The sequence below is a fragment of the Paenibacillus sp. S-38 genome (assembly GCF_049942825.1).
Taxonomy (GTDB): Bacteria; Bacillota; Bacilli; order Paenibacillales; family NBRC-103111; genus Paenibacillus_G.
This window is the reverse complement of sequence record NZ_CP187970.1, coordinates 302,844-360,514: the sequence shown is the minus strand read 5'-3', so window position 1 is coordinate 360,514 and position 57,671 is coordinate 302,844. Positions and strand designations below refer to the sequence as shown.

General features: G+C 58.2%; 41 protein-coding genes, 22 tRNA genes, 3 rRNA genes and 1 pseudogene (2 of these 67 cut by a window edge). 12 read left to right on the top strand and 55 right to left on the bottom strand.

The window, feature by feature from the left end:
* The 12 genes from ACP26L_RS01840 to ACP26L_RS01785 form a co-directional block, all read right to left on the bottom strand.
* Positions 1-2,957, bottom strand: the 5' portion of a protein-coding gene (locus ACP26L_RS01840) for a DUF7594 domain-containing protein (RefSeq protein ID WP_426454784.1). Its footprint begins 1,132 nt before the window's first position; 2,957 of the gene's 4,089 nt are visible here — the first part of the coding sequence; the start codon lies at positions 2,955-2,957; its stop codon lies off the left edge, out of view.
* A gap of 282 nt (positions 2,958-3,239) precedes the next feature.
* Complete coding sequence (locus tag ACP26L_RS01835) at positions 3,240-4,889, bottom strand: extracellular solute-binding protein (RefSeq protein WP_426450765.1); 1,650 nt, start codon at positions 4,887-4,889, stop codon at positions 3,240-3,242.
* A gap of 38 nt (positions 4,890-4,927) precedes the next feature.
* Positions 4,928-5,803 (bottom strand): carbohydrate ABC transporter permease, encoded by an 876-nt coding sequence (locus ACP26L_RS01830; protein WP_426450764.1) that lies wholly within the window; start codon positions 5,801-5,803, stop codon positions 4,928-4,930.
* A 16-nt stretch (positions 5,804-5,819) separates the two neighbouring features.
* Positions 5,820-6,791 (bottom strand): ABC transporter permease, encoded by a 972-nt coding sequence (locus ACP26L_RS01825; RefSeq protein ID WP_426450762.1) that lies wholly within the window; start codon positions 6,789-6,791, stop codon positions 5,820-5,822.
* Between the two features lie 245 nt (positions 6,792-7,036).
* Positions 7,037-10,798: a sugar-binding protein gene (locus ACP26L_RS01820; RefSeq protein WP_426450760.1), complete on the bottom strand. Its 3,762-nt coding sequence runs from the start codon at positions 10,796-10,798 to the stop codon at positions 7,037-7,039.
* Positions 10,799-11,161: 363 nt separating this feature from the next.
* A complete protein-coding gene (locus ACP26L_RS01815) occupies positions 11,162-12,697 on the bottom strand; it encodes a response regulator transcription factor (protein ID WP_426450759.1) in 1,536 nt (511 codons plus the stop codon).
* A complete protein-coding gene (locus ACP26L_RS01810) occupies positions 12,694-14,586 on the bottom strand; it encodes a cache domain-containing sensor histidine kinase (RefSeq protein ID WP_426450758.1) in 1,893 nt (630 codons plus the stop codon). Before ACP26L_RS01810 ends, ACP26L_RS01815 begins: the two co-directional genes overlap by 4 nt.
* A 322-nt stretch (positions 14,587-14,908) precedes the next feature.
* Entirely contained in the window at positions 14,909-15,082 is a 174-nt protein-coding gene (locus ACP26L_RS01805; protein WP_426450757.1) for a hypothetical protein, read from the bottom strand.
* 41 nt (positions 15,083-15,123) lie between these two features.
* Positions 15,124-15,642 (bottom strand): hypothetical protein, encoded by a 519-nt coding sequence (locus tag ACP26L_RS01800; protein WP_426450755.1) that lies wholly within the window; start codon positions 15,640-15,642, stop codon positions 15,124-15,126.
* Positions 15,643-15,653: 11 nt separating this feature from the next.
* On the bottom strand, positions 15,654-16,421 hold the full coding sequence (locus ACP26L_RS01795) for a hypothetical protein (protein ID WP_426450754.1): 768 nt from the start codon (positions 16,419-16,421) through the stop codon (positions 15,654-15,656).
* 82 nt (positions 16,422-16,503) lie between these two features.
* Entirely contained in the window at positions 16,504-17,349 is an 846-nt protein-coding gene (locus ACP26L_RS01790) for a GNAT family N-acetyltransferase (protein ID WP_426450753.1), read from the bottom strand.
* Between the two features lie 122 nt (positions 17,350-17,471).
* Positions 17,472-18,383, bottom strand: a complete 912-nt coding sequence (locus ACP26L_RS01785) for an acyl-ACP desaturase (RefSeq protein WP_426450752.1) — start codon at positions 18,381-18,383, stop codon at positions 17,472-17,474.
* A gap of 237 nt (positions 18,384-18,620) precedes the next feature.
* Between ACP26L_RS01785 and ACP26L_RS01780 the strand changes: the two genes are divergently transcribed.
* Positions 18,621-18,821, top strand: a complete 201-nt coding sequence (locus ACP26L_RS01780) for a cold-shock protein (RefSeq protein ID WP_113031997.1) — start codon at positions 18,621-18,623, stop codon at positions 18,819-18,821.
* Between the two features lie 89 nt (positions 18,822-18,910).
* A complete protein-coding gene (locus tag ACP26L_RS01775) occupies positions 18,911-19,117 on the top strand; it encodes a cold-shock protein (protein ID WP_426450751.1) in 207 nt (68 codons plus the stop codon).
* A gap of 104 nt (positions 19,118-19,221) precedes the next feature.
* On the opposite strand, the gene ACP26L_RS01770 is transcribed toward ACP26L_RS01775, so the two are convergent.
* A complete protein-coding gene (locus ACP26L_RS01770; protein ID WP_426450750.1) occupies positions 19,222-19,686 on the bottom strand; it encodes a YkvA family protein in 465 nt (154 codons plus the stop codon).
* 1,135 nt (positions 19,687-20,821) lie between these two features.
* Complete coding sequence (locus ACP26L_RS01765) at positions 20,822-21,406, bottom strand: sigma factor-like helix-turn-helix DNA-binding protein (protein WP_426450749.1); 585 nt, start codon at positions 21,404-21,406, stop codon at positions 20,822-20,824.
* Positions 21,407-21,704: 298 nt separating this feature from the next.
* Here ACP26L_RS01765 and uvsE point away from each other — a divergent pair, with 298 nt between their 5' ends.
* The gene (uvsE, locus tag ACP26L_RS01760) at positions 21,705-22,652 is read left to right on the top strand and encodes a UV DNA damage repair endonuclease UvsE (RefSeq protein ID WP_426450748.1); all 948 of its coding nucleotides are present in this window, start codon (positions 21,705-21,707) and stop codon (positions 22,650-22,652) included.
* Between the two features lie 56 nt (positions 22,653-22,708).
* Here the strand turns inward: uvsE and ACP26L_RS01755 are convergent, their stop codons facing one another.
* Positions 22,709-23,317 carry a fumarylacetoacetate hydrolase family protein gene (locus tag ACP26L_RS01755; protein WP_426450747.1) on the bottom strand — a complete coding sequence of 203 codons (609 nt, stop codon included), beginning with the start codon at positions 23,315-23,317 and terminating at the stop codon, positions 22,709-22,711.
* Between the two features lie 663 nt (positions 23,318-23,980).
* Positions 23,981-25,102, bottom strand: coding sequence for a GIY-YIG nuclease family protein (locus ACP26L_RS01750; protein ID WP_426450746.1), 1,122 nt, complete (start codon positions 25,100-25,102; stop codon positions 23,981-23,983).
* Between the two features lie 265 nt (positions 25,103-25,367).
* Here ACP26L_RS01750 and ACP26L_RS01745 point away from each other — a divergent pair, with 265 nt between their 5' ends.
* The gene (locus tag ACP26L_RS01745; RefSeq protein WP_426450745.1) at positions 25,368-25,793 is read left to right on the top strand and encodes a VOC family protein; all 426 of its coding nucleotides are present in this window, start codon (positions 25,368-25,370) and stop codon (positions 25,791-25,793) included.
* 70 nt (positions 25,794-25,863) lie between these two features.
* Positions 25,864-26,127, top strand: coding sequence for a hypothetical protein (locus ACP26L_RS01740; protein WP_426450744.1), 264 nt, complete (start codon positions 25,864-25,866; stop codon positions 26,125-26,127).
* 598 nt (positions 26,128-26,725) lie between these two features.
* Here ACP26L_RS01740 and infC read toward each other — a convergent pair.
* The 3 genes and pseudogenes from infC to ACP26L_RS01725 form a co-directional block, all read right to left on the bottom strand.
* Complete coding sequence (gene infC, locus ACP26L_RS01735) at positions 26,726-27,217, bottom strand: translation initiation factor IF-3 (protein ID WP_426450743.1); 492 nt, start codon at positions 27,215-27,217, stop codon at positions 26,726-26,728.
* A pseudogene (locus ACP26L_RS01730) lies at positions 27,214-28,062 on the bottom strand (SDR family oxidoreductase). Before ACP26L_RS01730 ends, infC begins: the two are co-directional and overlap by 4 nt.
* Positions 28,063-28,156: 94 nt before the next feature.
* On the bottom strand, positions 28,157-28,651 hold the full coding sequence (locus ACP26L_RS01725) for a DinB family protein (RefSeq protein ID WP_426450742.1): 495 nt from the start codon (positions 28,649-28,651) through the stop codon (positions 28,157-28,159).
* A gap of 252 nt (positions 28,652-28,903) precedes the next feature.
* On the opposite strand from ACP26L_RS01725, the gene ACP26L_RS01720 reads away from it, so the two are divergent.
* Entirely contained in the window at positions 28,904-29,590 is a 687-nt protein-coding gene (locus ACP26L_RS01720; protein ID WP_426450741.1) for a DUF2306 domain-containing protein, read from the top strand.
* A gap of 384 nt (positions 29,591-29,974) precedes the next feature.
* Positions 29,975-31,261, top strand: coding sequence for a glycosyl hydrolase family 18 protein (locus ACP26L_RS01715; RefSeq protein WP_426450740.1), 1,287 nt, complete (start codon positions 29,975-29,977; stop codon positions 31,259-31,261).
* Between the two features lie 219 nt (positions 31,262-31,480).
* Here the strand turns inward: ACP26L_RS01715 and ACP26L_RS01710 are convergent, their stop codons facing one another.
* The 3 genes from ACP26L_RS01710 to hprK form a co-directional block, all read right to left on the bottom strand.
* Positions 31,481-31,846, bottom strand: a complete 366-nt coding sequence (locus ACP26L_RS01710) for a DUF2512 family protein (RefSeq protein ID WP_426450739.1) — start codon at positions 31,844-31,846, stop codon at positions 31,481-31,483.
* A gap of 190 nt (positions 31,847-32,036) precedes the next feature.
* Positions 32,037-32,846: an NAD-dependent epimerase/dehydratase family protein gene (locus tag ACP26L_RS01705; RefSeq protein ID WP_426450737.1), complete on the bottom strand. Its 810-nt coding sequence runs from the start codon at positions 32,844-32,846 to the stop codon at positions 32,037-32,039.
* 200 nt (positions 32,847-33,046) lie between these two features.
* On the bottom strand, positions 33,047-33,958 hold the full coding sequence (gene hprK, locus ACP26L_RS01700) for an HPr(Ser) kinase/phosphatase (protein ID WP_426450736.1): 912 nt from the start codon (positions 33,956-33,958) through the stop codon (positions 33,047-33,049).
* Between the two features lie 227 nt (positions 33,959-34,185).
* Here hprK and ACP26L_RS01695 point away from each other — a divergent pair, with 227 nt between their 5' ends.
* On the top strand, positions 34,186-34,500 hold the full coding sequence (locus ACP26L_RS01695; protein ID WP_426450735.1) for an SPW repeat protein: 315 nt from the start codon (positions 34,186-34,188) through the stop codon (positions 34,498-34,500).
* Between the two features lie 147 nt (positions 34,501-34,647).
* Here the strand turns inward: ACP26L_RS01695 and ACP26L_RS01690 are convergent, their stop codons facing one another.
* Both ACP26L_RS01690 and ACP26L_RS01685 read right to left on the bottom strand, forming a co-directional pair.
* A complete protein-coding gene (locus ACP26L_RS01690) occupies positions 34,648-35,709 on the bottom strand; it encodes a GGDEF domain-containing protein (RefSeq protein WP_426450734.1) in 1,062 nt (353 codons plus the stop codon).
* A gap of 97 nt (positions 35,710-35,806) precedes the next feature.
* Positions 35,807-36,199, bottom strand: coding sequence for a hypothetical protein (locus ACP26L_RS01685; protein WP_426450733.1), 393 nt, complete (start codon positions 36,197-36,199; stop codon positions 35,807-35,809).
* A gap of 224 nt (positions 36,200-36,423) precedes the next feature.
* Between ACP26L_RS01685 and ACP26L_RS01680 the strand changes: the two genes are divergently transcribed.
* From ACP26L_RS01680 to ACP26L_RS01670, 3 genes are all read left to right on the top strand, one after another.
* Positions 36,424-36,720, top strand: coding sequence for a hypothetical protein (locus ACP26L_RS01680; protein WP_426450731.1), 297 nt, complete (start codon positions 36,424-36,426; stop codon positions 36,718-36,720).
* A gap of 235 nt (positions 36,721-36,955) precedes the next feature.
* Positions 36,956-37,165: a KGG domain-containing protein gene (locus ACP26L_RS01675; protein WP_426450730.1), complete on the top strand. Its 210-nt coding sequence runs from the start codon at positions 36,956-36,958 to the stop codon at positions 37,163-37,165.
* A gap of 67 nt (positions 37,166-37,232) precedes the next feature.
* Positions 37,233-37,739, top strand: coding sequence for a WGxxGxxG family protein (locus tag ACP26L_RS01670; protein ID WP_426450728.1), 507 nt, complete (start codon positions 37,233-37,235; stop codon positions 37,737-37,739).
* Between the two features lie 297 nt (positions 37,740-38,036).
* Here the strand turns inward: ACP26L_RS01670 and ptsP are convergent, their stop codons facing one another.
* From ptsP to ACP26L_RS01515, 31 genes are all read right to left on the bottom strand, one after another.
* Positions 38,037-39,764: a phosphoenolpyruvate--protein phosphotransferase gene (gene ptsP, locus ACP26L_RS01665; RefSeq protein ID WP_426450727.1), complete on the bottom strand. Its 1,728-nt coding sequence runs from the start codon at positions 39,762-39,764 to the stop codon at positions 38,037-38,039.
* Positions 39,757-40,029 carry an HPr family phosphocarrier protein gene (locus ACP26L_RS01660; protein ID WP_426450725.1) on the bottom strand — a complete coding sequence of 91 codons (273 nt, stop codon included), beginning with the start codon at positions 40,027-40,029 and terminating at the stop codon, positions 39,757-39,759. The genes ptsP and ACP26L_RS01660 overlap by 8 nt, the downstream gene beginning before the upstream one ends.
* 172 nt (positions 40,030-40,201) lie before the next feature.
* Complete coding sequence (gene ptsG, locus ACP26L_RS01655; protein WP_426450724.1) at positions 40,202-42,250, bottom strand: glucose-specific PTS transporter subunit IIBC; 2,049 nt, start codon at positions 42,248-42,250, stop codon at positions 40,202-40,204.
* A gap of 267 nt (positions 42,251-42,517) precedes the next feature.
* Positions 42,518-43,363, bottom strand: a complete 846-nt coding sequence (gene glcT / locus ACP26L_RS01650) for a glucose PTS transporter transcription antiterminator GlcT (RefSeq protein WP_426450723.1) — start codon at positions 43,361-43,363, stop codon at positions 42,518-42,520.
* Between the two features lie 309 nt (positions 43,364-43,672).
* Positions 43,673-43,755: transfer RNA gene (locus tag ACP26L_RS01645), tRNA-Leu, on the bottom strand.
* A gap of 41 nt (positions 43,756-43,796) precedes the next feature.
* Positions 43,797-43,885, bottom strand: a tRNA-Ser gene (locus ACP26L_RS01640).
* Positions 43,886-43,924: 39 nt separating this feature from the next.
* Positions 43,925-43,999, bottom strand: a tRNA-Thr gene (locus tag ACP26L_RS01635).
* A gap of 5 nt (positions 44,000-44,004) precedes the next feature.
* Positions 44,005-44,080: transfer RNA gene (locus ACP26L_RS01630), tRNA-Val, on the bottom strand.
* A gap of 18 nt (positions 44,081-44,098) precedes the next feature.
* Positions 44,099-44,186 (bottom strand) — tRNA-Ser (locus ACP26L_RS01625).
* Between the two features lie 19 nt (positions 44,187-44,205).
* Positions 44,206-44,295: transfer RNA gene (locus ACP26L_RS01620), tRNA-Ser, on the bottom strand.
* 5 nt (positions 44,296-44,300) lie between these two features.
* Positions 44,301-44,373: transfer RNA gene (locus tag ACP26L_RS01615), tRNA-Thr, on the bottom strand.
* A gap of 4 nt (positions 44,374-44,377) precedes the next feature.
* Positions 44,378-44,453: transfer RNA gene (locus ACP26L_RS01610), tRNA-Ala, on the bottom strand.
* A gap of 156 nt (positions 44,454-44,609) precedes the next feature.
* Positions 44,610-44,683, bottom strand: a tRNA-Pro gene (locus ACP26L_RS01605).
* Positions 44,684-44,688: 5 nt separating this feature from the next.
* Positions 44,689-44,762: transfer RNA gene (locus tag ACP26L_RS01600), tRNA-Arg, on the bottom strand.
* Between the two features lie 15 nt (positions 44,763-44,777).
* Positions 44,778-44,849, bottom strand: a tRNA-Cys gene (locus ACP26L_RS01595).
* Between the two features lie 12 nt (positions 44,850-44,861).
* Positions 44,862-44,936, bottom strand: a tRNA-Gly gene (locus ACP26L_RS01590).
* Positions 44,937-44,942: 6 nt separating this feature from the next.
* Positions 44,943-45,029: transfer RNA gene (locus ACP26L_RS01585), tRNA-Leu, on the bottom strand.
* Positions 45,030-45,040: 11 nt separating this feature from the next.
* Positions 45,041-45,113: transfer RNA gene (locus ACP26L_RS01580), tRNA-Lys, on the bottom strand.
* A 15-nt stretch (positions 45,114-45,128) separates the two neighbouring features.
* Positions 45,129-45,201 (bottom strand) — tRNA-Phe (locus ACP26L_RS01575).
* 19 nt (positions 45,202-45,220) lie between these two features.
* Positions 45,221-45,297, bottom strand: a tRNA-Asp gene (locus tag ACP26L_RS01570).
* A 20-nt stretch (positions 45,298-45,317) separates the two neighbouring features.
* Positions 45,318-45,393: transfer RNA gene (locus ACP26L_RS01565), tRNA-Val, on the bottom strand.
* 3 nt (positions 45,394-45,396) lie between these two features.
* Positions 45,397-45,472, bottom strand: a tRNA-Asn gene (locus tag ACP26L_RS01560).
* 19 nt (positions 45,473-45,491) lie between these two features.
* Positions 45,492-45,576: transfer RNA gene (locus ACP26L_RS01555), tRNA-Tyr, on the bottom strand.
* A 9-nt stretch (positions 45,577-45,585) separates the two neighbouring features.
* Positions 45,586-45,657 (bottom strand) — tRNA-Glu (locus ACP26L_RS01550).
* 16 nt (positions 45,658-45,673) lie between these two features.
* Positions 45,674-45,749: transfer RNA gene (locus ACP26L_RS01545), tRNA-Ala, on the bottom strand.
* Positions 45,750-45,768: 19 nt separating this feature from the next.
* Positions 45,769-45,845 (bottom strand) — tRNA-Ile (locus ACP26L_RS01540).
* Between the two features lie 52 nt (positions 45,846-45,897).
* Positions 45,898-46,014: ribosomal RNA gene (gene rrf / locus ACP26L_RS01535) — 5S ribosomal RNA — on the bottom strand.
* A 163-nt stretch (positions 46,015-46,177) separates the two neighbouring features.
* Positions 46,178-49,098 (bottom strand): 23S ribosomal RNA (locus ACP26L_RS01530).
* 268 nt (positions 49,099-49,366) lie between these two features.
* Positions 49,367-50,903: ribosomal RNA gene (locus tag ACP26L_RS01525) — 16S ribosomal RNA — on the bottom strand.
* The 16S, 23S and 5S rRNA genes sit together here with 22 tRNA genes alongside, the layout of an rRNA operon.
* A gap of 723 nt (positions 50,904-51,626) precedes the next feature.
* Positions 51,627-52,232 (bottom strand): pentapeptide repeat-containing protein, encoded by a 606-nt coding sequence (locus ACP26L_RS01520; RefSeq protein ID WP_426450722.1) that lies wholly within the window; start codon positions 52,230-52,232, stop codon positions 51,627-51,629.
* A gap of 304 nt (positions 52,233-52,536) precedes the next feature.
* Positions 52,537-54,285 (bottom strand): fibronectin type III domain-containing protein, encoded by a 1,749-nt coding sequence (locus tag ACP26L_RS01515; protein ID WP_426450721.1) that lies wholly within the window; start codon positions 54,283-54,285, stop codon positions 52,537-52,539.
* Between the two features lie 859 nt (positions 54,286-55,144).
* Between ACP26L_RS01515 and ACP26L_RS01510 the strand changes: the two genes are divergently transcribed.
* On the top strand, positions 55,145-57,671 hold the 5' portion of the coding sequence (locus ACP26L_RS01510) for a S8 family serine peptidase (RefSeq protein ID WP_426450719.1). Its footprint extends 722 nt past the window's final position; 2,527 of the gene's 3,249 nt are visible here — the first part of the coding sequence; its start codon is at positions 55,145-55,147; the stop codon falls past the right edge of the window.

The window sequence follows — 57,671 nt, the reverse complement described above, 5'->3', positions numbered from 1 at the left end:
CGGTCACCAAGCAGCAGGTGATTGCTGTCATACTTGCGGAAGACCCGGGCAACCGTGCCGTAATACGTGTCGAGATACAGCTTCACGAAGTCGTCGATATCATACTGTGCCTGCTGTGAATCGATATAGAGCACGGCGTCGTTCAGCTCGGCGAAGCTGCCATAGTTGCCGTTCCATGCTGCGTTGAACGCTTCGATCGTCCCGTACTTTTCCTGCAGCATCTGCACAAGTCTGCGTTTGGCCGCCACTACGCTGCCCTTCAGCTTCGGAATCTCCGGAGCGATCTTCTGGTAGTGGTTCTCATTGCCTAGGAAATAACCGACAATCAGCGGATTGTTCTTGTTCGGCGTCAGCACCGGCTCCAGCGCCGCTTCCAGCTTCGCTTCCGCCCCGTCCGCGAAGATATCGAAGATCTTGACCCCTTCAATCTTCGCCCACTCCAGGTTCCCAAGCGGCAGGAACGGGAAGTACGGCACCTGGAACTGCTCCGACAGCGGCGTAGGCGACCAGCCGCCCGCGCTGTTGAAGCCCCACTTTTTCATCCTCGCCCAGCTAGTCTGGTAGAAGGCTTCCGAGGTATACGGCGTTCCCGTCTTCTTGATATAGTTCGCAAGGTAATAGGAAAAGTAGTCTTTGGTACCCATGAAGGCCGACTTGTACTCGGTGGCGGCGTAATCCGGCAGCCACTCGAAGATCTCTTCGCGCCCCGTCACCTGCGTATACGTGTCGTTCGGCGAGATGCCGTTGATCCCCACACTGAAGAAGGCCGTGCCCAGCGGGGTAACCAGGATCTTGCGGCCGTCGGCCGCCGTCTGGACATTATAATAGCCCTTGGCCTGCAGGCCGTACGTCTCTTTGCTGCCGACAAGTCCGCCGTAGGCATCCCAGTTCGGAGCCCGCAGCCCGTCATAGTAGCTCTTGTCAGCGGCCATATCGGCACGGAGCTCGTCATCGGTCTTCACCTTCTCGGGGAAATCCGCCGAGTTCATCTGCCCGTACTTATCCACGACCCAGTCCGCCTTCGAACGGTACACATATGAGCGCGGCGCGCTTGCTTCCATGCCATCCTTTATAGCGAACGCATGAAGCGTCGCCGAGTCCTGGATGCTGATCGCTCCCGTATAAGGCTGCGCTTCCGTCTCCGCGTTCAGCTTGTAGAAGATCTGCGCTCCGGCGGTCGGGGTCGACAGCGCAACGGAGAGCGGCTGGCCGACAACGGTTCCGTGATCGGGCACGGCCAAGACCGACATCACATTCTTGTTCAGGATGACTTTGCCGATCTGCGGCGTCCAGGCTTTGGCATCGCCCTTTACCTCAATCTTGAGATATCGGGTGCCTGCAGGCAGTCCCCTGGCTTCATAGACGAACATCTGCCAGTTGGAGACCGACGCACCGCTCTTGTACGGCTGGAGCACCACTTCGGTAAAGGAGGTGCCGTTCGGCGAGGCGTACACTTTCAGAGGCTCAACCGCCACGCCCATGAAGAAATAGCTGTGGATGGCAAAAGAACGGATATCGTAGTCCGTCTTGTAGGTTAGCGACCCGAGGGCCGTTGTCGAACGCGTCGCCCGCTTGAGGTCGCCGCCGAGATACTGGGCATCCGCTCCCTCCGTCCGCATATTCGTGCGGGCCATCACATTCCCGAATGTGTCGAGCGGGTCCACAAGCCCCGGCAGGTTCGCAGGCTCCTCTCCCGGCCCTGTCCCCGGCTGCCCCTGCACGAGCAGCAGATACGGCTTATTCGTACCAGCCTCTTTGGCGTTCACATAGGCGGCCCCGTCGGTGGTGTTCACGATCCCGACACTGGCCGTGGTTTTGCCCAAGGCCTTCTGCCCTTTGATATACCCGGTAATGTCGATGGACATCCAACCGCTCGGCTCATACGGCCATACGGCTTCGCCGATCTCGGCCCCTGCGGGTGCCGGGGTGGGCAGCGTCTTCGTATTGTAGGTCATCGCGCCTTCGGACCAGCTGTTCTCCACACCGTACAGCCTCAGCCTTGCCGGAGCCTGGGAGGAGTCATACGTCTGGCCGTACAGGTTCAGGTATACCTTCTGCGTACCGGTATCGACCTTCGACAGGTCGAACTTCAGGTAGGCCTCGCGGTTCTTCAGCGCCTTCATGAACAGCAGCGGCTCGGTTCCCCGGCTCGTGTCCGGTACCGTGCCGTCCACATAGACGTCCTCGCTCACAGGAACGACGTGGTCCTGGGTGCCCCTGACGATATAGCGGAACGTATTCACGGCACTGGCCGAGGCCGTGTTCGTCCCGAACTGCGAGTATGCTTTCAATAATACGATCCCGCTCAGTCCGATCGGTTCTGTATACAGCTTTTTTACAGGGGATGTTCTCGGATCGCTGCCGTCGGTCGTGTAATAGACGGATGCGCCGGCTGTAGACGAAAGCGTCAGCTTGGCACCTGCCGGCACCTCTCCAGGAGGCATGCCGGGCACCACGACGGACGGTCCGTTCAGCACCACCCTGCCGATCAGGGGCGAACGGACGATCAGCCCCCCGGTGTATTCGATCTTCAGATATACGCTTCCCGCGGTAAGCCCCTCGAGCTCGTAGATGATGAGCGGATAATACCCGCCAAGCTCGATCAGCTTAGGGGTTACCCTCGTATAATCGGTTCCATTCGGCGAGACATAGAACAGCGGGTGATCGTACGGCTGCCCCTGCGGGTGGTAATAGCCGTAGACCGCAAAGGACTGTAGAGGCTCCGCCGTCTTGTAAGTGATGAATTCCTTGTAAGCCGCGCTGCGCTTCACCCGGGTCGGATCGAAGCCTCCCGTGCCGGCGCTCTCGAGCGTCAGCGTCGGGGAATGCTCATGGGTGAGGCTCCAGCTCTGTAACTCGTCGTTCCGAACGGATGCGGCCGGCTCTGCCGCTTGTACCCCGTACCCCGGGGCCCATCCGACGAAGGTGGAGAATATCAGTGACCACAGGCACAACATCAACAAACCTCTTCGAAGATTCATCGCGCTTCCCTCCAGAATAGAGTGATGTGGAACCGCCAGAATCGAGTGCTGTTTGTCTGTCTGTTGCTCCGCAGCTGGTATGGAAGCATCCGGCTGCCCGGAACGCCCCGTATCTATACGCGTCTCTACGCCCTTGGAGTGGACATCAGTCAAAGAACAGAAGGAAAACATTCGGTTGTGCGAAGAAGCTGCGAATCCGGGGGAGAGGTGGACCAAGCCCCCGCTGCTTGTCGCGGGGGCCGCCGTGGGTCCGGGAGCTTATTTGAGGTTATGCTGCTTTTTCATGATGTCATAGATGTCTTTGGCCAAAAATGCTTTATCGCGGTCTTTCTCATACCAGTTCTGGAACCAGTCCTCGACTTTCTTGCCGTTCCCTTTGTTCCAAGTATCCTGCGCATCCTTCATGGCCTGCTCGGGTGTATATTCCTTGCCGCCAAGCACCGCCTTCACCCAGATATCGTCGATCGGCTTTGTCATGCTGTCGGAGATGACGTTGACGTCCTTGGGCAGCTGCGGCATATGCTCCGGATGGGTCAGCTCCACATAAGGCTTGGAGGGATCGAGATAGATCGCCAGCGCCTTCTGGTAGAGCTCCAGCCCTTCCTTCTGAATCGGAATCTCACTGTTGAAGGCGGACACCGTCTTGCCGCACTTCTCATCGAGAATGCCCGAGGAAAGCATCTGGTAATCCGCCGTCCAGCCCACCTCATTCTTGGATTTCTCGGGGTCGACCGGCACCGGGCAGCCCGTCGGCCCCGGCTTCCAATGCTCGTTCTCGATGCCGTATTTCAGCGTCTTCACCGTCTCCGGCTTCACCAGGAAGTCGACGTACTTCATCACCGCCTCCGGGTGTTTGGCCGCCCGGTTGACGAAGGCCGTTGCCTGGACCGGATTCGTGAAGGCCGGATTGAATTCGCCCGCCGGGCTCTTCGGATAGGCGATCGGAGCCACTTTGGCGTCCGGCACGTTCTTCTTCAGGCCCGCCAGCTCACCGTTGACGAAACTCGGCCAGTTGATCTGCAGCGGATAGATGCCGATCTTGCCGTTGATGAAGTCCTGCTTCGCCTTGGCCCCGTTCTTGTCATTGAGGTAATCGCGGTCGACGATGCCTTCATCGAACAGACGCTTCTTGAACTCCGCCGTATGGCGGAAGTTTTCCCAGTTGCGGACGAGCTTGCCGTCTGTCACGACCCAGCGGGTGGCCTGGAAGATCTGGTCGACAACGTAGCCGGACTGGAAGGAGATGGCCATGCCGTAGGTATCCTTCTTCCCGTTGCCGTCCGGGTCCTTCTCGGCGAACGCTTTGGCCACCTGATACAGCTCTTCGGTGGTCTTCGGCGCCTGCAGGTTCAGCTTCTGCAGCCAATCCTCGCGGATCAGGAGCGCATGGATCGGCACAACCTCGGAGAGGCGTGCGAACTCATAGAGCTTGCCGTCCGACTTCAAGCCGACCTTGCGGAGAGCCGGATTGTCCGCGAGCAGCTTCTTGTATTCCGTGCTGTGCTTCTCAATGAGCTCGTCGATCGGCATCATCTGCTTCTGGTCGTAGATCGGATTCTTGATATGGGGCGCATATTCGAAGATGAGATCAGGCGCGCTGGCCGAGGAGAAGAGCACGTTCAGCTTCTCCTGCGACTCCCACCGCGGCACCGCCACGAACTTCACGTTCGCTGGCCCCTTCTCGTTAATCCACTTCGTCCAGCGGTTGCTCTCCACCGTGCCTTCCGCCTTGGGAACCGCCCCTTTGTCATAGATCGTGACGGAGATATCCTGCTTGACCGGCGGCTTCGACGGATCGTCCACCGCCTCCTTCGGCGTCTGGTCGCTGTTATTGCAGGCAGCCAGCAGCAGCCCCATGGACAGGGAGGCGATCAGGGAGGCAACAACCTTTTTACCGATACGTTTCACTTGCACAGCACCCTCTCTCTTCTATTCGCAAGCTCCGGCTACCCCTTGATCGACCCTAACATGACGCCTTTCACGAAGTATTTCTGCAGGAAGGGATATACGATCATCATGGGGATGATCAAGACCATGACACCCGCGGCCTTGATGCCCTCCGGCGTAAGACTGGCGGCATCCTCCGGCTGGACGGATACCAACTCCTGCAGCAGCGACTGCTTCCGGATCATCTGCTGCACGAGTACGGTCAGATTATACTTGTCGGTCTCATTGATGTAAATCAGCACGCTGAGGAACGAATTCCAGAAGCCCACGCCGTAGAACAGCGTCAGGGTGGCCAGCGCCGGCAGGGACAGCGGCAGCATCATCCCGATCAGCATGCGCCACTCGCCGCAGCCGTCCATCCGGGCCGCATCCTCCAGCTCCTCCGGAATGTTCTCGAAGAACGTCCGCAGCACGAGCATGTTGTACGTATTCACCAGGGCGGGCAGCCAGAGGGCGCCGTAGTTGTTGACGAGCCCCAGCTCCTTGATGACGAGATACGTCGGGATCGTGCCGCCGGCGAACAGCATCGTGAACACCGCCGCAAGGAGGAACCACCGTCTGCCGAAGAAATACCGGCGGGAGAGCGGATAAGCGGTCAGAATGGTGCAGACCATCGACAGGATGACACCGACAACGGTAATGATCAGCGAGTTGCCGAATGCCTCGACGATCCGCGTGCCCTCCCACAGCATCTGATACGATTCCAGCGTCCAGCCCACCGGCCAGAGGGTGACCCGTCCCGAGAGAACCGCATGGGAGTCGCTCAGCGACAGGGACGCCAGATGTACAAGCGGGAGCAGGCAGGTCATGGCGACAAGAAACAAGAGGAGATAGTTGACGGTATAAAATAATTTTTCGGAGAACGTGGATTTCATCGGCTCTGCCTCCTTTCTACCAAAGCCCTTGGTTGAACCGCCGCGCGATTGTGTTCGCGGTGAGCACAAGGATGAAGCCGACCAGGCTGTCGAAAAGCCCCATGGCCGTCGTCACGCTGAACTGCCCGCGCTGGATTCCGAAGGTATAGATATACGTGGAGATGACCCCCGAGACACTCGATACGGCTTCATTCTGGAGCACCCAGACTTGGTCGAAGCCGACTTCCATGATTTTGCCGACCCCAAGGATCAGCAGCAGAATGACGGTGGACGAGATGCCCGGCAGCGTGATGTGCCAGATCTGGCGCAGCTTGCCGGCGCCGTCCATCGCCGCGGATTCGTACAGGTGCGGATCGATCGTAGTCAGAGCCGCCAGATAGATGATGGCGGAGAAGCCCATCTCCTTCCAGATGCCCGAGCCGATGAAGACCGCGATCCAGGAGAAGGGTTCGTACAGGAACGGATACGGCTCTCCCGTTAAGCTCGTGATCCAACGGTTGATCGAGCCCGATTCGAGGGAGAAGAGCGAGAGCACGATGCCCCCGACAATGACCCAGGATAGAAAATGCGGCAGATACACCAGCGTCTGTACGATCCGTTTGAACCACATGCGCCGCGCTTCGTTCAGCAGGATCGCGAGAACGATCGGCACGGGGAATCCCACCACCAGCGACAATAGGCTGAGCAGCAGCGTATTGCGGATGATGTTCAAGGTCTGCGCCTGGTTGAACAGCAGCTCGAAGTTCGCCCAGCCCACCCAAGGGCTGCCGAACACACCGTCGGCAAAGTTGTAATCCTTGAATGCGATCACCAGGCCGCCCATCGGGACGTATTTAAAAATGAGATAGAACAGGATTCCGGGCATGAACATGAGCAGCAGCGGCACGTTCTGCTTCCACTGCCTGCGCCGGCGCAGCTGCTCGCCGGAGAGGCCGGGCCGCTCTTCTGCGCCGAGGCTGCCCAGCCTTGACGTTTGTATGGACTTCATACCATCCCTCCTTCCGGGGGGCCTGCTTGCTTTTCGGTGAAGCGGCTCCCAGTCGTTTCCTACAGCTCCTATCATACCGCTTTGCGGTAAGCGCTTCCTTGAATATTTAGCCATAATTCTTGAGTATTTTGAGCAAAAGAATGACCGTTCGTCCGTCCCCAAAAAAACCACAGGGCCCGGCGTGCCGGACCCTGCGAGGGGCCTGAGCGCTCAGCCGGAGCGTACCGGCTCCGGCCTGCTTTGGGTTAAGGCAGCGTCAGAACCGCCCCGGACAGCGGGGCGTTCAGCTGCCGGTGAACGGGCTCGGCTGACGTGTCCCGCCCCTTCCACACATAGAGTGATACGGTCGTAAGCTCCTTCAGCAGCAGCCGCACCGTGTACGTCTGCCCGCCCGATACCGCCGTGCCTTGGACATAAGCCCGGTCACCGGAGATCACGAGCCAGTCGAACGCTCTCACGTACAGCTCTGCCCCGCCGGGTTCCCCTGCCACACGCAGCGTGCCGGCCATGCCGCCGGCCTTGTCGTACGAGGCCAGCCCGCTCAAGACGAGGGCCCCGGTCCGCTTGCTGAGGAAGGTGCCTCCGGGCAGAAGCCCGTTCACGGTCACGCTGCGGCCTGCCACAGGCGCGGCCACCGCCACCGTGCTGCGGACCGGCGCAGGCGCGGTGTAGAAGGGATTGGCCGCCAGCTCCGCCTTCACCTCGTACAGGCCGGGCGGCAGCTGCGCCCCCGCTTCGGCACGTCCGTCCGCCCCGGTAGCATACACGCTGTCCGTCACGCCGGCGAGCTCGCGAAGCGTGCCGTCCGGACGGACCTCCGACACGGTGAAGCGCACCGGCAGACCGGAGAGCGCCCCCGCGCTGCCGTCGTCCGCCTGCACCACTTGGGCGGACAGCGAGACCGGCCGGCGTTCCTTCACGTAGGTCTCGCCGGTGTACTTCACGGCTGCGTCCTCCGGCCGGACCGTCAGCGCGCCCTCGGAGGCGGACGCCCGGAGATACAAGCCGGCCGCCGGCGCATAGGCCGACTTCACGGCCAGCTGTCCGTTCGCCGGTCCGGTACCGATGCGGTAAGGAAGCACCACCCGGCCCTGAGCGTCCGTGACGGCGGTGCCCGCCGCCGTGCCGTTCACCTCGAAGCTGAGCTCCGCCCCCGGCACGGGGCTGCCCGCAGCTCCGCTGAGCTTCGCTTCCAGCTGCACCTCATCGCTGTACTGCCCGGAGGCCGGGGACAGCTCCAGCACCGTGGAGCCGTAGACGGCGAACGCCACCGTCTTCTTCGCCGTAATGCCTGCCGTGTTCACGGCTTCGACGGTCAGCTCGTGGCTGCCCGGCTCCGTCACCGGCGTGCCTTCGGTCCACGGAGCGCCGTCCAGCGTCACCGACTGGCTCCGCACGCCTGCCGCATCCTCCACCTCAACAACCGGCAGCGTTTCATCCGTATACTCGCCGCCTTCCTCGACGCCCGTGACCCGGATGACCGGCGCCGCCCGCTTGACGAGCGTCGCCTGGCCCCAGTGCCCGCGGTTCGTGCTGTTGGCCGAGGTGCCGTTCCACGCCCACTGGCGCTTGCGGGTATTGCCGTCTTCGCTGTCATCGAAGCCGAAGTCGAACAGGAAGCGTGTATCCGGCTGCCCTTGCAGATTGATGCTGTCCCAGGTCAGCGCCGCTTCGAGCACATACCCGCTGCCGTCCGGCAGGAGCTTCACCGCCATCTCCACCGGCTTCTGGCGGTTCGTGAAGAACCAGTACCCGAACGGCTGCCCGTTGTTCAGGCCCGCGCTTGCGATCAGCTGCCGGTCGAGGAACAGGGGATCGCCCGGCGTGGTCAGATCTTGGGGACCCACGAACAGCTCCACCCCGTCGCCCTTCCAGACATTGATGTTCGGATTGTTGTTCTTCATCGGCGTCGGGTCCTTGATCACCGCGGTCACATACAGGGCGCTCTCATCCCAGGCAAAACGGTACTCGCCCTGCATTCCCTCTCCGCCGGTGCCGTTCACCAGCTGGCCGGGTCCCAGCGTGAACGCCCCCGCGTCCCCCGGGAAGCCGTTCACCTCGCCGTCGATCGGGATCGGTGCCGGCGTATAAGCGATCTCCATCGTGTTCGACCCCGGCTGTCTCGGCGTATCGCCGAAATCGTGCTTGAACGGGGGCCGCTGACCGAGCGCCACCGGATAGATGTCCTTGTTGGACGCCATCACCCCTTCGAGGAAGGGCTTATAAGGACGGTCGGCGACATTCAGCAGCCCGAAGTTATACCGTTCCGCGCTGCTGTTAATGCCTTCGGCCCACCGGCCGGTGGCCGCCTGATCCAGGTAGGCGAACCAGTGGACGCCTACGATATAGCCGAGCGAGGCGGCGCCTTCCACATAGTTGCGGTAGCGCAGCATCCGTTCGTTCTGGTTGGCGACGAGCATCTGAGGCGGGGCTCCGAGTCCCTGCTCGCTGCTCCCGTACCCGATCTCGGTGAGCATAATGGGCTTGCCCCCCGAGGCTTGATGAATGTGGTTCAGCATAACGGTATCCAGATTTTTGGAATAGTGGTTGATCGAGATGACGTCCAGGTGCCGGCCCGCCGCCTCCGCCAGGAAGCCCCGCACCTTCACGTTGTTCACGGGCAGGGTCAGCCACCGGTCGCCGATCAGCAGGTGGTTCGGGTCGTACTTGCGGAACACCCGGGCCACCGTGCCGAAGAACGTGTCGAGATACAGCTTTACGAAGTCGTCGACATCGTACTGGGCCTGCTGCGAATCGATATACAGCGGGGCGTCGATGAGCGCCGTGAAGCCGGTATAGGTGCCGTTCCAGGCGGCGTTGAACGCCTCGATCGTCCCGTACTTCTCCTGCAGCATCTGCACGAGCCTGCGCTTGGCCGCCACCTCGCTGCCCTTGAGCTTGGGCAGATCGGGAGCGAGCTTGTGATAGTAGCTCTCGTTGCCGAAGAAGTACCCGATGATATACGGATTGTTCTTTTGCTCCGTCAGCATCGGACCCAGCGCCGCATCGAGCTTCGCCTCCGCTCCGTCGACGAAGATGTCGAAGAATTTCAGCCCGTTTACCTTGGCCCAGGCCATGTCACTCAGCGGCAGGAAGGGCACGTGCGGGACGCTGAGTTCCCTTGAGAGATTGACCGGGGTCCAGCCGGCCGCCGTATTGAAGCCCCACTTGCGTATGCGCTCGATGCCCTCGTTATACAGGCCTTTGGAGGTGTAAGGCTGGCCTGTCTTGCGGATGCGGTTGGCCAGATAGTACGAGAAGTTATCCTTTGTGCTTAGGAATGCCGACTTGTACTCGCTCTCGTAGGGCGGAATCCACTCGTAGATCCCCTCCCGCCCGGTGACTACCGTATACGTATCCGTCGGGGCGATCCCGTTGACCCCCAGGCTGAAGAACAGATTGCCCTCGGGCGTCACCATCATCTTCCGGCCGGCGGCCTCCTGGATGCTGTAGAAGCCGGTCGCATTCAAGCCGTACTGCTCCCGGCTGCCCTTCAGCCCGCCGTAGGAGTCCCAGTCCGGCGCCTGCAGCGCTCCGTAATACGCCGCATCCGCCGCTGCATCCTCCTGCAGCTGGCTCTCACTGGTCACCTTCTCCGGGAAGGTGGCCGATATCCACTGCCCGAAGCGGTCCACCTGCACTGCGGTGGCGAGCGCCTGGGTTTCCGCCGTGGCTGCGGCGCCCGGATCAGCAGCTAGAAGGGGAACCGCTTCCCCGGACGGCGAAGCATTTCCTTGCGCTGCTTCGCCGTCCGCTGCAGTGCGGTATACCTCCGGCCCGTCTTCGCCCGGATGGACCTGCTCTCCAACCTGATCTTGTCCGGAACGAATTCCCTCGCCCGCCGTTCGTTCAACAACCCCGGCACCTGAATATGTAACCGTTTTCAAATGTGGGGCTAAAGCCCCGCCCGAACCCCCTGCAGCAGCATACGCCGTGATCGGAACCCCTATCCCCGAGAACAGCAGCACACCCGCACAGCCCCCGCTCAGCAGCTTGCGAACGTTCATCGATATCCCTCCTTATGGCTGGCCTACCGTTGCCCTTCCCCCTCTCCGCTCCCCTCCCGCCACGCGGATTAAGCCGCACACCCTGATGTGCCGGCTTCGGCATCTCCTAGTGTAGTGCCTCGCCCCCGCACGAATCCTTGAATATCTAGCCATAATTCTGTAATTTGCTGCGTTTGTACAGCCGGTGCATACCGCTGCTTGCAGGGGAACCGGGATGCCGGTATATGGCAAAAAGGAGCCTGCACCCTTGTGCGGCTCCTTCATCATGCTATGCTCAGGGACGGGCGTGAACGGGTTCGGCCGGGTCCGCCCAACCTTGCAGTCAAGCGGTATTCCCAGTCGCTCAGGGCGGCGACCCGCATCTTACCGGCGTTTTTTCCGGAATTCGGTGGGAGATACCTTCTGGGTGGTACGGAAGACGTTCGTAAAATAATTCGGGTCATCATAGCCGACCGCGGCCGCCACCTCGAAGATTTTCATATCCGTGTTGCTGAGGAGCAGCTTCGCCTTCTCCATCCTTACCTTCGTGACATAGTTCGTGAACGTGTCCCCAGTCTCCCGCTTGAACACCTTGGAGAAATAAGTCCCGCTCATATGCAGCTTCTCAGCCACTTCGGCGAGCGAGCACGACTCCATATAGTGTTCCTCGACATAGGCCATCGTCTTTGTCACCAGATTCCTGTTCTTGTCCTCCTGCCAGGCCGTGAACTGGGCAAGGAAGCGCTGGGCCCGCTCCTTCGCAAAGCCCACGATCGCCTCCGTATCGGCCAGCGCCGGAAGCGATTCGATCGGAACGGCGACATCGAAGCGGGCTTCTTCGCCCCCGAAGAGCCGGGATACTGTCCGGCCGAGAGCCATCACGAACGACAGGGTCTCAATCCGCGCGTCCTCCGGCTCCATGGACGGCAGACGGCCGAGCATCGTCTCGATCTGCTCCTTCACCTGGGCCATCTGCCCCAGCACCAGCCGGGTCTCCAGCTCTGTCTGCATCTCCCGGATCCTCGTCACGTTGGCGGCCGGCAGACGAGGAGCCGGGGGTTCGGCCGCGGCCGCCGGTCGGTGCAGCTCTTCCGCCCCCCGGTACAGGGTGCTCCAGCGTTCGGGGCCTCCTGCCAGACCGCACCGCTGCGGCGTCACGCCCAGGCCGAGATACATCGCCGCCGCTTCCGCGATCCGCTCCTCCAGCCGCCGGGCCTCCCCTTCCTCCACAGCCTCGGTGAACAGCGCGAACCGGTCATGGCGGACCGAGACGAGCCTCCCGTGGTAAGGAGGACACTCCGCCAGCTCGGTGATCATGTTGAACAAGGCGAACTGCAGCAGTCCGAGGTCTGTTCGGCGGTACGCCTTGCCCGGCGGAAAATAGGTCTCCACCCGCAGCAGCCTCAGCTCCTTCTCCGCATAAGCCTCCCCAACCCGCCGGGCCAGCCGGTCGTCGCATGGGAGCCCTAGCAGCAGCGAGCGCACCACATGCTCTTCGAGCGCGCGCCGGTCGGCCGCCTGCCGCTGCACGCGGAGCATCCGCTCGCGGAAGTGGTCGTATGCCCGGCTCAGCACCTCGATCAGGGTCTGCTCGTTGCAGGGCTTGAGCAGGAAATCGATCGCTCCGAACTTCAGCGCCGCCTGGGCATATTTGAAATCCTCGTATCCCGTCAAAATAATGATCGCCGTCTCCGGATGATGCTTATGCACATGCCCGGCCAGCTCCAGCCCATCCATGTGCGGCATGCGGATGTCCGTCAGAATGAGGTGGGGCTGCAGGGAGGCGATCAGCTCGACCGCCTCCCTGCCGTTCTCCGCTTCCCCCGCTACCTGCCAGCCGAGCTCATGCTCCCCGATCATCTTGGCGATGCCCTGCCGGAAGATCGCCTGGTCATCGACAATCAGCAGTCTTCCGATCATGCTTCATCCCTCCCCTGTCGCTCCGCTGCCGCCTCCTGACCACCGCGGAGCTTCTTCCGATGGCCGGCAGCGTCCCCGGCGCCTCCTCCCGCAGCCCCGGGCTCATCGGCTCCGGGTTCCCCGTCGCCGGCCGCCGGCGGCTCCTCTCCCCGGTAGCGCAGGGGCAGTCTCAGCCGTACCCTCGTCCCCTGCCCGGGGCGGCTCTCGATGCCGAGCCCGTAAGGCGCTCCGTATAGAAGGTCGATGCGCCGCAGCACGCTGCGGATACCGATTGAGGGCCGGATGCCCTCCTCTTCCGACACCGGACGGAGGAGGCGGGCGATCTGCTCCTCCCTCATGCCGGCCCCATTGTCCGCAATATCCACTATAAGCACCGTTCCTTCGGCATAAGCGCGGACCGACAGCCGCCGCTCGTCAGGCCCGCTGAGGAAGGCGTGCACGAACACGTTCTCGACCAGAGGCTGCAGGAGCAGCCGCGGCACGGCACAGCCCTGCACCGCCTCTTCCGCCTCCACCACTGCTTTGAAGCGGCTTTCGACGAACGCCTTCTGGATCTCGACATAATTGCGGATCTGCCTCAACTCCTCCCTCAGCTCCGTATCCGTATTCGCCCGCTCAAGGGAATAGCGCAGCAGACCGGAGAGAGCCGAGACCAGCTCGGCGGACTCCCGTTCATCCTTCACATACAGCTTCCAGTACAATCCATTCAAGGTGTTGTACAAAAAATGCGGATTGAGCTGCGCCTGGATCGCCTTCAGCTCCGCTTCCCGCTCGCTGAGCTGCCGCAGGTACACTTCGTCGATCAGCGAGCGGACATTGGCCGCCATTGTGTTGAAGCCCTCGCCGATAAAGGCCAGCTCGTCATGGGTGCGCGGCTGGATGCGCACGCTGAAGTCACCTTCGCGCATGGCCCTCATCGCCTTCACCAGATCCTTCAGGGGCCGGGTCAGCCGGCCGCTGAGCAGCACGATCAGCATCCCGCCGAGCAGAATGGCGACCAGCGCCGACACCAGTGCCATCTGCAGCGTCACGCGGCTCTTATCCTGCAGGGAAGCAAGCGACACCCGGGAGACCAGCGTCCAGCTGTAGGTATCGGAGGAGTGTACGGCATAGAGGTAGCTCTCTCCCCCTTCCTTGCGGATCCGCTGGCCGCCCTCGAGCTCCGCCAGGGCCGGCTCCGTACCCGAGGTCTCCTTCAGATAGAGCAGGCGGTCCTGGGCATCGTACAGGTAGATTCCCCCTCTATCGCCCCGGAACAGCTCTTGCAGCGGACTGCCGAGCAGCGATTCATCCAGCACCATAACGAGCAGCCCATAGGTGCCGAGCGACTTGTTCTGCATCCACCGTGCGGCGATGACCGCGTCCGAGTAACCGGCCCGCTCCACATAGCTCGGCACCCGGACCCGTGTCCATACCAGCTCTCCGCTGGATTCGCCCGCCCTCGATTTGATCTGCTGGAACACCTCCGGATCGAGATTCCCGAGGGTCTCCTTCATATGGCCGAAGTAATAATTGCGCCCCTCCAGATCGTAGATGTACAGGGAATCGATGAACGGGGCATCGAGCTTCACCTGGCGCAGCAGATCCTCCAGACGGCTGTGCGTCTCATAAGCGCGGATGTCGCCTTGGACAGGTCCCTGCATCAGCTCCGTAACCGCCTTCTCAATGAGGCTGTTGAACACAATATAATTGGAGATCCGGTACATCTCCCCGATCCGCAGGTCGAGGTGGGCCAGAGCCCCTTCGACCGTCTTCTCATACTGCTTCCCGACCTCTTCTTCGAATAGCCGCAGCTGGGTGATATAGGAGAGATAGCCCGAGAGGCCGCATGAAAGGAGAATAATGACCGACAGTCCTGCAATCATCTTGAGCTGGAAACTTAGCTTCATCCGTCCCTCCTCGCTCCCGAATCTATCCTTTGGAGCTCCGCTAATGCCTTTCCCACGAAGGAGCCTGCCCTAAGGACAGCTCCCCGTACGTAAGCACGTAAGCTGTCAATCCCTTCCGGCAGCTGCGCCTTTTTCCTCATCCCGTCTTACCGGTTCACTTCAATCTTATTCCAGAGATGTGCATTAAATCCTCCTCTGCCCTGAAGCTTCTCCATTACGAACAGATAAGCCCCCCCTCTCGGCACAGCCAAATAAAAAAAGAAGCCACAGACCGTAGTCCATGGCTTCTTCTCGGAGCTCCGCCCTACCGGGCCGGTGCCTCCTATGATTCGATAATCTCATCGAGCTCTGAATCTTGGCGGTTCGCCGCCGCCAGCACTTCCCGGTCCGTTTCGCTTTCGCCCTGAATCTGGGCTGCGGCCTGAGCCTGGTCGTTCAGCTGCTCTTCCGTTTGGCCGATACCGTGTGCGCCTTGATGATTGCGGCTGGTTGCCATAGGGGATGCCTCCTCTGTTCCATTATTTCACAACCCTCCTACTATGCTCCCGAAACCGCCGGTTTATGCTCTCCGGTATCCTGCTCCCCCGGGTTCTCTTCATCATCCGCCTCTCCTACCGTGAGCGCATGGTGCTTCCACATCAGTTCCGATACCTGAGAGCACTGCTGCCGGCTGCATCGGACGATCACCGTGACCTCCGGCAGCCGGGGAGCCCGCAGCGGGGTAAGTTTGCCGGAGGCCGAGGCAATCTTACGGTAGACGGTCTGCCCGAGAATAAACCCGCCGACCGAGCTGAGAATCCCCCAGATGATCGGCCCCCAGTCCAGCACGAAGCCGGCGCTTATGCCCAGAACACTGGCCGCCGTGGCGGCAGCCATGCCGACTTCGAAGGCTTTGGCCGACAAGTCCGACTGCTCCCCTGCAAACTTGAACGGACCCTCCGGGGTAATGGACATCGGAACAGCCAGAATGCAGGGCTGCGGAATGCCCGCCTGCTCGAGCAGGGAGAGCGCCTGCTCCAGTTCAACCCGGTGTTCGAATGTGCCTATGACCAGCATTCCAGCCCCCCTTACCGTTTCAGCAGCCGATATCCCGCTGCAGAATAGCGCTCCCTCAGATATTGACGCTGCTCCACCCGGAACAGGCGATTGTGCTCGACCGCGGTTACATAGGCATGATAGATCGATCCCCCGAGGACCGACGGCATGAACAGGAGCCAGTGGGGGGTCAGCATCGCAGTTGACTCCTTCGCATGACCGAGCAGCAGCGCAAGCCCAGCGGCGTGAAGATGCGAGAAGCCCAAGTACACCCACCACCAGAGGATGGCGTAGAAGGCCAGGCCGAACCGGTGGTTATACAGCTGGCCTAGCCCCGGAAAGCAGAGTGATGCTGCCGCTGCCGCTCTCGGGCTTTTGCGCTCGAGATACTGAATGCTCCCCGGCCGCATAACCAGAGCCTGCAGACGGGCATCCTCCATCTCCGCCAGCTCGCACTGCCGGTTGATCTCCAGCGTCGAGCGGTAGCTGTCCCACATGGCATAGAGATAGATCATGCAGTAGCCGTACAGCCAGACAGGGTCGAGCACCTCCTTCGCCAGAGGAATCCGGCCGCTGAAGGAATAGATGATAGCCTCGTTAATATGAGCCAGCGTATTCGTAATAACCTCCGAGAGCGTCAGCAGCACACCCCGGATATACTGGTTCAGGAGCAGGTGGCCGAACCCCGGAAAAGCCGCAGACCACCAGACCACGACAAATGGATTCTGCCGCTGAAGATGGGTGACACCGGAAGTACTGAGCAGGGCCAAGGGCCTGCGGGGTCGACGGTTGTTGTTCAACATAGATCATCCTTTGGCTGCAAGTGGGACCTGTACCAGCCGCAGCCCCCGCTTCCATAGTATGACAGACTGATCCTTCTTCTTATTCGCCTTCGCCCGCAAGCGGCTTTCTTGGATCAAACCCGTCCCAAGCCGAAGTGCCGTAGCCGCTCGGAACATCCCCTGTTTTCCGGTCAGGCTGCGCCTGCTTCACCCGGTACCACTGCCGGAACTGCTCGGTGAATCCCAGCTTGGCATAGAGCCTTACCGCCGGCTCGTTCTCCGCGAGCACCTGCAGGAAGGACGCGTGGGCTCCCCGTTCCCTGCCCCAGTGCAGCAGATGCAGGATCAGCGACTCCCCGTATCCCCGGCGGCGGTAGGCCGGCCCCGTCACGATGTCGAACAGCCCGGCCACCCCGCCATGAAGTACGGATAGGCCGCAGGCCACGGTCTCGCCGTTCACCTTCAGGGCGGCGAAGCAGCCCTCCGCGAGCATCCCTGTGAACAAATGGCGGATGGTCTCCTTATGCGGCGCGTGGCTTGGGTTCATCGCCAGGAAGGAGGACAGCCAGGCTTCGGTCAGGACCGGCGACAGCTCCATCTCCGAATGCCCCGGCTGCGGCAGGTCCGTCTCCCCGAGCCGGAGCGTCTGGATGCTCACCGGTTCCACCAGCGCATACCCCCGCCGCTCCAGCTCCTCATCCAGCCCCGACGGTTCGGAGGCCGCCGTCATTTTGAAGATGACCGGCAGTTCCAGCCGGCGGTAGAAGGCCTCCGCCTCCCGGATTTTCTCCCCGAGGGGACGGTGTGCCGGATATAACGGCTGGACCGAGTTGGCCCGCTTCGTATATCCCTCCGCCCAGCGCAGCAGCCAGCCGTCCACGGCCAGGGTCCGCAGACAAGGCCAGGCATTCATCGCCCATTCCTCATAGTACCGGATCTCGCTCATTTTCTTTTCCTCCCCGACGGCATATTTCCTTACTTACTGGAATAACGCAAAAACCCCCTGCAGCCGCCCGAGAGAGACGGATACAGAGGGGTCGTAACGGTTCACATGCTGACGGCTGCGGACTACTTGACCCCTCTGGCGGCCAGACGGGCACTGATCCGCTTCAGCTTGCCGTGGTATTCGAGCAGATCCAGACGGGCATTCTCCGCTTCGGTACGGCTCGGCTTCACATCCTCGATCCCCCATACCTGGATGAGGTGGTCGAATACTTGATTGAAATAGGATACCGGGCCGTAGCCGGCCTCCTGCGCGATCACGTCCATCCGCTCCTTGAACATCGGCATGTCCCGTCCCGGCATGGCAAAGCTCGTCATCGCCTTGTGAATATAGTACACGAAGTTGTGGTCCTGCCCCAGATACCCCTTGACCACATCACGGTAGAATGCAAAGTGGAGAGACTCGTCCTTCGCGAGACGGCGCAGCAGCGAGGCCAGGTTCTTGTCGTACGGACCGGCCGACTTGGCGACATTGTTGTAGAACACCATCGTGGCAAGCTCCTGGACGGCCGTATAGACCATCGTTTCCATCGCGGTATCGAAGTCCGGCACGAAGCCGCCTTCCACAACGGTTTTGCGCAGCTGATGCAGAGCCGCCGGATCGGCGTTGCGGGTGATGATCAGGTAGGTCTCGAGCAGCGAAGAGTGCTGGTCTTCCTCGGACACCCAGGTATGTACGAAATCCTGAAGCACTTGCAGCGAGCCTTTGAACGTAACCGCTAAGTGATGATAGAAAAAGGGCAGGTTGACTTCTGTTAACAAGGACGTTTCGACGGCGAGGTAGATCGGGTCCGGCAGCGTCCGCTGATCGATCGACCAGGGATGCTCTTTGAAGCTGCGCCCGAGCTCCCAGGGAATGAATTCGTGATAGCTCCAATCGATGGCTGCCGCCCGGGTGCGGTGCAATCTATATAATTCGGTCAGGTAAGGCTCCAACCGGAGGTCAATCTCGTTCAATTTGTAGTTGTGCGCTGGCATTTTGACGCCTCCTCATCCATCAAACTTTACAGGGAATACGCTGTATAGTCAAACTGTACCTTATTGTTTCCAGAATCAGGATCTGGTATAATAAAGTATCGTGTATAAGAAGCCGAGAATCTACATAGAGTAATGGGTAATGACATCACATACATGTTTGCCCGTTATGTCATGTGGATTTTTTTGGTTTCAGGCTGTATACGTACATTTAGGAAAACGGTGGAGGTTGTAAGAGCTATGGAAACAGGTACAGTGAAATGGTTTAATGCTGAAAAAGGATTTGGCTTCATCGAAGTGGAAGGCGGCAAAGACGTATTCGTCCACTTCAGCGCCATCCAAGGCGAAGGCTTTAAATCCCTGGACGAAGGCCAGCGCGTACAATTCGATGTGGTTCAAGGCAACCGCGGACCGCAAGCCGAAAATGTAGTCAAGCTGTAATTCGCCCGCTTCCATAAAGAACTGTCCGTCCGGGCAGTTCTTTTCGATTGAACTTGAGTCGAATACACGATACCACGGAGGGACATTACATGTATTTTTCCAAACGAACCATGGAACCGGCCCCACAAGAAGAAACGCCCGTCTGGACCTGCAGCAAAGATGGATGCAACAGCTGGATGCGTGACAACTTCGCTTTCGAAGAACAGCCGTATTGTCCCCTGTGCAGTTCGGTCATGGTTCAGAATACGAAGATGCTCCCCGTCCTGGTTAATCATTTTACGAACGCCAAAAAATAACACATAAAGCGGAGATGTTCTCCGTATGACAAAAGAGCACCGGCTCCGAGGCCCGTGCTCTTTTTGGCATCTCGACTGTTCTTCTCCCGGATCTGCGCCTTGCTCTAAGGCTGCCGTACTTCTTGGGCCCCGCCGCTTAGCACGGTGCTCTTCGATTGGCCGCCTTCATCCTCCACACCGCCGAACAGGTCGTCGACCTTCTCCTTCGCCTGGCGCTTCACATCGTCATCGATCGCCTCGCTGACCGACTTGACCGCCAGAGCAAGAGCCCCCCAGTCATCGAGAAAACCCATGCCGAGGATGAAGTCGGGTATGAGATCGACCGGCAGGATTAGGTAGCCGAGCGCCCCGTAGATCTGCATTTTGGAGCGGGTCGGCGTCTTCGGACTCTTTAGCGCATAGTAAAGCAGCAGCCCGGCATGCACCACAACCTCTCCGGCCTGCTTGGCATACTTGCGGATCTTGGTCCAGAAGCCCTCCTCCGAGTAATGCTTCTCATACTTCGTCATATTCTCTCCGATCGCTTTCTCCTGCTCCGGACTCAAGCCCGGTTTCGTATTGGCTTCCATCCTTATCCCCTCCCTGGTCTACAGCTTCGTACCCTTTATTACACCACCTTGGCCCAATCGAACCGGGGACAGGGGTTGGCGTTGGAAGTCCGTTAATGTAGGGGGAGGCCGAGTAAAAAGCGTACGTGTGCCGGCCCGACAGGAGCAGGCGGTGTGTACGGCTAGCCTGCTGCAGGAATAGCGGCCCGCCGGCTTCAGCGTTGATGGCCCGTGGCCGCGCTGTACTGAGCGAGAGCGGGGCTGTGCGCGGGGCGGGCAGCCAGCACGGCGCGGGGGCGCTACAGCGGACTCAGCGCGGGACGGGGGCGCGACGCGCAGGGGTCCTCGCGGGCAGGAGGCACGGCGCGGGGACGCTACAGCGGACTCAGCTCGGGCAGGAGGCGCGTCGCGCAGGGGCCCTCGCGGGCAGGAGGCACGGCGCGGGGACGCTACAGCGGACTCAGCTCGGGCAGGAGGCGCGGCGCGGAGGGGCCCTCGCGGGCAGGGTGCACGGGTGCAGGCCGCTCTAGCGGACTCAGCGTGGGTGAGGGGCACGAACGAGCAGAGTCGCTTGCGAGCAGGCAGCACGGCGCTGGCTGCTCGCAAGCGACTCTGCGCGGGCGGGGGCGACGCGCTGGAGCCTTCGGCGGGCAGGCAGCATGGCTCTGGGACACTCAAGCGGACTCAGCGCGGGATGGGGCGCCACCCGAAGGGCGTTCGTGGGCAGGCAGCACGGGCGCTGGCCGCTCTAGCGGACTCAGCGCCGACGGGGGCGCGAACGCGCAGGATCGCTCGCGAGCTGGCAGCACGGTGCCGGGCTGCTCTAGCGGATTCTGCGCGGACGGGGGCGACGCGCTGGAGCCTTCGGCGGGCAGGCAGCATGGCTCTGGGACGCTCAAGCGGACTCAGCGCGGGATGGGGCGCCACCCGAAGGGCGTTCGTGGGCAGGCAGCACGGGCGCTGGCTGCTCTAGCGGACTCAGCGCCGACGGGGGCGCGAACGCGCAGGGGCACTCGCGAGCTGGCAGCACGGCGCGGGGCTGCTCAAGCGAATTAAGCGCAGGTGGGGGGGCGCGAACGCGCAGAGTCGCTTGCGAACAGCAGCACGGCGCCGGGCTGCTCTAGCGGACTCAGCGCGGGGCGGGCCCAAGGCCCATTCACAGGCGGCCGCCCGGCGGATCCACTATGGCGGACGCCCAGCCCCGCGGCAGACGATGGGCCGCCAGGCTTCGGCATACCGCGGTAAGCGAGGCGCTCTCCCAGCGGCGCTCAGTCCGCCGCAAACGCACGCGTACCGCGTTCAGCGTCAGGTTCACGGTCCGGGCAATCTCAGCCTCCCCTAGGCCTCCCAGCTCGCGCAGCAAGAACAGACCGCGGTCCTGCTCCTGTACGCGGCCGAGTGCTCCATACGCCTGCGCTCCGCCAGGCAGGAAGACCTCCGCCGCTTCCGCAAGGGTCTGGGACCAGCCCGGCAGGGCTTCCCTGCGGCGCTCCCTCAGTGCCTCCCGCCGGGCCTGGAGATACAGCCAGCGGCCGAAGTCGTGCGGAGGGGGAAGCTCCGTTTTCTTTCGGGCCCCTTCTGCGAGCACGATCCGTACGGTTCGCCTTGCGGCCGGCCAGTCTCCCGTCACGTTCACTGCCGCGCTCAATGCTGTGTTGGCACATCTCTCGGCGAGTACCGCGAATCCGTCCGGCAGCCGGTAATCTTCCTGCGGTGATTCACCCTGAATCCGGTTATCCAAGCTCCTTCCCTCCCTTTCCCACGGCCTTCCAAGACCTCTCGGACTTGGCCCTTTTCTTCCTGCAACGGTTCGACCGGGGCCGGGGCTCGGTTGTCCTTGCGGCTTTCCCCCGCTTTCCACAGCTTCCTCCCCTCCCCTTCGCTTCCTTTCCATCCCCTCCCTTCCTTTCTGCGCCGCTCCAGCTGTGACTTTTATACCCCCGGCCAGCCCCGGCCTAATCAGTGTGCGGGTGATGATGGCTCAATTGGGTTAAATTACTACCATATGACCTGCAGCGCAGCAGCGGAAGGAGCACCCCATGGAGATCCGAATCGGCTACGTCTCAATGGCGCTTGCCATTTTTAACAACACCCCCAGTTCTACCTTTACTTACAAATTATTCTCCCAGCGGCCCCGGGAAGAGGCCATGCAGCGGGCGATCGAGGTTGGCCGCAAGAACCTGGAGGCAACGCGCCGGATTCTGTATTATAATGCGGCGCAAGGCATCCGCCTCTTCCGGCTCTCTTCCTCACTGATTCCGCTGGCCACCCATCCGGATGTCATGATCCCTGCCGGAGAAGTGTACCAATCGGAGCTGGCGGAACTCGGCGCATTCGCCCGCCGCCACGACATCCGTCTATCGATGCACCCGAACCAGTTCACCCTGTTGAACGGCAAAGATTCCGTCGTGGAAGCCGCAATACGCGATCTGGAATACCATGCGGCCATTCTGAACGGCATGGGCCTGGATGAGTCCGCCGTCATTAACATTCACGTGGGAGGCGTCTACGGAGACAAGGCTTCCGCGATGCAGCGGCTGTACGAGAAGTTCCCCGAGGTGCCTGCGTCAGTGGCTGCACGGATGACCTTCGAGAATGATGACAAAACGTATACCCTCCTGGAAACGTTAGAGGTCTGCGAGCGGCTGGGGCGTCCCATGATGCTTGATCTCCACCACGATTGGTGCAACCCCTCCGGCACCGAACCGCTTGAGGTTCTGGGGAAAATCCGGGCCACGTGGGGTGAACGGCCCATGAAGATTCATGTCTCATCCCCGAAGGACGACAAAGACTTTCGCTCCCATGCCGACTATATTGACCCGGAGCCGCTGACCGTTTTTCTCCGCGGCTGCCGGGAAGCGAGAATGGAGCGGATCGACGTAATGGTCGAGGCCAAAATGAAGGATTTGGCCGCTCTTCGTCTCGCTGAGGATCTGGCCAAAATCCGAGGCCTGAAGCGGACGGACGGCGGCATGCTGAAGTGGTAGGAAACCTTCTATTTATCCTCAGGTCAATTACAGAGCAGCAAAAAAGCCTTGACGTATCAAGGCTCCACCACAACGGTATGACGCAGAGTGCCGAGCTGCCGACTGCGAAGCTCGATCAGATCCCCAGCCTGACAGACCTGCGGGTTTGCCGGCGTACCGGACAAGATGACGTCGCCCCTGCGGAGCGTCATGATCCGGGAGAGATGAGCGACCTGCCAGAGAGGCGCAAAAAGCATCTCCGATGTATGCCCCTGTTGGATCCGCTGCCCGTTCACCCACAGCTCAAGCTCTACGTCCGAAGGATCGCGCAGCTCCACCAGCGGTCCGATCGGCGTCATCTCATCGTACATCTTGAGGCGCCCGTCGACGAAGTGATCGGCCGCCGTCATGTCGTTCGCGAGGGCATAGCCGGCGATGACCGAGGCGGCCTCCGATTCGCTGACATTCTTCGCATCCCGGCCGATGATGACCGCCATCTCGACTTCACAGATGAACGCCCCCATTTCCCGGGATACATGAACGGTGTCGCCGAAGGTGAGGCTCTCGGGCGACTTCAGCGACAGGGACAGCTCTTCCTCGTTCGTAATTCCCTTCTCTTCGCGGAATGCCCTGAAGTTCGGGCCGATGCAGATTACTTTTCTCGTTACGTCACGTCCGTAGATCACTTGAGTTCGCACCTCTTAGCATTAGGATGGACTGCTGGCTCTATTGTATGTCCAGGTGTGCCTGGCAGACAAGCCCGAGCCGCTCCATCAAGCTTAGAAATAACCCCTGCCCGGCATCGTTTAAGATCTCTGCGTGTCTGTCCGTTCTATTGGTAAGTGATTCTATTGGTGCACGGGGAGGAATGGGATCGGAGCTCCAACCGTTCCTGAAGCCGTGTCTAGCCGTGTCTAACCCCCCACACCCATTCCCTCTCTAACCTCATCATGTCTCTTTTTCTTTATCAAAACCAAAATTAAGGTGGGAAATAAGCTTCACCCTGCAGCTTTGTACATTCTATTATTCCAAGGTTAAGCGGCTTCGCCGTCCTTTATGGACCGTGCGCGTTGGTCCAGATAGATCCAAGCACATGTGTGTCTTATATTTCCTTAACTACTAAAAAACCGGCCCCTCCTAGGGGCCGGCCGGAATCATGCTGATATAAGGGCTGTAGGCAGATACGAATCCATTCATTAGATGAAGCGCTCCATGGAAGACTGCATGTCTTATAGCGGGTCACCTGAAGCCTTAAGGGCATACCTGCCTGTCCCAGCTCTTTCAACCGGGACCTCTTCAGGTCATTCGTTCGTGCGGTTTAGGATGCTTATGCTTTGGCGGCACTCGTACTAACATCCCTGCAGCTCCCGCTGCAGGCGGTATTCGTAATTCTCCCGGCACAGCTGGAGCAGCTCGTACTTCAGCCCCCGCTTCGGCTGCGTAATCTTGACCGGCGGCCCCCCTCCCCGGTGAAGCAGGGAGCGCACCATCCGGGGGTCAGCGATCCGGTTGACGATGAGCTCGTGCGGCCTCTCCGCCGAATAGCGGGAGACGAGGAACCGGTCGCAGGCGGCATCGCCTAGACCCGTGTCGAGTGCGAGCAGGTCGAAGTCCCGCAGCATGCCCTCCTGCACTTTGGCGACGAGCACACGCTCCTCGCCAAAGTAGAGCACATCCTGGTCGACCAAGGCTTCACGGTCGACAATCTGCTTCGCGGGCATCTGCTCAAGCACCCGGATATGCCGCAGCATCGATGCGGCTTCTTCGAACTGCAGCCGCTCCGCGTAATATTCCATCTTGCCGTACATGGCGGCGATCAGGTCGTCTCCATGGCGCAGGAGCAGCTCGGCGGCCTGGCGGGCCGTCTCCCGGTATGCCTGCTCGGAGATCTTGCCTTCACAGACGCCGCTGCAGCGGCCGATATGGTAGAGCAGGCAGACGCGTTTGGGCATCGTGGTACAGGTGCGCAGACGGTAATGGTCTGCGACGAACTCCATGACCGCGTTGCGGAAGCGTGAGCTCCGGTACGGACCGAACCGCTGCTCCTTATCCGGCGGCGCCTCTCCTTTCTTCTCCCCGGCTGCAGCTGATGCCGCCCGGACGGCCGCCGGACGGCGGTCCCGGTAGTATACGTCCAGCCGAGGCAGCCGCTCTGCCGTCATGTGAAGGTAGGCGTAACCGGAGTTGTCCTTCTTCAGCGCGCGGTTGAACGGCGGCTTGTGAATCTTGATGAGATTATTCTCGAGCAGCAGGCTCTCCGCCTCATTGTTGACGAGCATGACTTCGATCGAAGCGATCTCCTCGACGAGCTGACGCAGACGCTTGCGCTTATGGTTAGTTTGGAAGTAAGAGCGCAGGCGGCTCCTGAGATTCTTGGACTTGCCGACATACAGTATGCGTCCCGATTCATTCTTCATGATGTAACAGCCGGGACGTTCGGGATAGACAGCGGCCTGGAAGACGAACGGCATCGTAGGATCCCCCTGTTCCTTCTCGGGTGTAGACTAAGCTTGGGATGATGGACGGCGACTGGCGGCGAACGCAGGTTCGTGTCCCTTTATTGTACAACGGCCTCCGAATTTATTCCAGGAAATTCGCTTGGCCTTTCGCGGATATCCGCTTCCCTTCCCTCTCCTTACTTGCGGGGGAGTCGATATTGGAGTAAGCTAAAGCCTAAGCAAATAAGAAAGGGCTTACATTTAGCTTCAACCATCCCAATCCGAGGAGCGTGTCCCTGTGATCAAAGGAATCGGCCATCTCGCCTTCGATGTCTCCGATATGGAGCAGTCACTGCATTTCTACTGTAATGTGCTCGGACTGACCAAAGCTTTTGAGATTCACAATGACGAGAACCAGCCCTGGATCGTTTATCTTCAGGTATCCGGGCTTCAGTTCATCGAGCTGTTCTACGGCGGTCGAAACCGTCCGGAGCATGTCGAGCGTCCTATCGGCTTCTCGCACCTCTGCCTGGAGGTCGAGAGTGTCGAAGCGATGGCTGCCCATCTGCGCAACCGAAGCGTACCCCTCGACGTGGAGCCCCAGATGGGCAAGGACCTCAACTGGCAGTGCTGGGTCCGCGACCCTGATGGCAACCGGATTGAGTTCATGCAGCTTGACCCCCAGTCCCCCCAAGCCAGGTGCGGCCGGGGCGAGCCGGTATAACGCGGCTCCCCCTCCCCTGAAGTGAGCCCCTTACGGGCAGCTCCCTGTATTTGCTGGCAGAAGAAACCAATTGACCAGCGGCATGTCCATCCGGGCCTTCGCGTACAAAGCACAGATCCACTCCAGCGTCCCGACAAAAGGGCCCGGTGTTCCAAAGCTGAGCCTGCCGGTACCCAGCGTGACGCGGCTGCCTAAAGCGGTGAAGATCGCCTTCCGTTTCATGTCTTACGCGACCCTGGGCAGCCCTTGGGTGAGTGGAGAAGGCAGTGCCTGCGGTTCTCCGTCCAATGCGCTCATGCTGTCCCAAGCCGCTGTAGTTTACAGATATGAGTAATGGCCGATTCGGGCCGGGTGTTGAAGCCCCGTCCAGTGTCTATATGGACTGTGCACTGTACACCTCAGTAGGCGTAGCCCAATAAAACACACAAAGAACCAGGCCCTCAAGGTCCGGTTTTCTATGTGGAGAGGCAGCTCCCCCCGCCCGACGGGTCATAACGGAACTGAGATTCCTTATTCGACTATTTCCTATCATTTCCCGAAGAATAGCGGAACTCAGGTATCTTATTACCTTATCATCTATCGCCTCAGCCTGCTTTACTTAACAATAGCGAATCTGAGTTCCTTTATATCGAAAAACAAGCTCTTCCTGAGAAAGATAACGCATCTGAGTTCCGCTAAATTGTTAATACTGCGGATGCCTGTATCCAGCCATCGCCCCTTGCAACCCCTTCGCTCCAAAGCTGGGTTGTTTTCCTCTGGACCCGCAAAATATATCGTATACTAATACGTAAACAGCCATTCCTTGTGAGGCAGCCCCTGTCTTCCTGTCTTCCTGTCTTCCTGTCTTCCTGTCTTTCTGTCTTTCTGGCTTCAGACCCCCGGCTTTCAGGCTCCACAGCTCACGGCGGCCCCGGCCGCCCCTGCACATCCGCCTACAGCGGGTTGACCTTGACCTGCGCGCCCTTGCCGCTGACCTGGATGCCTGACTCCCGGCTGCCGACAGCTGCCAGGTCCTTGAGCAGCCCCTCCAGCAGCGCTTTGGCGGCGGCGCCTTCCTTGGCCGATGAGGTCTTGACCACCAGCTGCACTGCGCTGCCTGAAGCGAGCAGCTTCTCCGCCTGCCGCCGCTTCGTGTCGTAGTCGTGCTCCTCGATGTGCGGCGTCAGCCGCAGCTCCTTCACCTTGGCAGGCGTTCCGCCGCCTGCGTCCGCCCGCTTCTCCTTCTGCTGCGACTCCTTGGCCGCCCCCCTGCCGATCAGCCGGCATGGAGGCGGCGAGCTCATCAGCGAGGTACAGACGAGATCCACCTTCAGCTTCTTCGCCATCGCCAGTGCCTCGTCGCGGGACACCACGCCGAGCGCTTCGCCCTGCAGTCCGGTCAACTCCACTTCAGCCGCTTTGATCTTCTCATTCATGATCATCATGATAATCCCACTGCCTTTTCGCTCCAGTCCCACAGTCTCCCTGCCGCTTCCGGGTCGGCGGCCAGCCGGGAGATCGGGGCCGGTTTTTGTTTGTAATCATACTCGCCGGTGATTCCGGCGGCCTCCTCGCTGACGGCGAGGTAAACGGCCGTGGACGCCCCCTCGGCCGGCGTCAGGAAGAGCGGCTTCAGCATCCGCAGCACGCTTCGGCCGAACCCGGTCCTCCGGTCTACACCGATGCTGGTCGCCACGGCGCCCGGATGCAGACAGTTCACCGTTACCCGGGTACCGGCCAGCCTTCTGGCGAGCTCCTTCGCGAAGAGAATGTTCGCCAGCTTCGACTGGGCGTACCCCTTCCAGAAGGTGAAGCCTCGGTCCAGGAACGGGTCTTCCCAGTGAATCCTTCCCGCACGGTGCGCACCGGAGGACACAACGACGATCCGCCCTTGAGGCGCTTGAATCAACGGCTCGAGCAGCAGGTGCGTCAGCAGGAAGTGTCCCAGATGGTTGACGCCCATCATCGACTCGAACCCCTCCCCCGTAAGCTCCCGCTTCAAGGCGAAGACGCCCGCATTGTTGACGAGTACGTCCAGCTTGCTGTACTTCGCCCGGAAGGCAGCTGCGAAAGAACGAATACTCTGCAGCGAACCGAGGTCACACAGCATCAGTTCGATCTCCGCCTAGCCGCTCCGGCTCACGGCCTCCTGCAATGCCTGCTCCCCCCGTCCCCGGCTGCGGCATACCATCGTCACGCGGAATCCGCGCTGGGCAAGCGCAGCCGCAGTGGCCAGCCCCATGCCCGAGCTCGCTCCCGTCACTACCGCATGTCTTCCGCTTTTATCCAAGCTGCTCCACACCTCCTAGATGAGGCCCTCGCCATTTTCCCGTTTGTCCCTCACCGCATAGGTAACCATGAACTCCGACACCTACGCACGTGCGTCATTCCTCCGAAGGCAACCCCATCTTCAGCTCCTCGATCTGTCCCCAGTGCCGCTGCTCATGCACGCCGATGAACGTGAGCCACTGCCTGAGGTCCATCAGCCCGAACACCGGATGAGGAAACGCCTTCTGTGCCAGCTCCTCATCGGAAATCCCGGCCACAAGCCGCTCAAGCCCCTCCCTGGATGCTCCCAATCTGCCCTTCAGTTCATCCAGAGTATAAAAACCCTCGGCCGGCACGAACGGCGCGGGAGCCGGCACCGAGCGGCTGCGATCGAGGGTGAGGAAGAACGGCTTGCTTTCCGCCGTGCGGATCTCTCCTCCGCTCAGCTCCCGGCTCATGGATGCGGTGATGGCTTTTTCCATCAGATACAGATGCTCCAGCACCTGCGCGATCGTCCATTTGTCTTCCTCCACCCGGGTGTTGATCTGCATCTCGCTGAGTTCCTCTACCGTCTCCCAGATGTTCTTTCGAATCTGCCGATTGTTCTCCAATGTCCATCTCTCCCGTTTGATGCCACCCGGCTGTCCGGCTGTCCGGCTGTCCGGGCTGACCTGCTTCAGCGCCAGGCTGTTCCTCCATCATACCGAATGCGAGTCAGGATAGCCAGAATCCCTCCGGAGTGGATAGGGTGACTAAAGTCTTGGCCGGCCCTAACCGGCTATGCACCTTTGTACCCGTTCTGCCCCTCCGTGCTCTGCTGTATGATAGGATCAAGAATTCAGTGCAGAGGAGAATGAAAAAAGATGGCATGGCTGTTCGATGTATTCCGCTGGCTTCATATTGCAGGGGGCTTTCTCGCTTTGTTCACCTTTTGGATTCCCCTGGTCACCGTCAAAGGCGGCAAAATCCATAACCGGAGCGGCTGGTTCTATGTATACTGCATGAGCTTCGTCTCCTTGTCCGCGCTCTACATGGGAACGTACCGGATCCTCGATCCGTCCAGCGATGAGAGGCTGCTCTCCTTCTCCTGGTTCCTGATCTTCATCTCGATTCTGAGCTCGGCTTCCGCATGGTACGGCCTGCGGGTACTGCGGGTCAAAAGCCGACGGGCACCCCACCGGGGCGCTTTCGACCTCGGCTTCTCCCTCCTTCTGCTTCTCAGCGGCATCGCGATCAGCATCTACGGATTCAGCATCGGCTTCCCCCTGCTGCAGTATTTTCCACTGATCGGTATCCTGCTCGGCGCACAGCAGCTCTATTACTGGGTGTCTGTACCGAAGACGCGCAAACACTGGATTTTGGAGCATATCAGTGCCATGATCGGCTGCTGTATCGCCACCATCACCGCCTTCACCGTGTTCGGGGCTCCGAGACTGCTTGGGGTAAGCTCGGTGTCCATATTCCTATGGTTTCTGCCCACGATTGTCATGGTGCCTCTAACCATCGCGTTCAGCCGCCATTACCGCAAAAAATACAACCCGCCCGCCTGAGAGCAATCGAGCAGGTCCTTCATCACGCAGGGTCTTGGGTATCCGGACGCAGTGCATCCCGCCGGTCCGGATACTCAAGACCCTGAAGCTTTCTTCAGGAGATGGGCAGGCCGGCACCCGTGATCTCCTGCAGACGCGTAGTTTCCGGTTTTCCCGCCTTCACCTCCGCCTCCGCGTTCGTTACCACTTTTTCCACGCCTAGGCTTTTATCGAGTTCATAACGTTGTCCAGCTCCCCCACGCTCGTCCTCTTTCGTAAATTCTCCTCCCTGCGCCCGAATACATGACATTCCCCGCCCCCCGACCGAATATCAATAGGATAAACGATCAGAGAGCCTGGTACGGTAATGGGTTTTCGGTGAGGGTAAATGAAGGAGGGGACAACATGCAGATTCACGTGGTTCAGCCGGGGCAGACGCTGTACCGGCTGTCACAGGCCTATGATGTACCGGTGCAGGAGATTGCAAACGCCAATGACATCCCGGTCGGCAGGTCACTGGTAGTAGGACAGGCACTGGTGATTCCCATTAACGGCCGCTATTACTGGGTCCGCGCCGGGGATACGCTGTCTTCCATTGCGGCCAGGTTCGGTACGACGCCGGCCCGGCTGGCCCAGGTCAACGGGCTCCATGCAGGGCAGCCGTTGGGGGTCGGTCTGCGGCTCTATATCCCGCCGGGCCCCAAGCGGAGGGCGGAGTTCAATGCCTACCTCGAGCCCCGCGGAGGCGAAGTGGCCCCCCGGCTCATCCAAGCGGCCCGGGAAGCCGCCCCTTATCTGACCTACCTGGCACCGTTCTCCTTTCGCATCAACCGCAACGGCACCCTGCAGGCTCCCCCGCTTGATAACCTGAGGGGGGTAGCCCAAGCGCAGGGAGTTACCCTCATGATGGTCGTCACCAATCTGGAGAACGACCAGTTCAGCGCAGAGCTCGGCCGGATCATTCTCACGAACGACGCGCTGCAGAATACGCTGCTCGATAACATCCTGCGGACGGCAAGACAGCTCGGCTTCCGCGACATTCACTTCGATATCGAGCACCTGCGGCCTGAGGACCGGGAAGCGTACAACCGCTTCCTTCGCAAGGCTGCGGCCCGGATCCACGCGCAGGGCTATCTCATGTCCACCGCCCTGGCCCCCAAGACCAGCGCCGCACAGACCGGCGAATGGTATACCGCCCACGATTACAAGGCGCATGGAGAGATCGCCGACTTCGTCGTGATCATGACCTATGAATGGGGCTACAGCGGGGGCCCGGCCATGCCCGTCTCCCCTATCCGCGAAGTACGCCGGGTACTTGAGTACGCACTGACGGAGATGCCCGGCTCCAAGATCATGATGGGCCAGAACCTGTACGGCTACGACTGGACGCTTCCTTTCGTTCCAGGGGGCGCCTATGCCAAGGCAATCAGCCCGCAGGCGGCAATTGAGCTTGCTCACCGGGAGCAGGTGTCCATCGAGTATGATTATACGGCCCAGGCGCCGCATTTCAGCTATTGGGACAATAACCGCAAGCAGCATGTCGTCTGGTTCGAAGACGCGAGGTCGATCCAGGCCAAATTTAACCTCGTCAAGGAACTGGGCCTGCGCGGGGTTAGCTATTGGAAGCTCGGCCTCCCCTTCCCGCAGAACTGGTTGCTCATTCAGGATAACTTTACCGTAGTCAAAAGATAATCGGTGGATCGGGGTGCCGGTCACCGGGCGAGGAAATGAAACGAAGCAGCGCGGCGGCAGCGTCTGCTATCCTGAAGCGCGTAAGCCAGGGGAGGCCGGGGCCGTGCACTGGCGTTCATGCCCGCTCCCCCCTCTGCCGCAGCCCTTGGCCGAAGCGCCAAACGAAGCAGCCGCCAAGCATGGCTTGGCGGCTGCTTCGTTTGTATTCCTGCCCTCTCCCTACGCTTTGGCACGGTCAGCCTCGCCGCGGTAATACGGGTCCCGCTGCAGGAAGAAGTGGAACAGCGCCTCGAAAGCGCCCAGGATGACAACAAGACCGATGAGCTTGGGCACAGTCATCTCCCAGGGAGCAATCCGTGCGGCGGCCCACAGGACCATGGCGGCCAGAACGCCGTCGGCGGCCGTCGCGATCCCATTGCTGCTTCTCGGCAGAAGGAAGCGGTCGCCGAGGAACCACGCCACGACGGAGAGCATCAGGGCGGTGATCAGGGCTCCGAGGAACGATGCGTCCGTCAGCATCATCAGGAACAGGACGACAATGAAGCCGTTGCCCGCCAGCTTGATCAGAAGCTTATCCAGATCCATGCTTCTCACCTCATTTCTCAAGGATGGGAACGATTCTACCGTTCATTAACCGAATCCCGCTCCGCTAAACCGTCCCGGATCAGGCCCTGGCGGGAAGCGCCTTTCTTCGGACTGGTCGCCCGCCCAGTTCCACCCGCCTCCGCGCCAGCCCCGTTTCTCCGAGGCCCTGCACGAGAGCTGCTCCCCCCGACTACCTCCGGTCCTGAGGCTGCTCCTTCTCTACCGCTCCGCCACCCTGGTACCGGGTCTCATCGTCCTTGATCCGCACATGCCGGCGCCTCGCCTCCTCCAGCAGCGTCCTGCCGTTATCCTGCGGCTTGTAGCCGATCAGCTCTTCCAGATAGCCGATATCGTAATAATTGTCCGTATTCGCGGAGGTGCCGTACAAGCTCAGGAAATCGATTTCCGGGCCCGCTTCGATACAGCTTACCGCGAGGGAGATCATATCCCGCTCCGAGATAAAAATATGGGCCGCCCGCTCCGAATGGGGCTGGTCATCCCCCGGGAAGTTCCCGATCCGCAGATTGATGGACGACACGCCATACTTGTCCGCATAATATCGTCCAAGCAGTTCGATGTAGCATTTGCTCAGCCCATAGAAGCTGTCCGGGCGGTAGGGCTCGTCCGGCATGACGTCCTCCCCGACTTCGTAGAACCCGGTCGCGTGGTTCGAGGAGGCGAAGATCACCCGCTTCACCCCGTTCAGCCTGGCCGCCTCATACACATGGTAAGCGCCCGTGACATTCACCGGCAGCACTTTGCCGAGGAAGTCCTCCTCATCCTTCGCCCAAGCAAAATGCAGGATCGTATCCACGCCCTTCGCCAGCTCCTTCAGCCGTTCTCCGTCGGTCACATCGAGCTGCTTGATGCCTGCCGTCTTGTCCTCCTTCAGGTCGGCCGCCACCACCTCATAACCGCCGTGGGCTCTCAGGCCTTCCGCCAGACAGCCGCCGATACTCCCTCCGGCTCCGGTTATCAGCAGCCTTTTGGTGTGTCCCATGTTATCCCTCTCCTCCTCAGTATCCATCCACTTCACTCTTTCCCTAGTGTAAACGCCTTCCCCCTTTATTACCCCCTGATCTTTCCTCCTTACCCGCAGGTGACGTCTGAACGCTTGCCGTTTCCCCCTTATTCCCTGGCCTGGATACAAAAAGAGTGCCGCTCCCGCAGCACCCCGTCTTTTCCTCTCCTGCCCGCATTTTATTCCCCGCTCTGCAGCCGCTTCATGAAGTCCTCCGCCGCACTGTAGCCCTGCTGACGCAGATACCAGTTATTCGCCGCGGCCTCCACCAGACCGGCGACGTCGCGCCCCGGCTGCAGCTGAATTTCAATGTGCGGAATCTTCACATCCATGTATTCCGTGTACTTCGGTTCGAGCTCCAGCTCGTTGTTCAGTGCATTCTCCTGCCACTTTGTCAGCTCGATGTCGAGCACGATCCTTGTCTCATCCTGGAAGGCCTTGCGTCCGTACAGCCTCGAGACATTGATGAGCCCGATGCTGCGCAGCGCCAGGAATTCCTTCGTCTTGCCGTTGTGGGTGCCGATGATCGTCTCCGGCGAGATCTTCTTGAGCACGACGATATCGTCGGCCACCAGGCGGTGCCCCCGTCGGATCAGCGTATGGGCGGTCTCGCTCTTACCGACCCCCGATTTGCCGCGCAGCAGAATGCCGATGCCCGACACGTTGACGCATACCCCGTGGATCGCCGCTTCCTCGGCCAGTTCCTTGGCCAGGTAGATGTCCATCAGCGGCATCACTTTGCTGGTAGCCTCTCCCGTCCGGAGCAGAGGAATGCCCTCCTCCTCACAGTACTTCTTCAGGTATTTGAGCCCTTCCTGTCCTCGCGTTACCACGAAGCAGGGCGGATGATATTTGACCACGTTGCCGATGCGCAGGTTCCTCTCCTCTTCCGTGAGCTTGTGCAAATAGTTGATCTCCTTGCGGCCCAAGATCTGTACATGCGCATGTGAGAAAAAATCATAATAGCCGGCAAACTCGAGTCCCGGCCGGTAAACCCGGGTTTTGGCGATCGTGCGGTGCAGCTGGTCCTGGCCCGCAAGCACCTCGAGTGAGAAACGGTCCACCAGCTGCTGAACGGTTACGGTATTCACTTATCGTTTCCTCCTTGGATCCTGCAGACATGTGCTCCCTAGAACACACTATTCTACACGGAGAGAAGTTTCCCTTCTCGAATAGTTCGGCGTGCGTGTCCGTCATTCCTTAGAAACCGGGAGAATCCCCTATTTTTCGCAAGCTTGTGTCACTTTATTGACAACGCTTACATATACTGTATCACAGAAGGACCCTGATGTCCTTCTACCCAAGGAGGTGCAGATCAATGACTCAACGCAGCTCGCTCGTGGCACTGATCGGCCTGTGGTTCATCATGGCTCCGTGGATTATGGGCTTCGCCGGCAGCAGCGGCGCACTCTGGTCCTCCGTCATCGGAGGCGGTGTCCTGCTCCTGTCCAGTCTGCTTGGCTTCGGCAAACCCGGTTGGAACTCGCTTTTCAACTGGATCTCGCTGCTGTCGGGTGTCTGGCTCATGATCTTCGGCATGGCGTTCCCTTTCCCGCTCCTGCAGGCTTCGCTCTATCTCCTGCTCGGCCTCGCCGCCGTTCTCCTGACCTTCTACAACATGGAAGGCCGGTAACACCGGGGCAGCCGATCTATATTTAGAAGGCATGCCGTATCTCCCCCAAATGCCCAAACCACCGTCCGGAACCCTTCCGGACGGTTTTCGTTTGAATGCCTGCCCTTGTCTCCCCGGGCTCCTTGGAGACTATCCCGCCGCTGCGCGCTACGGAGCATCCCCAGCCGCATCTCTTCCGTCCTCCCACACCGTACGGTTGCGGCCTTCCCGCTTGGCCCGGTACAGCAGCGTATCCGCATGCTGGAACCAGGCCTCCTTGTCCATCCCCGGCTGCAGCCTGCAGAGGCCGATCGAGATCGTGACCGCTCTTCCATCCAGCTCCTGATGAACGGCAGCCGCAAGTGTCGTACGAATCTCCTCGCACAGCCTGTAAGCCTCCTCGGGGGAGCGCGACGGTATCAGGAGCGCGAACTCTTCGCCTCCGTACCGGGCCGCCTTATCGTCCGGACCGATGCGGCTCTGGATCAGGACCGCCGCACGGCGAAGCACGAAGTCCCCCGCCCGGTGTCCGAACGTATCATTGACGCTTTTGAAGTGATCAATGTCCATCACCGCCAGCATAGCCCCGCCTTCTTGGCCCTGCTGTCTCTCCAGGGTGCGGTCCAGGAACCCGTGAAAGGTGATGTGGTTGTACAAGCCTGTGAGCGCATCCACCTTGAGGTCCCGCATCAGGTCGACCCCGCGGTCCATAATCTTCGCCGCAACGTAAGGACTGCCGTAGCCGAGAAGGAGCACGGTGGTCATAACCTCCACCCCCGAGGTCCGTTCGTTCAAGACGGGATTTAGGAGATACATCAGGAGGAAGGAGAGGAGATTCAGCCCGCTGGCCAGATAGACATATTTTTTCTGAAAATAAAACACCGAGACGAGCAGCGGCAGCATATAAATCAGCAGGATGCTGTCCACCACCGCGTGCACCCACACGCCCACTGCAATCAGCAGCTGGCCCGTGAAGATGACAATCAGCGGGCTCGTGGGGCTGATCTTCCGGTATCCCCATTCGCTCAGGACCATGATGGCAAGGAATAGCACCGTAGGCCGTACGATGGACTGTATGATAAACTCCAAGGCCGGCGACTCTGCCAGGAAGAGGTTAGCGGCCTCCCCAGCCGTCATGGAAATGACGAATATCCAATAGGCATTGAGAAGCTTCCGGTTCCAACGCGGCAGGGTATCCTCAGGCGCCTCACTCTTGTTCAATGCCAACACTCCTTCTCCCGCATCTCTGGTGATCAGCTAATCAGCGCCGGTTATTCATTTGTCATGGGAATGTTTCCAACCCACCGAATTGCCGGGAGGTTATCCCTCAGTATGACGTCAGCGTTCCCGGGCGCTCCACCGCATCAATGACGGCGCCAATCAGCGTGTCGGGGGACAAGCCTTCGCGAATCATATACAGTACCGCGCCCTCTTCCACCACAGCGCGGCGGGCGGCCGGTCTTGCCTCCTCCCTGGCCAGTACCAATAAGGGAGCGTATGTATTCAGAAGGTCGAGCCTTTCCCCAGCACTCCCGTCCACCTCAGCCAGTACCACATCGAAGCTTTCTTGAGCGAGCTCAAGAGACGCCTCGCCGAAGGAATGCACATGCACGCACCGTACGCCGAGCGCCTGGGTCAGAATACGTTCGATATAAGAAGCCAGCGCCGTATCCGCGGTCACCAGCAGTACCCTTAGGGCCATCTTCACAGGCTTTGTCATATGCCGCCTCCCTGCTTGCTGTTTTCATCCTGTTTCCTCGAAGTCTCAACCGGCTCCCATGGTCCGTTCAGCGCTTCTCCGATGCATTATATCAAAAAAGTATTAGCCTTTTATTAGATGATCTTGAGATTAGTGTTACGCCGATGGGATTCTGCCATTCATAATTCTGGAGGGAATAGGAAACCGTAAGGAATAAGACCCACCGGAGGAAAGGAGCAGGGCAGATGACAGAGTATAACGAATCGAAGGAAGCCGAAGCGGAGGCCCTCTTTGGCCTGAACCCCCCTGCAGGGGAAAAAGCCGCAACCCCGAATGCCGGGAACAGCCAAGCAGACCAGGGTGCCGCAATGAGCGAAGCATTCGCCGGTTCCAGACAGGGCCAGGGGAACGAGAGTGCCGAAGAAGCGGATGAAGGAACGGACCGCTGGTTCCAGATTTTGCAGAACGCGGCGCTTGCAGGCCGGGCTTCCTTCCCGGATCAGATCGACTATTATGACCCCGAGAATGATGAGTTTGTTTGACCGGCCTTAGCAGGGCCGCAGCCGTATCCAAACCTGCCTGCACGCCTCCCTGTGCAAGGCGGGTTTTTTATTTTGTCATACGCCTTCTTAGGCTTCGTATCGCTCTTATCCCGATCTGCTCAGGTATGATTTATCGCACAGGGGCAGTTCGGGAAGGCTCTTGGGTGTTTTATCCAAATCCGAGCAGGGTAAGGAAGGTCTAGGCAAGACCAACAACCGATAAGGAGTGATTCCCATGGCAGAGAACAATGAGAACAAGATGAGCCGTGAAGAAGCAGGCCGTAAGGGCGGCGAAGCCACGGCAAGGACGCATGACAAGGAGTTCTATCAGGAGATTGGGCGCAAAGGCGGCGAAGCTACCGCGGAGTCCCATGACAAGGAGTTCTACCAGGAGATCGGTGAGAAAGGCGGCGAAGCCCGCGCTCGCCAGCGTCAGAATAATTAACCTGTAGAGACTTACCAGCCTTTAAATCAACACCCCATTAAACCCGAATTTAAGGAGATGATCGAACATGTTGAAAACATTGCGCGTAACCTGCCTGACCGTAGCACTGGCTACTTCTCTGGGAACAGCAGCCCTGGCGTCTGATGGAGCGACAGGTACGACAGGCTCCGGATCGACGGGCTCCAGCACGAGCACGAGCACCGGCACTTTGAACAGCACGGGCTCCGGTACTTCGACTTCTACAGGCACGGACAGCACAACCGGCAGCGGCACCAGTACGATGAGCGGCTCGGACAGCACGTCCGGCGGCATGAATACCAACAGCGGCATCGACGGCACAAGCGACGGCACGTCGAGCGGCGGCACTTCCAACAACCTGAGCGGTACGGGCAGCAGCGGTTATAACCAAACTTCCGCCGCCGATGATGACGGCATGGATTGGGGCTGGCTCGGTCTGCTGGGTCTCGCCGGACTGATGGGTCTGCGCGGCCGGGAGAGAGACCGTGACCACGACACTTACACGACAACAACGACAACCAATGGTTCGGTAACCAGCAGAGAAAAAGCACGCTAAGGACTGGATGTGCAGCGCATCTATCCTAGTTCCCCCCCTTTCGGAAACCGGTTTTCGTATCAGCCGCAGCGGCTGGACAAGCCGGGAAAGCCGGAAGGGGCTTTCTTTGATGTGGAGAGGAACCGCCTGGCCTAGTCACTCATTACCGCCTCCGCTATAGCCAACGATACACGACCTCTCTGTTTCCGCAGGCCGGCCAGTCCCTTACTATATTGGCTCTCAGATAGATCTGAAACTACGAAAAGGACACCCCTTAGGGGTGCCCTCTGCACAAGACTCATTCTATGAATGAAGCTTTTACACATTAACTTGAGCTTCCGTAGCACGCTTGACCAGCGCAACAACATCTGCCGCGGTACGCTGCTGCAGCGCTTCTGCCGCCAGCTTCTTCATCTCCGCCAGCGATAGCTTGGAGATCTGCGAGCGAGCTGGAAGGATTGAGGACGCGCTCATGCTGAACTCGTCGAGTCCAAGACCGATCAGCAGCGGAATCGCCGTAGCGTCGCCTGCCATCTCGCCGCACATCCCGGTCCACTTGCCTTCCTTGTGGGCCGCGTCGATGACCATCTGGACCAGTCGCAGAATCGCCGGATTGTACGGCTGATACAGGTACGATACCCGCTCGTTCATCCGGTCCGCCGCCATTGTATATTGAATGAGGTCGTTGGTGCCGATCGAGAAAAAGTCCACTTCTTTGGCGAACTGGTCCGCCATGACCGCTGTCGAAGGAATTTCCACCATGATCCCGAGCTGGATCTCATCGGACACGGGAATCTGCTCTTCGATAAGCTTCGCTTTCTCTTCGAGCAGGATCGCCTTCGCTTCGCGGAATTCATCCAGCGTAGCGATCATCGGGAACATGATCCGCAGGTTGCCGTATACGCTCGCACGCAGCAGCGCGCGGAGCTGGGTACGGAACAGGTCCTGCTGCTCCAGACACAGACGTACGGCACGGAAGCCGAGGAACGGGTTCATCTCTTTCGGCAGATCGAGATAAGGAAGCTCCTTGTCGCCGCCGATATCGAGCGTCCGCACGACAACCGGCTTGCCTTCCATTTTCTCGAGCACCGTCTTGTAGGCGTTGAACTGCTCCTTCTCCGTAGGCAGCTTGTCGCGGCCCATGTAGAGGAACTCCGTGCGGTACAGACCCACCGCTTCCCCGCCGTTGTCGATCACACCCGCCACGTCATTCGGCGTACCGATGTTCGCCGCAAGCTCCACATGGTGGCCGTCCGACGTTACGGAAGGCTCGCTGCGCAGCTTTGCCCATTCGGCACGCTGGGCTTCGTACTGCGCCTGTTTCTCGCGGTACTCCTCCACCACAGCAGCCTCCGGCTTCACGATCACCTGACCGCTCAGGCCGTCGAGAATGACCAGATCGCCGTCCTGCACGACTTCCAGCACGTTCTTCGTTCCGACGACCGCCGGAATTTCAAGCGAACGGGCCATGATTGCTGAATGCGACGTCCGGCCGCCGATATTGGTGGCGAAGCCCTTAACGAACTGACGGTTGAGCTGCGCCGTGTCGGAAGGCGTGAGATCTTCCGCGATCAGGACGACTTCTTCGTCAATCGCCGCGAGGTTCACGAACTTCACGCCGAGCATGTAGGACTGCACGCGCTTGGTCACATCGCGCATATCGGCCGCACGCTCGCGCAGGTACGCACTCTTCATGTTCTCGAACATGGCGATGAATCCGGCTGCGACCTCCTGCAGGGCCCATTCCGCATTGATACGCTCGCTGCGGATTTTTTCCTTCACCGGATCGATCAGCTCAGGATCACCCAGTACGAGCAGGTGGGATTCGAAAATCTCCGCCTTCTCGTCGCCCAGCTGTACGCGGGTGCGTTCCTTCAGGGCCTCGAGGTCCGCTCTGGATTGCTCCAGAGCGTTCTCGAATTTTTGAATTTCGGCTTCCGGGTCCTTGCCCTCCGCCTTTCGGATATCGAGGTGGGCCGCTTCCAGCCGGAACGCCTTGGCAATGGCGATCCCGGAGGCGGCCGCTATGCCATGAATATTATTCATGCAGGTCCCCCAGCCCTTCTTTAACCATGATGTCTTCCAGTGCCGCCATTACTTCGGCTTCGTCTTCACCGCTTGACAGGAACGTAATCGTGTCGCCAGGCTCCAGACCGAAGGACAGTACACCCAGGATCGACTTCATCGTTACTTTGCGGCCGCCGGATTCAGCGAACACCTCGGATTTGAACTTGTTGGCCGTATTGACCAGAGCTGTTGCCGGACGAGCGTGGATACCGTCTTCACTTGTAATTTTGAATGTTTTTTGCATGATAAGTACCTCCGTATATGGGTTATTGGTTAATCAAGGTCAAGCGCTTCTGCCGAATCTGGAAGCATTGCTTTATTATGAAAAGACAACACCGTACCGCCCGTAGGGACGGCACAGCGTCAATCTCTTACTCCGTATTGGACTTTACGGTTTAGTTTGAAACCGCTGCGTATTATGGCAGCTTGATTGTAATAATGTCCTTCTCGCCGAGGGTCACCGGACCGGTTTTATTCAGCTTCACCGAAGCGCCTTCCGGCAGGTTCGTGAAGATGACCGGGGTGGCTATGGAAGGAGCATTCTCTCGGACGAAGTCGATGTCGACCTCGAGGATCGGTTGGCCGGCCTTCACCGTGTCACCTTGGGCTACCAGGGCCGTGAAGCCTTTGCCCTTCAATTTTACGGTGTTGACCCCAAAGTGGACAAGCAGCTCCTTGCCGCCTTCGGATTGGATACCGATGGCATGCTTGCTCGGGAACACGTTGTAGATCGTTCCGTTCACCGGAGAAGCCACGATGCCGTTCTTCGGCAGGATCGCAAAGCCGTCGCCCGTCATCCGCTGCGAGAACACTTCATCCGGCACCTCGGAGATATCGACCAGCTCGCCGTCAAGCGGTGCAACGATCGGCTCCTCTGTCAATCCGCCGGAGGCATCGGCCGTCTGCACTGTTACAGCCGCCGGCGCAGCCGGCGCAGGCGCTGCAGTGACCGCGCGCCCCTGCATGATGTCGTGAATCTGGCTCTTCAGAATATCCGAGTGGGTCCCGAAGATCGCCTGAATGTTGTTCCCGACCTCAAGAACGCCGGCAGCACCCAGCTGCTTCAGCCGGTCTTTATCGACCTGCTTGGATTCTTTAACCTGAACCCGCAGACGCGTGATGCACGCATCAAGGTTCTCGATGTTGCTTTGACCGCCGAGCGCCGCGAGGACGTTCGATGGCAGCTCATCCGCTGCACCGGCCTTCTTGTCCACACCGGCTTCCGTATCTTCACGGCCCGGAGTCTTCAGGTTGAACTTGCGGATCGCGAAGCGGAACCCGAAGTAGTAGATCACCGCAAGGACTAGACCTACCGGAATGACCAGCCACCAAGCGGTGCGGTTCTGAATTACACCGAACAGCAGGAAGTCGATAACCCCACCGGAGAACGTCATCCCGATTTTAACATTCAGGATCTGCATCACCATGAACGACAGACCCGCGAAGACCGCGTGAATGGCGAACAGGAACGGTGCCACGAACAGGAACGAGAACTCGAGCGGCTCCGTAATCCCTGTCAGGAACGATGTCAGTGCCGCGGAACCCATGATACCGGCAACGTATTTCTTTTGCTCTGGTCTGGCTTCGTGATAGATCGCCAGCGCAGCTGCAGGAAGTCCGAACATCATGAACGGGAATTTACCGACCATGAATGTACCTGCAGTAAGCGTAACGCCGTCTTTCAACTGGGCGAAGAAGATCTTCTGGTCGCCGCGTACGATTTCGCCCGCCTTGTCCACGTACTGTCCGAATTCGAACCAGAACGGCGAGTAGAAAATGTGATGAAGCCCGAATGGAATCAGGGAGCGTTCGATAAGGCCGAAGAAGAAGGCCGCGAGCGTCGGATTCGCATCCAGCATGTTATGCGAGAAGTGATTGAGGCCGCTCTGAATCGGAGGCCAGATGAAGATCATCAGGATCCCGAGTACCAGCGACGAGACGGCTGTAATGATCGGAACGAACCGCTTGCCCGCGAAGAAGCCGAGATACGAAGGCAGCTGGATTTTGAAGAACCGGTTGTACATCGATGCGGCCAGGATCCCGATGATAACCCCGCCGAAGACGCCGGTCTGCAGGGTATTGATCCCGAGCACGTTAGCATACGACATATCCGTTTTGACCATCTCCGGGGTCACGCCTTTGAAGACCCCCATGGTGACGTTCATAATCAAAAATCCGATGATCGCCGCGATCCCCGCGACGCCATCTCCGCCGGCCAAACCTACGGCTACACCGACGGCAAACAGAAGCGCCAGGTTGGAGAATACGATGTTCCCCGCCTGCTCCATCACCGTAGCAATGAGCTGTACCCATCCGGCATTCAGTGCCGGCATCAGCTCGAGCAGCGATGCGTTGTGAAGCACATTCCCGAGTGCAAGCAGAATCCCTGCTGCAGGCAGGATGGCCACCGGAAGCATCAGCGCTTTGCCGACCTTCTGCAGCACGCCGAACAATTGCTTGAACATGAGCCTTCCTCTCCTTTTATCCTTCATTTACCCTTGGATTCAGCAAACGAAAAAAGGCATGCGCAAACAAGGTGTAATGAAAGTCCTAAGGGTAGGTTAACCCAAATAGGCCAAATCATTAACATTCCTTGCTTACTCATGCCTGATCGAATCAGTAACACGAAACTATTCCGTTGTTTGATGAACCAAAAGGCTCTGTACACGAGAGATTATAGCACGCTCCCGAATGGAGCACAATCCCTCTTCACAAATTCGACCACTTTTGCTCTAAGCCCCATCACTCGGAAGCATCCGCTGCAGGTGGATCGTCAAATAAATGGCTTCCGCCTCATAGACAGGCTGCTGCATGCGCTGCTGGATTACCTTCATCAGCGTCCATGCAAACGAATACATCTCCGGGTATTCATTCTTGATAATCTCCGCAATCTTCGTAGGCTCTTCTACCCTCTCGCCACGCCGGATCCTCTCAAGCGCTACCATCAAATGACGCAGCAGTCGCGCATAATCCAGACTGTCCTTCTTGATCTTGATCTCCAGCTTGCGCTCAATGAGATCAATAAGATCGGTAACAAGCCGTGAATGCTCCTTGACCTCCAGAACGTGCCGGTTCGTGATAGCGCTGTAAATATGAAGCGCTACAAAGCCCACTTCATCTTCCGGCAGCTGTACAAGCAAGCGGCGGTTGATCTCATCAATGGCGTGCTGCGCGAGCAGGTATTCCCGCGGATAGAGCTCCCGGGTCTCATACTGAAACGGATTGTGAATCGGGATCTGCTGCCGGTACCGTTTGATGGCGAAGGCAATATGATCCGTAAGTGCAATATGAATCTGTTCATTGAGCGGAGCTCCGGCATGCTGCGATATATAAAAAATGACGTCGTTCATGACCTCAATCAGCTTCTCATCGACCTGATGCATCAAGAGCTTATACTGCTCCTTCGCTTTCTCATTGGTCAGGATGAACATCTTCTCGATGCTGTCCAGAGCGATGGCGTCGCCCTGCTTCCGGCTGAAGCCGATGCCTTTACCGATCACCACCGTCTCGCCGTATTCCGGGTGGACCGCAATGATGACGTTGTTGTTCAATACTTTGCGTACCTGAAGGCTTTCCACGCCAGCACCTCTCAAACTCCCTAATTCGCTAAGGATACCAAAAAAGCGGGGGTTGTACAAGACGCTTCTTGCAGCTCCTGCATCAGCCTTGCATGGCCCTAATCAATAGCGCTTCAACTGCCCACTCCGCCCTGGGTTTGCAGGCCCTGAGCAGCCAAATTGAATCCTGCAGCCCGCCAGGCCTCCCAACATTATATCCGGCCTCTGCTGCCGCCCCATAGAATGCCTGCATTATAGTACTACGATGCCCGGAAATGAAAAAAGAGCCCTATGGGCCCTTCTTTCCGTACCTAGTCGTTATTTCTTGTATGCGGTTGAGAGGACTCGAACCTCCACGGGCGTAAGCCCACTACCCCCTCAAGATAGCGTGTCTGCCATTCCACCACAACCGCTCAGTTACGCGGCCAACGGCCGCGGGCTTGGATACTGCCAACGGAGAGAGAGGGATTCGAACCCTCGAGACGCTTGTGACGCCTACACGATTTCCAATCGTGCTCCTTCGGCCAGCTCGGACACCTCTCCATAAGATCCCCGCCACAGGGATCGGACCCGGTACTGGTCTGGTGCCGTCGAGAGGAATCGAACCTCCGACCTACGCATTACGAGTGCGTTGCTCTACCGCTGAGCTACGACGGCATGGTTGGTGATCGCTGACGGGATCGAACCGCCGACCCTTACCCTGTCAAGGTAATGCTCTCCCAGCTGAGCTAAGCGATCATATGATTAAGAAGAAACCGGAGAGAGAGGGATTCGAACCCTCGCACCACTTGCGCAGTCTAACCCCTTAGCAGAGGGTCCCCTTGAGCCACTTGGGTATCTCTCCATACGACATAAAGCAATTCTGGCAGAGAGGGTGGGATTCGAACCCACGAGACGCTCACACGCCTACACGATTTCGAGTCGTGCTCCTTCGACCACTCGGACACCTCTCCACAAAAGCTTCCAACCGGGATCGAACCGGTGACCTCATCCTTACCATGGATGCACTCTACCTACTGAGCTATGGAAGCATGTTGGTGGAGCCAAGCGGGATCGAACCGCTGACCTCCTGCTTGCAAGGCAGGCGCTCTCCCAGCTGAGCTATGGCCCCGTGCTACAGAACTTATTATACATCAACTTTCTCCGAAAAAGAAACCTAAAGCTCTTTCCTCCGATGGCAGCTAAAGCCTTGGCTGCCTGACCCAGAGAGCGACACAGTTGCGGCAATTTCATAAACAAAAGAGCCCGCGATGGGCTCCCTGCTTTATCGGGATGACACGATTTGAACATGCGACCCCCTGGTCCCAAACCAGGTGCTCTACCAAGCTGAGCTACATCCCGTCAAGCGTTCCCTGAGAGATTCGAACTCCCGACCTTTTGATTCGTAGTCAAACGCTCTATCCAGCTGAGCTAAGGGAACACAGATCTATAAAAAAGGCGCTGCCCGGAGTCGAACACGGGGATAGGGCTTTTGCAGAGCCCTGCCTTACCACTTGGCTACAGCGCCGAATTTTATAATTGGAGCGGAAGACGGGAATCGAACCCGCGACCCTCGCCTTGGCAAGGCGATGCTCTACCGCTGAGCCACTTCCGCAGGTGTTGGTGCGGTCGAGAGGACTCGAACCTCCACGGCTGTTACACCACTAGAACCTGAATCTAGCGCGTCTGCCAATTCCGCCACGACCGCATACCTGAAAGTGAGCCATGTAGGACTCGAACCTACGACACCCTGATTAAAAGTCAGGTGCTCTACCGACTGAGCTAATGGCTCTTAGGGAAAAGAAAGTGGCTCGGGACGGAATCGAACCGCCGACACGAGGATTTTCAGTCCTCTGCTCTACCGACTGAGCTACCGAGCCTTACTACAAGGGATACAAATGGCGGAGCCGACGGGATTCGAACCCGCGGTCTCCTGCGTGACAGGCAGGCATGTTAGGCCTCTACACCACGGCTCCAAGCCAAAGGTAAAACGTTATGGTGGAGGCTGACGGGATCGAACCGCCGACCCTCTGCTTGTAAGGCAGATGCTCTCCCAGCTGAGCTAAGCCTCCATATGGCTCCCCGAACAGGACTCGAACCTGTGACAACTCGATTAACAGTCGAGTGCTCTACCAACTGAGCTATCAGGGAATATTGCAATGAAAAGAAGTGGTGGAGGCTGATGGATTCGAACCACCGAACTCGATGAGAGCAGATTTACAGTCTGCCGTGTTTAGCCACTTCACTAAGCCTCCATGGAAACATGACCCGTAGGGGATTCGAACCCCTGTTACCTCCGTGAAAGGGAGGTGTCTTAACCCCTTGACCAACGGGCCATACTAAAGTAAATCATGGTGGAGCCAAGCGGGATCGAACCGCTGACCTCCTGCTTGCAAGGCAGGCGCTCTCCCAGCTGAGCTATGGCCCCATGCGTTTATAAAGTTATATGGTGGGCCCTAGTGGACTCGAACCACCGACCTCACCCTTATCAGGGGTGCGCTCTAACCAGCTGAGCTAAGGGCCCTTATGAATTAGCCGCATGAAAAAGCCCACCCATAGGCGGGCTTACAATGGCTGCTTGGCGACGTTCTACTCTCCCAGGACCCTGCGGTCCAAGTACCATCGACGCTGGAAGGCTTAACGTTCGTGTTCGGGATGGGTACGCGTGGTTCCCTTCCGCCATCATCACCAAACGATTATTCAAGGCTTGTACCTTGAAAACTGGATATACATTCGGGTATATCATTTTGCGTTCCGTTGTGCTTCGCACAAAGGTCACTACCAAAATGATATATCCTCACTCGCTAGCTTAAGACTAACATCTACATTACTGCTGCCGCTTCCTTGCGGAAGCTAGTGGATAAGCCCTCGACCGATTAGTATTCGTCAGCTCCACACGTTGCCGCGCTTCCACCCCGAACCTATCAACCTCGTCGTCTACAAGGGGTCTTACTAATTGGGAAATCTCATCTTGAGGGGGGCTTCACGCTTAGATGCTTTCAGCGCTTATCCCGTCCGTACTTGGCTATCCAGCCGTGCTCCTGGCGGAACAACTGGTACACCAGCGGTACGTCCATCCCGGTCCTCTCGTACTAAGGACAGCTCCTCTCAAATTTCCTGCGCCCGCGACAGATAGGGACCGAACTGTCTCACGACGTTCTGAACCCAGCTCGCGTACCGCTTTAATGGGCGAACAGCCCAACCCTTGGGACCTACTTCAGCCCCAGGATGCGATGAGCCGACATCGAGGTGCCAAACCTCCCCGTCGATGTGGACTCTTGGGGGAGATAAGCCTGTTATCCCCAGGGTAGCTTTTATCCGTTGAGCGATGGCCCTTCCATTCGGTACCACCGGATCACTAAGCCCGACTTTCGTCCCTGCTCGACCTGTTTGTCTCGCAGTCAAGCTCCCTTATGCCTTTGCACTCTTCGAATGATTTCCAACCATTCTGAGGGAACCTTGGGGCGCCTCCGTTACGCTTTAGGAGGCGACCGCCCCAGTCAAACTGCCCACCTGACACTGTCCCCGCACCGGATCACGGTACCAGGTTAGAACTCCGATACGATCAGGGTGGTATCCCAACGGCGCCTCCACCCAAGCTGGCGCTCAGGCTTCTCAGGCTCCCACCTATCCTGTACAGATCGTACCAAAGTCCAATATCAAGCTGCAGTAAAGCTCCATGGGGTCTTTCCGTCTTGTCGCGGGTAACCTGCATCTTCACAGGTATTAAAATTTCACCGGATCTCTCGTCGAGACAGCGCCCAAGTCGTTACGCCATTCGTGCGGGTCAGAATTTACCTGACAAGGAATTTCGCTACCTTAGGACCGTTATAGTTACGGCCGCCGTTTACTGGGGCTTCGGTTCACAGCTTCGGGTTACCCCTAACCGCTCCCCTTAACCTTCCAGCACCGGGCAGGCGTCAGCCCGTATACTTCGCCTTGCGGCTTCGCACAGACCTGTGTTTTTGCTAAACAGTCGCTTGGGCCTTTTCACTGCGGCCCCCTCGGGCTATTCACCCTACCGAGGCACCCCTTCTCCCGAAGTTACGGGGTCATTTTGCCGAGTTCCTTAACGAGAGTTCTTCCGCGCGCCTTAGCATGCTCTGCTCGCCTACCTGTGTCGGTTTGCGGTACGGGCACCTTCTCCCTGGCTAGAGGCTTTTCTTGGCAGCCTGAACTCATGACCTTCGGTACTTAAGTTTCCCTCCCCATCACAGCTCAGCCTTACGATGTGCGGATTTGCCTGCACATCAGCCTCACTGCTTGGACGAGCATCCATCAGCTCGCGTCACTATCCTTCTGCGTCACCCCATTGCTCATAACGGTTCACGGTGGTACAGGAATTTCAACCTGTTGTCCTTCGACTACGCCTTTCGGCCTCGCCTTAGGTCCCGACTTACCCTGAGCGGACGAGCCTTCCTCAGGAACCCTTAGGCTTTCGGCGGATCAGATTCTCACTGATCTTTTCGTTACTCATACCGGCATTCTCACTTGTATGCAGTCCAGCTGTCCTCACGATCAACCTTCAACCCGCATACAACGCTCCCCTACCCCAGGATATCATAGATATCTAGTCATAGCTTCGGTGGTGTGTTTAGCCCCGTTACATTTTCGGCGCAGAGTCACTCGACCAGTGAGCTATTACGCACTCTTTCAATGGTGGCTGCTTCTAAGCCAACATCCTGGTTGTCTGTGCAACTCCACATCCTTTCCCACTTAACACACACTTGGGGACCTTAGCTGATGATCTGGGCTGTTTCCCTCTTGACAATGGATCTTAGCACTCACTGTCTGACTCCCGGGCATCACGTTTGCGGCATTCAGAGTTTGACTGGACTTGGTAACCCTTGGCGGGCCCCGCACCCAATCAGTGCTTTACCTCCGCAACGCTAACCCGAGGCTAGCCCTAAAGCTATTTCGGGGAGAACCAGCTATCTCCGAGTTCGATTGGAATTTCTCCGCTACCCCCACCTCATCCCCGAATTTTTCAACATTCGTGGGTTCGGGCCTCCAGTGCGTGTTACCGCACCTTCACCCTGGACAGGGGTAGATCACACGGTTTCGGGTCTACGTCCACGTACTCATTCGCCCTATTCAGACTCGCTTTCGCTGCGGCTGCGGCTTCTCACCTTAACCTCGCACGGGAACGTAACTCGCCGGTTCATTCTACAAAAGGCACGCCATCACCCATGAACGGGCTCTGACTTCTTGTAAGCACACGGTTTCAGGTTCTTTTTCACTCCGCTCCCGCGGTTCTTTTCACCTTTCCCTCACGGTACTGCTTCACTATCGGTCACCAGGGAGTATTTAGCCTTGGCAGATGGTCCTGCCGGTTTCCCACGAGGTTTCACGTGTCTCGCGGTACTCAGGATCCGTCTAGGGTGTTCGCAGAATTTCGGTTACGGGGCTTTTACCCACTCTGGCCGGCCTTTCCAGACCTGTTCGCCTACTCTGCTCTACCCACATTGACGTCCTACAACCCCAAGGAGCAAGCTCCTTGGTTTGGGCTTATCCGCTTTCGCTCGCCGCTACTGACGGAATCACTATTGTTTTCTTTTCCTGAGGGTACTTAGATGTTTCAGTTCCCCTCGTCTGCCTCCGATGCAGCTATGTATTCACTGCATGGTACATGCGAATTACCACATGTGGGTTTCCCCATTCGGACATCCCCGGATCAAAGCCTGCTTACGGCTCCCCGAGGCGTTATCGTTGTTCGCCACGTCCTTCTTCGGCTCCTGGTGCCTAGGCATCCTCCGTGTGCTCTTAATAGCTTAACCAAGTCGCTCGATGATTTTATTTTGCGTTCCGTTGAGCTTCGCTCAAAGGTCTCTACCAAAATAAAACATCTCGCTAGGCAGCTAATAAAAAACATTAGATTACTTCAGCTAGTTTGTTTCGTATATCCAGTTTTCAAGGAACAAACATTGAGTTTGAAAGGCATTGCACCTTTCAAAACTGAACACGAGTGAGTGTCCCGCTTACGCGGCTTTTGCAGCTTGCGCTGCCGATTTGATCCGGCCATCTTCATGGCCATGATCTCCATAGAAAGGAGGTGATCCAGCCGCACCTTCCGATACGGCTACCTTGTTACGACTTCACCCCAATCATCTACCCCACCTTCGACGGCTGGCCCCCTTGCGGGTTACCCCACCGGCTTCGGGTGTTGTAAACTCTCGTGGTGTGACGGGCGGTGTGTACAAGACCCGGGAACGTATTCACCGCGGCATGCTGATCCGCGATTACTAGCAATTCCGACTTCATGCAGGCGAGTTGCAGCCTGCAATCCGAACTGAGACCGGCTTCTAAGGATTCGCTCCATCTCGCGACTTCGCTTCCCGTTGTACCGGCCATTGTAGTACGTGTGTAGCCCAGGTCATAAGGGGCATGATGATTTGACGTCATCCCCACCTTCCTCCGGTTTGTCACCGGCAGTCACTCTAGAGTGCCCAACTTAATGCTGGCAACTAAAGTCAAGGGTTGCGCTCGTTGCGGGACTTAACCCAACATCTCACGACACGAGCTGACGACAACCATGCACCACCTGTCTCCTCTGTCCCGAAGGAGGACCCTATCTCTAGGGCTTTCAGAGGGATGTCAAGACCTGGTAAGGTTCTTCGCGTTGCTTCGAATTAAACCACATACTCCACTGCTTGTGCGGGTCCCCGTCAATTCCTTTGAGTTTCACTCTTGCGAGCGTACTCCCCAGGCGGAGTGCTTATTGTGTTTACTTCGGCACCAAGGGTATCGAAACCCCTAACACCTAGCACTCATCGTTTACGGCGTGGACTACCAGGGTATCTAATCCTGTTTGCTCCCCACGCTTTCGCGCCTCAGCGTCAGTTACAGTCCAGAAAGCCGCCTTCGCCACTGGTGTTCCTCCACATCTCTACGCATTTCACCGCTACACGTGGAATTCCGCTTTCCTCTCCTGCACTCAAGTCTTCCAGTTTCCGGTGCGAACCGGGGTTGAGCCCCGGGCTTAAACACCAGACTTAAAAAACCGCCTGCGCGCGCTTTACGCCCAATAATTCCGGACAACGCTTGCCCCCTACGTATTACCGCGGCTGCTGGCACGTAGTTAGCCGGGGCTTTCTTCTCAGGTACCGTCATTCGCAGAGCAGTTACTCTCCACGACATTCTTCCCTGGCAACAGAGCTTTACGATCCGAAAACCTTCATCACTCACGCGGCGTTGCTCCGTCAGGCTTGCGCCCATTGCGGAAGATTCCCTACTGCTGCCTCCCGTAGGAGTCTGGGCCGTGTCTCAGTCCCAGTGTGGCCGATCACCCTCTCAGGTCGGCTACGCATCGTCGCCTTGGTGGGCCATTACCCCCCCAACTAGCTAATGCGCCGCAGGCCCATCCGTAAGCCACAGGTTGCCCCGTGTTTCATGATTCCGGCATGCACCGAAACCAGCTATCCGGTCTTAGCTACCGTTTCCGGTAGTTATCCCGATCTTACAGGCAGGTTGCCTACGTGTTACTCACCCGTCCGCCGCTAAGCACCGAAGTGCTCCGCTCGACTTGCATGTATTAGGCACGCCGCCAGCGTTCGTCCTGAGCCAGGATCAAACTCTCCAATATACCCCAAAAAGTGAAGAACAGCTCTGAAGCTTATTCCGATTACTTTCCGGGGGCCCCATACGGGATTGAAAAAGCTGATGACTCATTTTGAAGCTTGGCAGAAACTCATCGCTGAGTCTCTATATTAACACTCACTCGTTGTTCAGTTTTCAAAGGGCAATTCGTTCAATTACGTCCGCCTGTTTCAGCGGCGAGAATCAATGTAGCACATTTCTTCTCATCGTGCAACTACTAATGTTCTCCAATCTAAGGATGACCCGAAAGACCAGCACTAGAAGCATTACGGTCGGCTTTATTTACCCATAGGCTTTTTTGCCGCGAGAAGTAATCTATCATAATCTCACGAATAATTCAAGAGTTAATTTCACTTGGTTTTACTATAATCGATTACTATAATCGATCAAGCAAAACCACTCTCTACATTCGTTCGCTAGATGACCCGGTTCTTCCCGGGAGACGTAATGTACCACGATTGCGTGACATGTGCAAGTATGAAATTTGTACCAAGGGAGTCCCCTTGCAGCTCCTGCTAAATCAAGGATGGTTTCATCATCTTTTCATAAAGAGACGCTACAATCAGGGTAACTTCGCTTTGAAAGGAGAAAGATAAGAATGATCTATTTGGAGAAAGCACGCTGGCTGCTGTTCGTCTTCTTTTGCCGTTGTTCTGATCCTCAAACAAAACACACCCAGCAATAAGGCCGGGTGTGCAATATCTCAGCGTTAATCGATACGAGCTCCATAGGCCCGTGCCAGAGCAACAGCCTGGCTCAAATCCATACGGGCACCCTTCACATCCACCGATCTGAAGTCTACGCCATCCATCTTTGCACCTCTCAGGTCCGAACCCGACAGCCGGGCACGCGCCAGCAGAGCACGGGTCAGATCCGCTTCCCGCAGGTCCGCCTTCTCCAGATTACACTCCGACAAATCGGCCTCCACCAATCTCAAATGCCGGAGATCCTGTTTGCCGAGGTTCGTTTGACGAAGGTTCGTGTAGGACCAGTCCCCCTGCTCAATCGTAATGCCGTCAAGCTGGGCTTTCGCGAAATCGGAACCGACCATTTTACATTCCTTAAACTTACTGACAAACAAATTGGCTCCACCAAATCTGCAGTTGGTAAACGCAGACCGTTCATGCAGTGATGCATTAAAGGTGGCGCCAGTAAAATCACACTCTACGAATTGACAGCCGGTCGTTGCGATCTCATCGAGCTGGGCCCCGCGAAACCGGCAGCGGGTGAAAGTACACCCTCTCAGCTCGCCTTCACGCAGATCCCGCTGGCTGAAATCTACCTCCGTATACTCCTGGTCTATATATTGAAACATGGTGTGATCCTCGCTTTGCTACCGATTAGAGACCTGCCGCAGCAGAAAAGACCGGCCATTCTATAAGTATAAAACGAATAGGCTTTTGAAGCCAATACAGCCTCTCGCCTAATTAAGAAGACACCCCTATCACATGCTTGCATGATGAAACCAGCAGTAAAAAATCCCCTCCGGCTTTCTAAGTGATCTCTGAAAGCCGGAAGGAGTCATCGATTCGCAGCGTCCTGATTAAGCATAAGCAGTCTTCATCCTGAAACGGAGCAACTCCCTGTGAGCGCTGCATCTCAGGGCCATGATGCTCAGCTTACGGCATGGTGTTCAGGAAGGGCTTTACGGTATTGGCGAAGCTGTATCCGTTGGTGGAATCCCAGTTGATCGACCAGGTCATCGCCCCGCGGATATTCGGATACTTCTGCGCCGGCTTATAGCTCCCGCAGCCCGTACCAGCAGCTAGACAGTTCAGCGCGTCGTTCACTACCGCGGGAGAAACATACCCGCCCCCCGCAGCCGAAGGGACTGCAGGCAGACCAAGTCCCAGCTGCGACTCGGAAACCCACTGAAGAGCCACATCCGAAAGTGCCGTCAGGAAATCGATCGTCCCCTGGGAGTAGCATTTGCCGTCTCGGCCCAGCATGCAGCCGGAGTTGTAATACTGGGTATTGATCACGGTCGTAATATCTTTAACGTTGGCGTAGAACTGCAGGTAGCTTGAGCTTTGGCTCTGCATGTCGATGGTCTGCGGAGCCATCGTGAGGACGAAGCCCCCTCCGAACTTCTGTTGGATTTGGCGTACGCCGGTTGTCAGGTTAGCGACGTTGAAGCCGTGCTCCAGGTCAATATCAATCCCGTCAAAACCAAACTTGGTCATCAGGCCGGATACCGAATTGACGAAGTTACTTACATTCGGCGAAGCACTGCCCAAGTTGATATTCCCCTTTTCTCCGCCAAGGGAGAGTATGACCTTTTTGCCCTGTGCCTGCTTGGCTTTGATGTCATTGATGAGGTCGGCATCCGTGTAACCACCGAGGGCCGCGGAGAGGTTCGGGTCAACGGTGAACGTCACGCCCCCCGGGTTCGCCAGATCCATCTCGCCGAAGCTGACAGCGATGATATCGTATGCCGCCGGCACTTGGCTCAGCTTCAGGTTCGCAGAGTTGTTGATGAAGTTATGCCAATAGCCTGTCAGCAGACGCTTCGGGAGGGCGTCCCCGGTACCGCCAGGTGCGGTTGCTGCGCTGACGCTTGCGGAAGAGGCCGACACGTTGCCCGCCGCATCTTTCGCTTTGACCGTGAAGCTGTAGGATGTGCCGGCCGCAAGTCCCGTTACCACAGCTGTAGTGGTGCTCACGGAAGCTGCCAGAGTCGTGCCGCGGTATACATCGTAGCCGGTTACGCCGGTATTGTCGGTGGATGCCGTCCAGGACAAGGTCACGCTAGACGAAGTCGTTCCCGTTACTTTCAGCCCAGATGGCGCACTAGGCGCCTGTGTATCGCTTCCGCCGCTGCCCGTGACCGTCGCATTGACAGCGCCGCTCGCAGCCGAAACATTGCCCGCAGCGTCCTTCGCTTTGACCGTGAAGCTGTAGGTGCCCGCTCCAAGCCCCGCGTTCGTGAAGCTCAGCGTGCTGCCGGAAACGCTGCCGGCCAGCGTCGTACCGCGGTAAATGTCATACCCGGTAACAGCGACATTATCCGCCGCTGCCGCCCAGGATAAGCTTACGCTGGAAGCCGTAGTACCGGTCACCTTCAACCCGGATGGGGCGCCAGGCGGCTGGGTGTCGCCTCCGGTACCGCTACCGGCCGTTTCTTTCCAAAGTGCCGGCACATGAGGCGGTTCCCAGCCGGCCAGAGAAGTATGGGACTGCAGTACGGTATATAGTTTGCCGCTGTAAGAAGCCGTATCATTCGTCTGGTACGCAATCCCCGGCGCCCACACTCCGCGGTCCGCCGCGAAGCCCGTCAAGGGGGCCAAACTCAGGAGCAAAGCCGCGATGAGCAAGAAGATGAGTGTTCTCAAACCGGTGGGCCTGCGATCCGAAGTGCTTCGATGCATAAATGATCCCTCCCAAAATGAATGAATGAGCTGCCTGCTTCCCCGCCAACGACCGCGTTCCACCTCCCGATCCGGCCCAGCTCTAGCTTCATTTAAACATGGGAATTTTGGAAGATATAGGGCTACATTGTTCTAATCCGGGGATAAGTTTCGAGCATCCCCTTCCCCTTCGGCGAAGAAGGCCCCTCCATCCTAGGGGCTCTTCGTCTAATCCTTCACGGCTCAGCCTCCCGGCCGGGACCGGCTGTGAACCCCCAATCCCTCTTCTATGGAGCCATATCCCCTGTGTAAGCATTCCTGTCACAGTAAAATGGATTGTAAGAATAGTCTCTGTACGACCTCTTTATGGCCTTTTTTTATCCACCGGTGGAGCCGACATTTCAAAAGGGGATGTGGATATTTATCTTGTGGATATGTTGATATCGGTTTTACGAATTGTTCACATAGGCCTTTTTTGGCCTGTGCGATTTGTGGACAAGTTTGTGGATAACTTTCTCTGACCGCTCATTGTTACCTTGATGTACAACACTTTTACCGCCGCTTACAGGGGCTCATTACGACTTTACCACAGGTGATGATTCTCCATAGATAGGCGGAATCAATGACTTTTGAATTGACCTTTGTCCAATCTTTTGTAAGGCTCTCCCTTCCCGCGCCACGTAATCTGCCATCTATCATTCTATTTATTCCGAAAATTCCAAAAAATAATAGAATTTGCCCCCTTACCTATGGTAATATATCCCTCGTAATCAACGAATTTACATATAAGATGATAGTTTGAAAGAAAAGGAGGAACGAAGTTAGATTGTATTGCCCTTGGTTGTCAGCAATTCATTCCCGGATGAAAAGAGGATACGCATTGAAAAATAACAACTTTTTACAAAAATTATCTGCTGCTTCCTTAGCTTTCGCCGTCCTCAGCACCTCCGCATTCACTCAAGCGTTTGCGGCGCCCTCTGACCCATCGGTAACCCCGCGCCTTACTCCAGGCGGCCTCGCTCAAGGAACTCCCTCACCTGCACCCAACGGCAGCACGGTCTATATCTCCCCCAAGCTCAAGAACAAAACCAAATCTGCCGAACAAGTGCGCGTTATCGTTCAGCTCAGCGGCCAACCTACAGCTGTCGGCAAATATGCCGCCAAGCAGGGAATCTCGTCTTTCGCAGCCGAATCTACGGAATCGACTATCGAACAGGAACAATCCACCTTCGTCACAGGCGCCAAGAATAAAGGCATCAGCATGAAGGTCAACTACCGCTACAATACGGTCCTGAACGGACTCGAAATCTCTGTACCCGCGAACAAAATCCCTGAACTCGCCATGCTGCCAGGGGTAAAATCGATTCATGAAAGCGCCACCTATTATCCGATCCCGGTCTCCAAACCAGTGAGTCCGGATACGGACAGCCCGAATTATGATATCTCCCCGCTCAAGCAGATCGGCGCCGACGCCGCGTGGGCCAAGGGGTATACGGGCAAAGGCCTGAAAGTAGGCGTTATCGATACAGGGGTCGATTACCTGCATCCGGACCTGAAGGACGCCTATAAAGGCGGTTATGACTCCTTCGAGCAGGACGCCGACCCGTATGAAGAGCCCCCGCTCTCCCCGGCGGAAGATCCGTACGGCACGGGCTTCGAAGGCACTTCGCACGGCACGCACGTCTCAGGCACTATTGTAGGCCGGGCAGCCAATCCGTCGTCCGACATCGTGCAGAAGGGTGTAGCCTATGAAGCCGACCTGTACGTGTACAAAGTCCTCGGACGCAACCCCGAAACGGGCAGAGCCTCGGGCTCCTCGGCCCAGGTGATCGATGGGATCGAGCGTGCCGTGAAGGACGGGATGAACGTCATCAACCTCTCTCTCGGCTCCGATGCCGAGAAGGACGTAAACTCTCCGGACGTCGTCGCCATCAATAACGCGGTGCTCGGCGGAGTGATTGCCGTCATTGCCAACGGAAACGCTGCGGACGAAGGTCCTTACTACTACTCGCTGGGTTCACCGGCCACCTCCCAGCTGGCCATCTCGGTCGGTGCGGTGACCAGCCCGACGAATCATTATACGGCTACGGCGACCGAAGCGACCTATGCTGCCGGCTCCAGTGTGACCGGTGCCGCCTATGACCTGAACGTTATGGCTTGGGAGACCGGCAGGGAGGACTTCGCCTCGCTGATCGGTACTCAGCCTGAGGACGTCGTGTACGTCGGTCTCGGCGCGGAAGCCGACTATGAGGGCAAGGATGTTGCCGGCAAAATCGTCCTCGTTTCCCGCGGCTCATTCGCCTTCGTGGATAAGATCAGCAGCGCCAAGGCGAGAGGTGCGAAGGCTGTTATTATTTTCAACGGGAATGCGGCCGCCGGTAATGCTGCCGCAGCCGATCTGTCCGAATCGGTACCTGGGCGTGACGGACACATCGGCTCCGCCGCCTTCCTCGGCGACGGATTCGACTTCGTTCCCACCTTCGATATGAGAGGAACGGAAGGACGCGCTCTGGCACGCAAGGCACTTGCCACACCGGGCCAGACCCTGAAGCTTGCCTTCGGCTCCGAGTATCCGAAGACTGCATCCCCCGGGGACACCATGGCTACCTTCAGCTCCCGCGGCCCAAATGTAGATGCGGACCTCAGCATCAAACCGGATGTTGTAGCACCAGGGGTCAGCGTGCTGTCCACATGGCCGGCCTTCGGCAAGTTCGACCCGGGCGCATCCTACCAGCGCGCCTACAACCGGATCAACGGCACCAGCATGGCTACACCGCATATAGCGGGACTGGCCCTTCTGCTTAAGCAGGAGCACCCAACCTGGTCGACTTCCGATATCCGGGCCGCCCTCGCCAACACAGCGGAAAGCATCCATGATGAGAGCGGGAAGCTCTATGATGTGTACTCCCAAGGTGCCGGGCGCGCCAATGTCGCCCATGCGATCCAGACGCCGGCGCTCATAAAGACCATCGAACCGATCACGATTCTCGATAAGTACTGGAATCCCAAGGCTGTGACTAACTATGGTTCCTCGGTCAGCTTCGGCCTCGTCCAGCCGGGAAAAACCGTCCAGAAGGAGCTCGAGATTAAAAACTTGTCGAAGCAGCCGCTCTCCTATTCAGCCAAGGCAGTCCTTCATCCGGCCGTAACGTCGGATCCGGCCGAACCGGTGGCGACTCCAGACGTCAGCAACCTGAACGTCCAGCTTCTCGGCGTACCGGCAAGCGGCAAGCTATCCCCGGCTCCGGGAACCGCCAAGCGCTTCTATCTCTCCGTCACGCCCAAAGCCAATGCGGCCCAAGGCGTGTATGAAGGTGAAGTGGTGATGGAAAGCGCCGGCCTTCCTACACTCCATCTGCCGTTTGCCGTACATGTCGGCTCGGAGAAGCCGGAGACCGGCTTCGGCA

Bases quoted from the DNA above. Each gene is read 5' to 3' on its own strand.
- ACP26L_RS01820 (WP_426450760.1), bottom strand. From the start codon at position 10,798: ATGAACGTTCGCAAGCTGCTGAGCGGGGGCTGTGCGGGTGTGCTGCTG.
- ACP26L_RS01770 (WP_426450750.1), bottom strand. From the start codon at position 19,686: ATGGAAGCCAATACGAAACCGGGCTTGAGTCCGGAGCAGGAGAAAGCG.
- ACP26L_RS01695 (WP_426450735.1), top strand. From the start codon at position 34,186: ATGACTCAACGCAGCTCGCTCGTGGCACTGATCGGCCTGTGGTTCATC.
- ptsG (WP_426450724.1), bottom strand. From the start codon at position 42,250: ATGTTCAAGCAATTGTTCGGCGTGCTGCAGAAGGTCGGCAAAGCGCTG.
- ACP26L_RS01715 (WP_426450740.1), top strand. From the start codon at position 29,975: ATGCAGATTCACGTGGTTCAGCCGGGGCAGACGCTGTACCGGCTGTCA.
- uvsE (WP_426450748.1), top strand. From the start codon at position 21,705: ATGGAGATCCGAATCGGCTACGTCTCAATGGCGCTTGCCATTTTTAAC.
- ACP26L_RS01515 (WP_426450721.1), bottom strand. From the start codon at position 54,285: ATGCATCGAAGCACTTCGGATCGCAGGCCCACCGGTTTGAGAACACTC.
- ACP26L_RS01785 (WP_426450752.1), bottom strand. From the start codon at position 18,383: ATGCCAGCGCACAACTACAAATTGAACGAGATTGACCTCCGGTTGGAG.
- ACP26L_RS01710 (WP_426450739.1), bottom strand. From the start codon at position 31,846: ATGGATCTGGATAAGCTTCTGATCAAGCTGGCGGGCAACGGCTTCATT.
- ACP26L_RS01685 (WP_426450733.1), bottom strand. From the start codon at position 36,199: ATGACAAAGCCTGTGAAGATGGCCCTAAGGGTACTGCTGGTGACCGCG.
- ACP26L_RS01660 (WP_426450725.1), bottom strand. From the start codon at position 40,029: ATGCAAAAAACATTCAAAATTACAAGTGAAGACGGTATCCACGCTCGT.
- infC (WP_426450743.1), bottom strand. From the start codon at position 27,217: ATGATGATCATGAATGAGAAGATCAAAGCGGCTGAAGTGGAGTTGACC.
- ACP26L_RS01805 (WP_426450757.1), bottom strand. From the start codon at position 15,082: ATGGCAACCAGCCGCAATCATCAAGGCGCACACGGTATCGGCCAAACG.
- ACP26L_RS01675 (WP_426450730.1), top strand. From the start codon at position 36,956: ATGGCAGAGAACAATGAGAACAAGATGAGCCGTGAAGAAGCAGGCCGT.
- ACP26L_RS01810 (WP_426450758.1), bottom strand. From the start codon at position 14,586: ATGAAGCTAAGTTTCCAGCTCAAGATGATTGCAGGACTGTCGGTCATT.
- ACP26L_RS01705 (WP_426450737.1), bottom strand. From the start codon at position 32,846: ATGGGACACACCAAAAGGCTGCTGATAACCGGAGCCGGAGGGAGTATC.
- ACP26L_RS01520 (WP_426450722.1), bottom strand. From the start codon at position 52,232: ATGTTTCAATATATAGACCAGGAGTATACGGAGGTAGATTTCAGCCAG.
- ACP26L_RS01825 (WP_426450762.1), bottom strand. From the start codon at position 6,791: ATGAAGTCCATACAAACGTCAAGGCTGGGCAGCCTCGGCGCAGAAGAG.
- ACP26L_RS01670 (WP_426450728.1), top strand. From the start codon at position 37,233: ATGTTGAAAACATTGCGCGTAACCTGCCTGACCGTAGCACTGGCTACT.
- ACP26L_RS01790 (WP_426450753.1), bottom strand. From the start codon at position 17,349: ATGAGCGAGATCCGGTACTATGAGGAATGGGCGATGAATGCCTGGCCT.
- ACP26L_RS01720 (WP_426450741.1), top strand. From the start codon at position 28,904: ATGGCATGGCTGTTCGATGTATTCCGCTGGCTTCATATTGCAGGGGGC.
- ACP26L_RS01830 (WP_426450764.1), bottom strand. From the start codon at position 5,803: ATGAAATCCACGTTCTCCGAAAAATTATTTTATACCGTCAACTATCTC.
- ACP26L_RS01800 (WP_426450755.1), bottom strand. From the start codon at position 15,642: ATGCTGGTCATAGGCACATTCGAACACCGGGTTGAACTGGAGCAGGCG.
- ACP26L_RS01750 (WP_426450746.1), bottom strand. From the start codon at position 25,102: ATGCCGTTCGTCTTCCAGGCCGCTGTCTATCCCGAACGTCCCGGCTGT.
- ACP26L_RS01815 (WP_426450759.1), bottom strand. From the start codon at position 12,697: ATGATCGGAAGACTGCTGATTGTCGATGACCAGGCGATCTTCCGGCAG.
- ACP26L_RS01780 (WP_113031997.1), top strand. From the start codon at position 18,621: ATGGAAACAGGTACAGTGAAATGGTTTAATGCTGAAAAAGGATTTGGC.
- ACP26L_RS01680 (WP_426450731.1), top strand. From the start codon at position 36,424: ATGACAGAGTATAACGAATCGAAGGAAGCCGAAGCGGAGGCCCTCTTT.
- ptsP (WP_426450727.1), bottom strand. From the start codon at position 39,764: ATGAATAATATTCATGGCATAGCGGCCGCCTCCGGGATCGCCATTGCC.
- ACP26L_RS01775 (WP_426450751.1), top strand. From the start codon at position 18,911: ATGTATTTTTCCAAACGAACCATGGAACCGGCCCCACAAGAAGAAACG.